The 56504-nt window shown below is 30.0% G+C and carries 65 protein-coding genes (1 of these 65 running past the window's edge); 42 read left to right on the plus strand and 23 right to left on the minus strand.

The features are described 5' to 3' along the window. From L8V77_RS01670 to moaC, 4 genes are all read right to left on the minus strand, one after another. Positions 1-1206, minus strand: a 1206-nt coding sequence (locus L8V77_RS01670) for a cache domain-containing protein (RefSeq protein ID WP_263706395.1), incomplete at its 3' end; no start/stop codon positions are given. A 50-nt stretch (positions 1207-1256) separates the two neighbouring features. Continuing rightward, a complete protein-coding gene (locus tag L8V77_RS01675; protein ID WP_263706397.1) occupies positions 1257-2381 on the minus strand; it encodes a hypothetical protein in 1125 nt (374 codons plus the stop codon). A 12-nt stretch (positions 2382-2393) separates the two neighbouring features. Beyond that, entirely contained in the window at positions 2394-2657 is a 264-nt protein-coding gene (locus L8V77_RS01680) for a DUF493 domain-containing protein (RefSeq protein WP_263664263.1), read from the minus strand. Further along, positions 2635-3108, minus strand: a complete 474-nt coding sequence (moaC, locus tag L8V77_RS01685; protein WP_263683281.1) for a cyclic pyranopterin monophosphate synthase MoaC — start codon at positions 3106-3108, stop codon at positions 2635-2637. Before moaC ends, L8V77_RS01680 begins: the two co-directional genes overlap by 23 nt. A gap of 87 nt (positions 3109-3195) precedes the next feature. On the opposite strand from moaC, the gene L8V77_RS01690 reads away from it, so the two are divergent. Together L8V77_RS01690 and L8V77_RS01695 are read left to right on the plus strand one after the other, a co-directional pair. Beyond that, positions 3196-3357, plus strand: coding sequence for a highly acidic protein (locus tag L8V77_RS01690; protein WP_039667884.1), 162 nt, complete (start codon positions 3196-3198; stop codon positions 3355-3357). A 2-nt stretch (positions 3358-3359) separates the two neighbouring features. After that, positions 3360-4670 (plus strand): MFS transporter, encoded by a 1311-nt coding sequence (locus L8V77_RS01695; protein ID WP_263706399.1) that lies wholly within the window; start codon positions 3360-3362, stop codon positions 4668-4670. On the opposite strand, the gene L8V77_RS01700 is transcribed toward L8V77_RS01695, so the two are convergent. Further along, positions 4639-5115: a cysteine permease gene (locus L8V77_RS01700; protein ID WP_263706401.1), complete on the minus strand. Its 477-nt coding sequence runs from the start codon at positions 5113-5115 to the stop codon at positions 4639-4641. The genes L8V77_RS01695 and L8V77_RS01700 overlap by 32 nt on opposite strands. A 108-nt stretch (positions 5116-5223) precedes the next feature. Between L8V77_RS01700 and L8V77_RS01705 the strand changes: the two genes are divergently transcribed. Continuing rightward, positions 5224-5607 carry a group III truncated hemoglobin gene (locus L8V77_RS01705; protein WP_263706404.1) on the plus strand — a complete coding sequence of 128 codons (384 nt, stop codon included), beginning with the start codon at positions 5224-5226 and terminating at the stop codon, positions 5605-5607. Positions 5608-5621: 14 nt separating this feature from the next. Here L8V77_RS01705 and L8V77_RS01710 read toward each other — a convergent pair whose 3' ends face one another. From L8V77_RS01710 to recA, 4 genes are all read right to left on the minus strand, one after another. Beyond that, complete coding sequence (locus L8V77_RS01710; RefSeq protein WP_039667888.1) at positions 5622-6305, minus strand: AMIN domain-containing protein; 684 nt, start codon at positions 6303-6305, stop codon at positions 5622-5624. Continuing rightward, positions 6295-6456: a hypothetical protein gene (locus tag L8V77_RS01715; RefSeq protein WP_163197158.1), complete on the minus strand. Its 162-nt coding sequence runs from the start codon at positions 6454-6456 to the stop codon at positions 6295-6297. The genes L8V77_RS01710 and L8V77_RS01715 overlap by 11 nt, the downstream gene beginning before the upstream one ends. A gap of 116 nt (positions 6457-6572) precedes the next feature. Then, a complete protein-coding gene (eno, locus tag L8V77_RS01720) occupies positions 6573-7817 on the minus strand; it encodes a phosphopyruvate hydratase (protein WP_133319944.1) in 1245 nt (414 codons plus the stop codon). Further along, on the minus strand, positions 7817-8854 hold the full coding sequence (gene recA, locus L8V77_RS01725; RefSeq protein WP_039617275.1) for a recombinase RecA: 1038 nt from the start codon (positions 8852-8854) through the stop codon (positions 7817-7819). The genes eno and recA overlap by 1 nt, the downstream gene beginning before the upstream one ends. A 110-nt stretch (positions 8855-8964) precedes the next feature. Between recA and L8V77_RS01730 the strand changes: the two genes are divergently transcribed. From L8V77_RS01730 to L8V77_RS01740, 3 genes are read left to right on the plus strand one after another with little or no spacing between them, the layout of a single operon-like run. After that, on the plus strand, positions 8965-9828 hold the full coding sequence (locus tag L8V77_RS01730; protein ID WP_263706406.1) for a menaquinone biosynthesis family protein: 864 nt from the start codon (positions 8965-8967) through the stop codon (positions 9826-9828). Between the two features lie 27 nt (positions 9829-9855). Continuing rightward, complete coding sequence (gene fliQ / locus L8V77_RS01735) at positions 9856-10122, plus strand: flagellar biosynthesis protein FliQ (protein ID WP_012660903.1); 267 nt, start codon at positions 9856-9858, stop codon at positions 10120-10122. Further along, on the plus strand, positions 10119-10895 hold the full coding sequence (locus L8V77_RS01740; protein WP_263706408.1) for a UDP-N-acetylmuramate dehydrogenase: 777 nt from the start codon (positions 10119-10121) through the stop codon (positions 10893-10895). Before fliQ ends, L8V77_RS01740 begins: the two co-directional genes overlap by 4 nt. Here the strand turns inward: L8V77_RS01740 and L8V77_RS01745 are convergent. From L8V77_RS01745 to topA, 5 genes are read right to left on the minus strand one after another with little or no spacing between them, the layout of a single operon-like run. Further along, positions 10888-11538 carry a hypothetical protein gene (locus tag L8V77_RS01745; protein ID WP_263706410.1) on the minus strand — a complete coding sequence of 217 codons (651 nt, stop codon included), beginning with the start codon at positions 11536-11538 and terminating at the stop codon, positions 10888-10890. The two genes, L8V77_RS01740 and L8V77_RS01745, sit on opposite strands and share 8 nt — an antisense overlap. Further along, positions 11538-12296, minus strand: a complete 759-nt coding sequence (locus L8V77_RS01750) for a 3'(2'),5'-bisphosphate nucleotidase CysQ (protein ID WP_263706411.1) — start codon at positions 12294-12296, stop codon at positions 11538-11540. The genes L8V77_RS01745 and L8V77_RS01750 overlap by 1 nt, the downstream gene beginning before the upstream one ends. Before the next feature lie 39 nt (positions 12297-12335). After that, a complete protein-coding gene (locus L8V77_RS01755; RefSeq protein WP_052241302.1) occupies positions 12336-13514 on the minus strand; it encodes a sodium/hydrogen exchanger family protein in 1179 nt (392 codons plus the stop codon). Beyond that, the gene (locus tag L8V77_RS01760; RefSeq protein ID WP_263706412.1) at positions 13495-14331 is read right to left on the minus strand and encodes a biotin synthase; all 837 of its coding nucleotides are present in this window, start codon (positions 14329-14331) and stop codon (positions 13495-13497) included. Before L8V77_RS01760 ends, L8V77_RS01755 begins: the two co-directional genes overlap by 20 nt. Then, positions 14331-16415, minus strand: coding sequence for a type I DNA topoisomerase (gene topA, locus L8V77_RS01765; RefSeq protein ID WP_412175127.1), 2085 nt, complete (start codon positions 16413-16415; stop codon positions 14331-14333). Before topA ends, L8V77_RS01760 begins: the two co-directional genes overlap by 1 nt. Positions 16416-16612: 197 nt before the next feature. Here topA and L8V77_RS01770 point away from each other — a divergent pair, with 197 nt between their 5' ends. Both L8V77_RS01770 and L8V77_RS01775 read left to right on the plus strand, forming a co-directional pair. Continuing rightward, entirely contained in the window at positions 16613-18319 is a 1707-nt protein-coding gene (locus L8V77_RS01770) for a flagellin A (protein WP_263706413.1), read from the plus strand. 134 nt (positions 18320-18453) lie between these two features. After that, positions 18454-20163, plus strand: coding sequence for a flagellin A (locus L8V77_RS01775; protein WP_263706414.1), 1710 nt, complete (start codon positions 18454-18456; stop codon positions 20161-20163). Positions 20164-20188: 25 nt separating this feature from the next. On the opposite strand, the gene L8V77_RS01780 is transcribed toward L8V77_RS01775, so the two are convergent. The 4 genes from L8V77_RS01780 to pseI form a co-directional block, all read right to left on the minus strand. Continuing rightward, entirely contained in the window at positions 20189-22066 is a 1878-nt protein-coding gene (locus L8V77_RS01780; RefSeq protein ID WP_263706416.1) for a motility associated factor glycosyltransferase family protein, read from the minus strand. A 78-nt stretch (positions 22067-22144) separates the two neighbouring features. Further along, positions 22145-23887, minus strand: a complete 1743-nt coding sequence (locus L8V77_RS01785) for a motility associated factor glycosyltransferase family protein (protein ID WP_263706418.1) — start codon at positions 23885-23887, stop codon at positions 22145-22147. Continuing rightward, positions 23880-25823: a motility associated factor glycosyltransferase family protein gene (locus L8V77_RS01790; RefSeq protein WP_263706419.1), complete on the minus strand. Its 1944-nt coding sequence runs from the start codon at positions 25821-25823 to the stop codon at positions 23880-23882. Before L8V77_RS01790 ends, L8V77_RS01785 begins: the two co-directional genes overlap by 8 nt. A 3-nt stretch (positions 25824-25826) precedes the next feature. Beyond that, positions 25827-26861: a pseudaminic acid synthase gene (gene pseI / locus L8V77_RS01795; RefSeq protein ID WP_263706421.1), complete on the minus strand. Its 1035-nt coding sequence runs from the start codon at positions 26859-26861 to the stop codon at positions 25827-25829. A gap of 111 nt (positions 26862-26972) precedes the next feature. On the opposite strand from pseI, the gene L8V77_RS01800 reads away from it, so the two are divergent. From L8V77_RS01800 to L8V77_RS01810, 3 genes are read left to right on the plus strand one after another with little or no spacing between them, the layout of a single operon-like run. Continuing rightward, positions 26973-27395 carry a hypothetical protein gene (locus L8V77_RS01800; protein ID WP_012660918.1) on the plus strand — a complete coding sequence of 141 codons (423 nt, stop codon included), beginning with the start codon at positions 26973-26975 and terminating at the stop codon, positions 27393-27395. Continuing rightward, a complete protein-coding gene (gene fliN, locus L8V77_RS01805) occupies positions 27392-27688 on the plus strand; it encodes a flagellar motor switch protein FliN (RefSeq protein WP_012660919.1) in 297 nt (98 codons plus the stop codon). Before L8V77_RS01800 ends, fliN begins: the two co-directional genes overlap by 4 nt. Next, positions 27685-28443, plus strand: a complete 759-nt coding sequence (locus tag L8V77_RS01810; protein ID WP_263706422.1) for a hypothetical protein — start codon at positions 27685-27687, stop codon at positions 28441-28443. Before fliN ends, L8V77_RS01810 begins: the two co-directional genes overlap by 4 nt. Here the strand turns inward: L8V77_RS01810 and L8V77_RS01815 are convergent. The 5 genes from L8V77_RS01815 to plsY form a co-directional block, all read right to left on the minus strand. After that, complete coding sequence (locus L8V77_RS01815; RefSeq protein ID WP_263706423.1) at positions 28440-29936, minus strand: Ppx/GppA phosphatase family protein; 1497 nt, start codon at positions 29934-29936, stop codon at positions 28440-28442. The two genes, L8V77_RS01810 and L8V77_RS01815, sit on opposite strands and share 4 nt — an antisense overlap. Next, a complete protein-coding gene (locus L8V77_RS01820) occupies positions 29936-30181 on the minus strand; it encodes a YfhL family 4Fe-4S dicluster ferredoxin (RefSeq protein ID WP_012660922.1) in 246 nt (81 codons plus the stop codon). The genes L8V77_RS01815 and L8V77_RS01820 overlap by 1 nt, the downstream gene beginning before the upstream one ends. A gap of 115 nt (positions 30182-30296) precedes the next feature. After that, positions 30297-30971 (minus strand): homeostatic response regulator transcription factor HsrA, encoded by a 675-nt coding sequence (gene hsrA / locus L8V77_RS01825; protein ID WP_039667907.1) that lies wholly within the window; start codon positions 30969-30971, stop codon positions 30297-30299. Between the two features lie 77 nt (positions 30972-31048). Further along, positions 31049-31366 carry a dihydroneopterin aldolase gene (locus tag L8V77_RS01830; RefSeq protein WP_173787072.1) on the minus strand — a complete coding sequence of 106 codons (318 nt, stop codon included), beginning with the start codon at positions 31364-31366 and terminating at the stop codon, positions 31049-31051. Next, positions 31351-31962 (minus strand): glycerol-3-phosphate 1-O-acyltransferase PlsY, encoded by a 612-nt coding sequence (gene plsY / locus L8V77_RS01835; protein ID WP_263706424.1) that lies wholly within the window; start codon positions 31960-31962, stop codon positions 31351-31353. The genes L8V77_RS01830 and plsY overlap by 16 nt, the downstream gene beginning before the upstream one ends. Positions 31963-32162: 200 nt before the next feature. Between plsY and L8V77_RS01840 the strand changes: the two genes are divergently transcribed. The 31 genes from L8V77_RS01840 to L8V77_RS01990 all read left to right on the plus strand — a co-directional run. Beyond that, entirely contained in the window at positions 32163-33197 is a 1035-nt protein-coding gene (locus L8V77_RS01840; protein WP_173787074.1) for a cytochrome-c peroxidase, read from the plus strand. Between the two features lie 182 nt (positions 33198-33379). Beyond that, on the plus strand, positions 33380-34726 hold the full coding sequence (locus tag L8V77_RS01845; protein ID WP_263706425.1) for a COG3014 family protein: 1347 nt from the start codon (positions 33380-33382) through the stop codon (positions 34724-34726). Beyond that, the gene (locus L8V77_RS01850; protein ID WP_263706426.1) at positions 34723-35052 is read left to right on the plus strand and encodes a YcfL family protein; all 330 of its coding nucleotides are present in this window, start codon (positions 34723-34725) and stop codon (positions 35050-35052) included. Before L8V77_RS01845 ends, L8V77_RS01850 begins: the two co-directional genes overlap by 4 nt. A 13-nt stretch (positions 35053-35065) precedes the next feature. Further along, complete coding sequence (gene lpoB, locus L8V77_RS01855; RefSeq protein ID WP_263706428.1) at positions 35066-35695, plus strand: penicillin-binding protein activator LpoB; 630 nt, start codon at positions 35066-35068, stop codon at positions 35693-35695. A gap of 24 nt (positions 35696-35719) precedes the next feature. After that, positions 35720-37069 carry a DUF6844 domain-containing protein gene (locus tag L8V77_RS01860; protein ID WP_263706430.1) on the plus strand — a complete coding sequence of 450 codons (1350 nt, stop codon included), beginning with the start codon at positions 35720-35722 and terminating at the stop codon, positions 37067-37069. Between the two features lie 8 nt (positions 37070-37077). Further along, entirely contained in the window at positions 37078-38241 is a 1164-nt protein-coding gene (locus L8V77_RS01865; RefSeq protein ID WP_263706431.1) for an LPP20 family lipoprotein, read from the plus strand. 123 nt (positions 38242-38364) lie between these two features. After that, positions 38365-38673 carry a 50S ribosomal protein L21 gene (gene rplU / locus L8V77_RS01870; RefSeq protein ID WP_039617324.1) on the plus strand — a complete coding sequence of 103 codons (309 nt, stop codon included), beginning with the start codon at positions 38365-38367 and terminating at the stop codon, positions 38671-38673. A 10-nt stretch (positions 38674-38683) separates the two neighbouring features. Continuing rightward, positions 38684-38938 (plus strand): 50S ribosomal protein L27, encoded by a 255-nt coding sequence (gene rpmA, locus L8V77_RS01875; RefSeq protein ID WP_002862355.1) that lies wholly within the window; start codon positions 38684-38686, stop codon positions 38936-38938. Between the two features lie 95 nt (positions 38939-39033). Beyond that, positions 39034-40077 carry a GTPase ObgE gene (obgE, locus tag L8V77_RS01880; protein WP_263706432.1) on the plus strand — a complete coding sequence of 348 codons (1044 nt, stop codon included), beginning with the start codon at positions 39034-39036 and terminating at the stop codon, positions 40075-40077. After that, positions 40077-40544 (plus strand): DUF6194 family protein, encoded by a 468-nt coding sequence (locus L8V77_RS01885; RefSeq protein WP_257941899.1) that lies wholly within the window; start codon positions 40077-40079, stop codon positions 40542-40544. Before obgE ends, L8V77_RS01885 begins: the two co-directional genes overlap by 1 nt. Then, positions 40541-41452, plus strand: coding sequence for a methionyl-tRNA formyltransferase (gene fmt, locus L8V77_RS01890; RefSeq protein ID WP_263706437.1), 912 nt, complete (start codon positions 40541-40543; stop codon positions 41450-41452). Before L8V77_RS01885 ends, fmt begins: the two co-directional genes overlap by 4 nt. Beyond that, positions 41433-42068 carry a biotin--[acetyl-CoA-carboxylase] ligase gene (locus L8V77_RS01895; protein WP_263706438.1) on the plus strand — a complete coding sequence of 212 codons (636 nt, stop codon included), beginning with the start codon at positions 41433-41435 and terminating at the stop codon, positions 42066-42068. Before fmt ends, L8V77_RS01895 begins: the two co-directional genes overlap by 20 nt. Then, complete coding sequence (locus tag L8V77_RS01900; RefSeq protein WP_012660935.1) at positions 42065-42847, plus strand: ParA family protein; 783 nt, start codon at positions 42065-42067, stop codon at positions 42845-42847. Before L8V77_RS01895 ends, L8V77_RS01900 begins: the two co-directional genes overlap by 4 nt. 3 nt (positions 42848-42850) lie before the next feature. After that, the gene (locus L8V77_RS01905) at positions 42851-43702 is read left to right on the plus strand and encodes a ParB/RepB/Spo0J family partition protein (RefSeq protein WP_263682549.1); all 852 of its coding nucleotides are present in this window, start codon (positions 42851-42853) and stop codon (positions 43700-43702) included. A gap of 63 nt (positions 43703-43765) precedes the next feature. Further along, positions 43766-44191: a FoF1 ATP synthase subunit B' gene (locus L8V77_RS01910; protein ID WP_039627807.1), complete on the plus strand. Its 426-nt coding sequence runs from the start codon at positions 43766-43768 to the stop codon at positions 44189-44191. A 9-nt stretch (positions 44192-44200) separates the two neighbouring features. Continuing rightward, a complete protein-coding gene (locus tag L8V77_RS01915) occupies positions 44201-44713 on the plus strand; it encodes a F0F1 ATP synthase subunit B (RefSeq protein WP_263663540.1) in 513 nt (170 codons plus the stop codon). After that, entirely contained in the window at positions 44713-45234 is a 522-nt protein-coding gene (locus tag L8V77_RS01920; protein ID WP_263663541.1) for a F0F1 ATP synthase subunit delta, read from the plus strand. The genes L8V77_RS01915 and L8V77_RS01920 overlap by 1 nt, the downstream gene beginning before the upstream one ends. A gap of 9 nt (positions 45235-45243) precedes the next feature. Then, positions 45244-46749 carry a F0F1 ATP synthase subunit alpha gene (atpA, locus tag L8V77_RS01925; RefSeq protein ID WP_012660940.1) on the plus strand — a complete coding sequence of 502 codons (1506 nt, stop codon included), beginning with the start codon at positions 45244-45246 and terminating at the stop codon, positions 46747-46749. Between the two features lie 9 nt (positions 46750-46758). Continuing rightward, the gene (gene atpG, locus L8V77_RS01930; RefSeq protein ID WP_263663543.1) at positions 46759-47643 is read left to right on the plus strand and encodes an ATP synthase F1 subunit gamma; all 885 of its coding nucleotides are present in this window, start codon (positions 46759-46761) and stop codon (positions 47641-47643) included. Between the two features lie 14 nt (positions 47644-47657). Beyond that, positions 47658-49112: a F0F1 ATP synthase subunit beta gene (gene atpD, locus L8V77_RS01935; RefSeq protein ID WP_039667925.1), complete on the plus strand. Its 1455-nt coding sequence runs from the start codon at positions 47658-47660 to the stop codon at positions 49110-49112. Positions 49113-49115: 3 nt separating this feature from the next. Beyond that, positions 49116-49508 (plus strand): ATP synthase F1 subunit epsilon, encoded by a 393-nt coding sequence (gene atpC / locus L8V77_RS01940; protein WP_012660943.1) that lies wholly within the window; start codon positions 49116-49118, stop codon positions 49506-49508. Next, positions 49508-50068, plus strand: coding sequence for a MotA/TolQ/ExbB proton channel family protein (locus L8V77_RS01945; protein ID WP_173787088.1), 561 nt, complete (start codon positions 49508-49510; stop codon positions 50066-50068). Before atpC ends, L8V77_RS01945 begins: the two co-directional genes overlap by 1 nt. A 3-nt stretch (positions 50069-50071) precedes the next feature. Beyond that, positions 50072-50458 (plus strand): ExbD/TolR family protein, encoded by a 387-nt coding sequence (locus L8V77_RS01950; protein ID WP_012660945.1) that lies wholly within the window; start codon positions 50072-50074, stop codon positions 50456-50458. Positions 50459-50461: 3 nt separating this feature from the next. Beyond that, positions 50462-51241 (plus strand): Tol-Pal system subunit TolA, encoded by a 780-nt coding sequence (locus tag L8V77_RS01955; RefSeq protein ID WP_039667927.1) that lies wholly within the window; start codon positions 50462-50464, stop codon positions 51239-51241. Further along, positions 51238-52437 (plus strand): Tol-Pal system protein TolB, encoded by a 1200-nt coding sequence (tolB, locus tag L8V77_RS01960; protein WP_173787091.1) that lies wholly within the window; start codon positions 51238-51240, stop codon positions 52435-52437. Before L8V77_RS01955 ends, tolB begins: the two co-directional genes overlap by 4 nt. A gap of 68 nt (positions 52438-52505) precedes the next feature. Beyond that, entirely contained in the window at positions 52506-52991 is a 486-nt protein-coding gene (gene pal / locus L8V77_RS01965; protein ID WP_263678394.1) for a peptidoglycan-associated lipoprotein Pal, read from the plus strand. Between the two features lie 11 nt (positions 52992-53002). Continuing rightward, positions 53003-53992: a tetratricopeptide repeat protein gene (locus L8V77_RS01970; protein WP_263706448.1), complete on the plus strand. Its 990-nt coding sequence runs from the start codon at positions 53003-53005 to the stop codon at positions 53990-53992. Positions 53993-54005: 13 nt separating this feature from the next. After that, the gene (locus L8V77_RS01975; protein WP_263706450.1) at positions 54006-54590 is read left to right on the plus strand and encodes an FKBP-type peptidyl-prolyl cis-trans isomerase; all 585 of its coding nucleotides are present in this window, start codon (positions 54006-54008) and stop codon (positions 54588-54590) included. Then, positions 54590-55510 (plus strand): ACP S-malonyltransferase, encoded by a 921-nt coding sequence (gene fabD / locus L8V77_RS01980; protein ID WP_263706452.1) that lies wholly within the window; start codon positions 54590-54592, stop codon positions 55508-55510. Before L8V77_RS01975 ends, fabD begins: the two co-directional genes overlap by 1 nt. After that, positions 55507-56193 carry a 5'-methylthioadenosine/adenosylhomocysteine nucleosidase gene (locus L8V77_RS01985; RefSeq protein ID WP_263706454.1) on the plus strand — a complete coding sequence of 229 codons (687 nt, stop codon included), beginning with the start codon at positions 55507-55509 and terminating at the stop codon, positions 56191-56193. The genes fabD and L8V77_RS01985 overlap by 4 nt, the downstream gene beginning before the upstream one ends. Continuing rightward, a protein-coding gene (locus L8V77_RS01990; RefSeq protein ID WP_263706456.1) for an ATP-binding protein crosses the window boundary here: on the plus strand, positions 56190-56504 show its 5' portion. 447 nt of this gene lie beyond the right edge of the window; 315 of the gene's 762 nt are visible here — the first part of the coding sequence; its start codon is at positions 56190-56192; its stop codon lies off the right edge, out of view. The genes L8V77_RS01985 and L8V77_RS01990 overlap by 4 nt, the downstream gene beginning before the upstream one ends.

The following is a 56504-nucleotide window of genomic DNA, read 5'->3' on the forward strand; positions in this document are numbered from 1 at the left end:
CTCTAATGCATTTTTAGTTTTAGTGATGTTTTCATTAATTGCTTTTGCCATAGCACCAAGCTCATCATTTGTTTTAACATCTATCATAGCAGAATCTTTAGTTTTATGATTGATGAAGTCAAAGAAAGAGTTGAGGCCGATTTGAAGTTTATGAATTGTTCCAACAACACTTTTTTTAACATAAAAATAAATCACACTAATAATAATAAAAAGTACAATTACAGAAATTACAAATATAATAAATGCTAAAGAATCGGCAGGCTTTTCCACTGATTTTTTTGGTGCTATAGTTACAACACTCCAATGATCATTAGAGCCCTCCCAAAGATCAAAATTTACAAGCTGGGCTAAATTTTCTTCATTTGTAGAAGCAGGTATAAAAGTAAATAAACCATTGGTTTTGGTGCTTTGCATGTCTAGTATTGTTTTTGCACTAGGATGAGGATTAATTTCTGTGATGATTTTTCCAACATATTCTGCTTTTGGACTAGATATGATTAAACCATCACTTGAAATCAATAAACGTTGGTCATTTGCAAATAAACTCTTATTTGGATCATTTAATTCTTCTCTCAATAAATCAATGCGCACAAGCATACCTATTGCACCAATTGTTTCGTTATTCTTTCCAAAAATTGGTAAAACAATGTTTACTAAGTATAATTTTTCTCCATTTATAGAATAATCTCTAGGTCTTCCAACGGCAGGTTGCTTGGTTTGTAAAGCTTTTATGAGAGAATTTTGTTGCAAGATTACTTCTTCAGCTTGGATGAATTTAATTGATCCTTTTTGTTGTGGATTTTCATCTTTTGCTAGTAATAAAAACTTTCCTGATGGAGTAAGATTTAAAGGATTATTGCCGTGGTATTGGTTAAGATGAATATATGCAAAATAAGTCCAAGAATTTGAATCTAGCATACTGCTTATTAAAATTTTAAGATCTTCTATATCTAAGTTATTATCTTTATTTGCAAAATTTTTAATAACGCCTTGTGCTGTTTCTAGTGTTGAATATGCGTTTTGGGTAATTGCTTGAATCCCATTTGAGTATCTATTGGCGCTACTTAATAAAAGTTTATGAGCTTCATCATTAAGCATTTCTTGGCTTTTTGAGATTATCGTTACAGATAAAATTCCTATGCCAATAAATATTACAGAAGATAAAATTAAAATCATTTTTGTAGTTAAATTAAAATTTTTAAACATTAGTTACCTCTTTCATCTGATGTATTTGATAAAATGGTAACTTTTGTTTTTTAATATTTTTTTATTAGTTTGTTAATTTTTTCCCACAATCTTACTCCTAATTCTTTTGCATTATTTTTATCTAAACTTTTATATTTATGACTAGCAAGTTTTTCAAGCTCACTTAGCTCTTTGGCTAGAATGTTAAGTTTATTTTGTGCTAGCTTGCTAAAGTCGTCAATTTTTGGATTTTGTTTAATTTCATTTATTTTAATAAGGATTTGTTCTCTATTTTCTTGTATGAGACGTTTAAATTTAGCAAATAAAGTGTCAAATTTATTTTCTAATAAATCTTTGAGTATGTCTTTTACGGGATTGTCAAGTTCTGATGATATTTTTTTAAGCATTTGAATAAATTCTTGTTCTATATCTATAAGTTCTTTTTCTTTGTTTTTTAAATCATATTCTAAAGCACTATATGCAAAGCTTGATTTAAATTTTTCAATCGCTAAAGAAATTCCTTCTTGCGCTCCATAAATACTTCCAATACATAAATCATAAGCAAAGGCTTGTGATTCATTAGCAAGTTCAAAAGCTGCATTTAAAACTACTTGGGAGATTTTTAAAATTCTTTCTTTTTCAAAACTTCCTTCACAAATTGCATTAAAGACTAAATTTTTAGCAATCTCACAAGAAGTAAGCTCTATATTTTCTCCTTTTTCTAAGGTTGTGATAAAAGCACTTTCGGCAGTTTCTTTTAAAAGACCTAGTATTTCTATATCATAAAGCATTGCATCATTAATGCTTATATTAAATTCATTTAAATTCAAATCCTTTAAGGTTTTTTCTAAGTCAAAAAAATTATCACAAATTTTATGCTTAATGGTGTTTTTTTGTTCTTCGATTTTTACTTTTAATTTGCCATATTCATTAATATAAGCAAAAAATGCTTTTTTATCCTCTTCCACTCTAGCTTTGATGATACCTTGGATTATTTTAGAAATATTTTCTTCATTTATAAGTTCAAGTTTTTCTAATACCTTAGAAAAGATGGTAAAAAGCTCTTCATTGCTAGTATTTTCAAAACTAATTTTTTTATAACTTAGACTAAAAACAAGCTCGCTAATTAAGTTTGGAATTTCGTTTTTTTCACAAGCTAAGAGAGAATTTTCAAAAATAATGGCTAAATTTTTCATAGTTTTTCCTTTTTATAGTACAAATTTGGCTTTACTTTTTAATTGATTAAAAATATTTAAACGGTCACTTTTGCTATCTACATAAACACTTAAAAGATAGCTTTTGTATGTTCCTTGTTTGCTAGTATTTGAGATTTTGTATTTAAATTCTCTTTCATTTAGTATTTGGGTAAAAATTTCTAAAGCATCAACTCCGGCTTCAAAAACGACTTTGTAATCCCAAAAAGTAGGGTAATTTATAATAGGTTCTTTTTTAAGATCGCAGATATTTACCACTTTTTCCTCCTTCTTTACTTTCTAAAACTATATTAGTAATTTGCATACTTTTATCAATAGCCTTAACCATATCATAAATAGTTAAAAGTCCAATGCTAACAGCAGTTAAGCTTTCCATTTCAACTCCGGTTTTTCCTTCGCATTTTACGGTCACAAAAAGTTTAAAAGAATATTCTTCTTTGTTTTCTTCTATATGGGTTTGTACTTTTGAAATCATTAAAGGATGACACATTGGAATGAGATTTGAAGTTTGCTTAGCTCCCATGATGGCTGCTGTGATGGCAGTTTGCAAAACAGGTCCTTTTTTAGCTTTATTTTCAATGATAGCTTCAAATGCTTCTTTGCTCATGTATATTTTACCGCTTGCACAAGCTTCTCTTTGGGTGATATCTTTTTGACTTACATCTACCATTTTGGGATGGTTTTTTTCATCTAAATGCGTTAAATTCATATTTTTCCTTAAGTAAAGTTTGAAAAATTATACCAAAATGTATATTTTTATATTAAAATACTACTAAAAAATTTTAAAGGATTTATAATGGCTTATGATGATGAAGAATTTGAAAATTACGATGATGAAATGTATGATGAAACAGATGATGATACTTATGTAAATAATCAAAGATCGTATAATTATGACGATGATGATTATGAATACGATGATGATTATAGTGATGATGATACTTATGAGATGGATTAAGAGTGAGTAAAAATCTTAGCAAAAAAGATATAAAAGTTTTAGGTCTTTCTTCTTTGGGAGGGACTTTAGAATTTTATGATTTTATCATTTTTGTATTTTTTGCAAGTTATATTTCTAAAAATTTCTTTCCTGAAAATTTAAGTCCATTTTGGCAAATGTTTAATACTTATGGAATTTTTGCTGCAGGATATTTAGCTAGACCGCTTGGCGGTATAGTTATGGCTCATTTTGGCGATAAATTTGGCCGTAAGAAAATGTTTATGCTTAGTATTTTGCTGATGGTTGTGCCAACTTTTATGCTTGCTTTTATACCTGCTTATGAAAGTATAGGGTATTTATGTATAGTATTTTTAGTATTTGTAAGGATTTGTCAAGGTATAGCTATAGGTGGGGAATTACCTGGTGCTTGGGTTTTTATATTTGAGCATGCTCCAAAGGGTCAAAAACGCACTTATCTTGGAATTTTAACAGCTTCTGTGGTAGGTGGAATTTTACTTGGTAGTTTTGTGTTTTTGATGATGAATAAACTTTTCACGCAAGAAGAGCTTTATGAGTGGGCATGGAGAATTCCATTTTTCTTGGGAGGAATTTTTGGGATCATTTCTGCTTATTTGCGTAAATTTTTAAGAGAAACTCCTGTTTTTGAGCAAATGAAAAAAGATAAAGCCTTAGAAAAATTCCCTTTAAAAGAAGTGTTTAAAAAGGCTAAGCTAGGTGTTGTGCTTTCTATGTTGATAACTTGGGTTTTAACTGCTTGCATTGTTGTGATGATTTTAATCATACCTTCTTTTATGGCAAAAATGTTAAGTATTGATGCAAGCGTTCAAACTTATATGCAAATGCTTGGTATAGTTGTGCTTGTAACTGGCTGTATATTAAGTGGAATTTTGGCTGATAAAATAGGTATAGTAAAAGCTTGTGTGGTTTTTTCATTAGGATTTTTCTTAACTTGTTTGTTTTATTTTAATGCTCTTTATACTAAAACACCTGATTTTAATACAGTGAGTGTGTATTATTTGAGTGCTTGTTTTTTTGCTGGAGTGATGAATTTTTGCCCTTTAATGATGAGTGAAGTATTTGATGCTAAGATTAAATTTTCAGGACTTAGTTTTTCATATAATATAGCTTATGCATTAGCCGGTGGGTTTACCCCGCAACTTGCTTTATTTTTACATACTATTGCTTTAGGAAATTTAGAAAATATCGCTCGTTTTTCTTTAGGATTTTATATGCTAGCTATGGCTATAATCTCACTTATTTGTGCTTTGATGTTTAAATATCTTAGTAATACCCAACGCACATACTCTCAGTGATTTTAATACGCTTTTCCAAAGGAGTGGGACTAAAAAAATGGCATTTTTCGATGTAAATATTATAATTATAATCTAGCTTTAAAAGATCGTAAAATGCCTTTAAATTTACAAATTTAACCCCACATACTTCTTTTATATCTAAGATTTTATAAATTTGAGAATTATTTTTTTCTACTAAATGAGATGGAGCTAAAGTGGTAAATGAGCAAAAAGCACTTGCTAACACATAGCCACTTAAATTTTCACATTTTTGTATAAGATGTTGGTGTTTTTTTAAAATACTTTTTTTGTGTAAAAATACCACTCTTGTGCCTTGATAACGTGCTGCTTGAACGTTTTTCCAAAATTTATAAGCATTTTTAGAGATATTTGCTAATTGATGTAATTGTACATTTAAGACATAATCATCTAAGAATTGATTGGATGGTAAAATAGTATAAGTCATAGTTTTTCTTTAGTTTTGTTTTTAAAATTATACTAAAAATTGACTTTTGTTTATATTTTTAATTTCTAAATTTAATACAATAAGTAAAAATTATTTTTAAGGAAAAGCATGAAATTTGAAACTATTAATCATGAGGGTATAAAAAAACTTATGGATGTTTTTTATACAAAGGTTAGAGTGGATAAAGATTTAGGACCTATTTTTAATGAAAAAATCGGCACAGATGATGAGAGTTGGAAAAAACATAAAGAAAAAATAGCAAGTTTTTGGGCAGGGATGTTTTTAGCTGATCCAAGTTATAGTGGTTCACCTTTGAGAGCTCATCATGAATTACCTCCATTTCCAAGAGAATTTTTTGATATTTGGCTTAATTTATTTGATGAGAGTTTGCAAGAAGTTTTTGAAGATGAACCAAGAAATATCATTATAGAAAGAGCTAGAATGATAGCCCAAAGATTTCAAATGATTATTTATGATCATAGATTTGCTTAAGAGTTTAAAAACTCTTAGCGATAGTTAAATGTATGTAAGTTTTCACTATGTGAATATTTATAACTGTATTTTCCATCAAGATATATTACCAAACGATAATACCCTTTATGTGAACCAAATACAACTTTTCTAACTTGTGCTGTATTAACTTGCAGTGTTTTGGTGTTAAAATTTTGTTTTTTAGCAAAATCTATAATAATTTTAGTAGGATCTCCTATAGAAAGATGTCTTAGTATTTTATCCTGGGTTTTGATATTGATTTTGTTATTATAAAAACCAAGAGAAATAAAATTATAAATATTTCCGCTAAAAAGTGGTGTTTCTATGTTTAAAGTAGTGTTGTTTTCTTCTGTTTTTGAGTTTTTATTTCCTTGTTTTTGTGGCACGGTTACAGATACATCAAGTATAGGCGTGGCATTTGGACTTTTAGTTTTTATAAATGAGTAGGTATCATGCCAGTTAATACTTTTGTATATATCCAGAGTGGTTTGTTCTTCAGAACCATCAAGATTAATGTAAGTAATGGTAATATTTTTTAAAATTCTCGCATCAGAATTAAAGTTAAAATCTTGCCTTTGGAAAGGACTAAGTTTTGCAAATTCGGTATTTTTTTGTTCTATGTTATTATCAAAAGGATTGTCTTTTGCATTTAAAAATACACAAGAAAGTAAAAACAATATAAAAAATTTAATTCTCATGCGAATTTTCTCCCTTAAGTCTTAAAAGTTGCAAATATTCTTTTTGAGCTTGAGCATTTTTAGCTTTTAAAGTCATTATATTTTTTTCTAAAATTTTTTGCTCTTCTTTAAGTGTTAGTAGTACATCTAGAGAAGATTTACCAAAAAACATATTACCAAAATACATAGCAACAATAATAGCTACAAATGATAATGCAATGGTTTTGATGAGTTGACGATGAGCTTCCTTTTTTTTAGAATGCTCATCATACTCTTTTAATAAATCGCTCAGAGTTTATCTCCTAAGTACTCATCATTATCAAGTTCAATTTCTAATAAGCGATTGTATTTAGCAGTTCTTTCACCTCTTGCTAGAGCTCCTGTTTTGATTTGTCCTGTATTAAGCGCTACTGCAAAATCAGCTATAAAAGCATCTTCGCTTTCGCCACTTCTGTGACTCATAATACATCTGTAATTATTTCTATGAGCTAATCTTACTGTTCTCATAGTTTGAGTGATTGTTCCAATTTGATTAGGCTTAATCAATACAGCATTTGCCATATTTTTCATGATACCTTCTCTTAAAATATCTTCATTAGTTACAAACAAATCATCACCCACAAGTTGAATTTTATTACCAAGCTTTTGAGTAAGTTTAATCCAACCTTCATAATCATCTTCAGCTAAACCATCTTCAATACTAAAAATTGGATATTTTGCACATAATTCTTCATAACGCGCGATTAAGTCTTCACTTGAGAAAACTTTACCCTCTAAATGGTATTTACCATCTTTATAAAGTTCACTACTTGCTACATCTAACGCTAGTTTGATTTTATTTTCATAACCTGCTTTTTTAATACAAGTCATTAAAAGATCAAGCGGTTCTGTATTATTTGCTAAATTTGGTGCAAAACCACCCTCATCGCCTAAGGCAGTAGAGTGACCTAAGTTGGCTAATTCTTTTTTCAATACTGCATAAATTTCACAAACTGATCTTAATCCTTCTTTAAAGCTTGAAAAACCAAAAGGCATAATCATAAATTCTTGAAAATCTACGCTATTGTTTGCATGTGCACCACCGTTGATGATATTACACATTGGTACGGGTAATACGCTTGCATTTGCCCCACCTAAATAGCGATATAAAGGTACACCTAGTGCATTAGCAGCAGCGCGTGCTGTTGCCATAGAAATTCCTAAGGTTGCATTTGCTCCTAGGTTAGAGTAGTTTTTTGTCCCATCAAGCTCTAAAAGAGTATTATCTAGTTGGGTTTGATTAAATGCATCAAGCCCTATAATGTTTTCAGCTATGGTGCCATTGATGTTTTCAATCGCTTTTAAAACACCTTTACCACCAAATCTTTCATCATTATCTCTTAGTTCTAAAGCTTCTTTTTTTCCCGTGCTTGCACCACTTGGAACGATAGCGCTTCCTACGCTACCATCGCTTAGCATGATTTCGGCTTTAATGGTAGGGTTGCCTCTACTATCTAAAACTTCAAAAGCTCTTAAATCTTCAATAATCAACATTATTCCTCTCCTTCTTCATCGTCTTCTTTTGCACCCAAAATCATACTATCTATACCGATTGAGTTTTGTATGGCTTGAGTGATTTCATCTGCAATAGCTGGGTTTTCTTTTAAAAATGCTTTGGCATTTTCTCTACCTTGGCCAAGTTTAGAAGCCTTGTAAGAAAACCACGCACCACTTTTATCAATAATATCAAGTTTTACACCATAGTCTATTAGCTCACCCTCACGGCTTACACCCTCGCCAAACATCACATCAAATTCAGCCTGTTTAAATGGAGGAGCTACTTTATTTTTAGCCACTTTTACCTTAACACGGTTTCCAATAGGCTCATCATTTTGTTTTAAAGTAGCTGTTTTTCTTACATCTAAACGAACCGAAGCATAAAATTTTAAAGCATTTCCTCCGGTAGTTGTTTCAGGAGTGCCATAGCCCATCATGCCTATTTTCATACGAATTTGGTTGATGAAAATTACAGTAGTATTCATTTTATGAACGATACCGGTTAATTTTCTTAAAGCTTGACTCATTAATCTTGCTTGAAGACCTACATGCTGATCTCCCATATCACCTTCGATTTCTGCTTTTGGAGTAAGTGCAGCAACGCTATCTACTACTATTAGATCAATGGCTCCACTTCTTGCTATGGTTTCAACGATTTCTAAGGCTTGTTCTCCAAAATCTGGTTGAGAGATGTAAAGATTTTCTGTATCAACACCTAAATTTTTTGCATATCTTACATCAAGAGCATGTTCAGCATCAATAAACGCACAAACTCCGCCTTTTTTTTGACACTCTGCTATGATGTGCAAGGTAAGTGTAGTTTTACCTGAACTTTCAGGCCCATAAATTTCTATAATTCTTCCTTTTGGAACCCCGCCAATTCCTAAAGCCAAATCAAGTCCAACCGAACCTGTAGGAATAGAATCAATTTTTTCAACTTCTTTATCGCCAAGTCTTAAAATAGTACCTTTTCCAAAGGTTTTATCAAGACTTTTTAAAGCCGCATCAAGTGATTTTCTTTTATTATCATCCATGCTTGTTAATCCTTTTATAATATGTTTAAAATTGTATCAAAAAGAAATTTAATATAAGTTTTTATTTTGAATTTTGCTAAAATACTTTTTTAAATTTTTCAAGGAGAAAAATGAATAAAAAAATTAGTGTAGCACACTCTCCTGATGCTGATGATATTTTTATGTATATGGCGATTAAATTTGGTTGGGTTGGGAATGCTTATGAGTATGAAAATACAGCTTTAGATATACAAACTTTAAATGAACTTGCATTAGAAAATATATACGATGTTAGTGCGATATCTTTTGCGCTTTATCCTTTAATAGCTAGTGAATATGCTTTATTGAAAACCGCGGTGAGTTTTGGTGAGGGTTATGGGCCAAAGCTTATTAAGAAAAAAGATAAAAAATTAAAGCCAAATTTTAAAGTTGCTTTAAGTGGAGTGCACACTACCAATGCTTTAATCTTTCGCATAAAATACCCACAAGCTAGAATAGTTTATAAGAATTTTTTAGAGATTGAAAAGGCTGTTTTAGAAGATGAGGTTGATGTGGGAGTGCTTATACATGAGAGTATTTTAGAATTTGATTCTAGCTTATGTGTTGAGGCTGAACTTTGGGATATTTGGCAAGAATTAGCCAAAGATGATTTGCCTTTACCTTTGGGTGGTATGGCTCTTAGAAGATCTTTACCACTTAATGATGCAATAGCGGTTGAAAAAGATTTGATTAAAGCAGTAGAAGTAGCTGATCATAATAGAAAAATCTTAGCTTCTATGCTTTTAGAGCGTAATTTAATACGCGTTGATGCCCAAAAACTTGATGTGTATTTAAATTTATACGCAAATAAAAACTCTATAAATATGAATGATAAACAATACAATGCTATAGATAAGCTTTTTGAGCTTGGGTTTAATCATGGATTTTATGAGAAGTTAATAAAAAGCAAAGACTATCTTATCCCTAGTGAGTATGAAGAATTTAGAAATTCTTGATAGAATTTAAATTTTTAAGGAGTAAATATGGAAAGTACTTTAGTAGCCTTGGGTGTACAAACTTTTAAAATCACACTTATGCTTTCTTTACCTATGCTTTTAGCAGGGCTTATTGCAGGGCTTATTATAAGTATTTTTCAAGCTGTAACGCAAATTAATGAAGCTACGCTTTCTTTTGTGCCAAAAATTTTACTTGTTGTTGTGGTAATAGTATTTTTAATGCCTTGGATGATAAGTTCTATGATTGATTTTACAACGAATATTTTAAATCAAATTCCAAGCTTTATTAGATGATTATTGATTTTTCTAAGTATTCTTCTGTGCGTATAGGCGAGAGCTTTGAAGTACAAATACTTGAAGAGCTTTGCGAATTTGATGGTTTTTTAATAGGTGGGGCAAATAATCTTTTAATTTCTCCAAAGCCTAAAAAACTTGGAATTTTAGGGAAAAGTTTTGATTATATTAAAATTTTAGAGCAAAATGAAAAAGGTATGTTTTTAGAGATAGGCTCTAGCGTGAAATCTTTTAAAATGTATCATTTTGCTAAAGAAAATAACCTAAAAGGCTTTGAGTTTTTAAGAAATATCCCAGGGACTTTAGGTGGTATTTTAAAAATGAACGCAGGGTTAAAAGATGAGGATATTAGTAAAAACTTAATTAGTATTTGCACTTTTAATCAAGAAATTTTAAAACAAAACATCGCTTTTGCTTATAGGTTTAATCCTATTAAAGAAGTGATGTTTAGCGCGAAGTTTTTTTTAGAATATGGATTTGACCCAGTTAAAGATGAGCTTTTAAAAAATGCAAGAAAAAATCAACCCAAAGGTGCTAGCTTTGGCTCTATTTTTAAAAATCCCAAAAACGATCATGCAGGAAGGTTGATAGAAGCAGTTAATCTTAAAGGTTTTAGTAAAAATGATGCGATGTTTAGTAATGAACATGCAAATTTTTTAATCAATAAAAAACATGCTAGTTTTGATGATGCTATGTTTTTGATAGAGCTTGCTAAAAAAAGAGTTTTTGAAGAATTTGGGATTGTTTTAGAAGAAGAAGTGGTAATTATATAGTATTTTTAATATCTTCATAAACAATTTTAGCTATTTCTTGGACTAATTCTTGATAAGATTTATTTTTATCATTTGTGCTAAATTGAGTATTGATAGTAAGGATTTTATGATCTTTTAGTTTTTTTGTTTTAGCATTAAAAAGTTTGTATTCTATGTCGGCTTTGACTTCAAAATTGGAAAAAAGCAAGAAATTTTGTTGGCTTGCTTGAATACTTTTTAAATCTAGCAAAATAATAAAATCAGCCTTTTTGAAACGATTAAATTCTAAAAACTCACTTGCATTGATGAAATTTTTATTTGTTTGCAAGATATTTTGGCTATTGATGTAAGTTTGATTTTCTTTTTGACTAAGTAAGGCAAAATTATTTTGCTCATTTAAAATAGCACTTAATGCTTTTAGTGTGTCTTTTGCCATGCTTTTAGCATCGATTTTTAAATTTGAAAAATAAAAATTATATTCTTTTTCATAGCTTGGCACTAAAGCTAAGGTGTTAATGTGTGAGAGTTTATCATAATTTATATTTTGTTCAAGATTGATGATACTAAAATCATCGTTATTTTGTAATTTGATGATTTTTTTATTTGCAAAAGAGTTAGCATAAATAGCACTTAAAAAACACAAAAACATTAAAAAAAATCTCACTAAAAACCTTTTAATTTAAATTCATTCTTAGCAAAAGCTATAAAACTTGGAAGTTTAAAATCAGGACTATTATAATTTAGAGCTTTTTTATCAAAATCGTATAAAATTCCACCATTTTGTTTGACTAAAAAATCTCCCGCAGCTATATCCCAAGCTTTTGGACCACCAAAACGTGGGTAAATTCCAGCTTTTGCTTCAAGTAAATATACAAATTTCAAAGCAGATGAAACCTTAATGCCTTCAAGATGATTTTGAATGAAAAAATCTTCATTGTTATCATGGTTTTTAGAGTAAAGGGCTATATTTTTAACCTTTTCGTATTGCTCTAAGCTAAGATTTAAAATTTCATTATTTTTATAAACCTTAGTATGAGTATGTGCATAATAAAATGCATTATTTTCCACATCGCCTATGAGTGAAAGTATAGGGGTGTTTTTATGGATTAATGCGATTAAAACACAATATTCTTTATCTTTTTTAGCATAAGATTTAGTACCATCAAGTGGATCTATGAGCCAAAAATACGCTAAATTTTTTCTTTCTTCATAAGAGAGTATATTTTCTTCAGAGCATATAGCTATATCGCTTGAAGCCAAAATCTCACTAATAGCTTCATTAGACTTTATATCAGCTAAACCTACTGGGGAATCATCATCTTTAAGCCACAAGGTATTTTTGTCTTTATATTCAAGCAATACTTTTGAGGCTTCCTTGCCTGCTTTTAAGGCTAATTCTAAAAGTGTGTCTAAATTTTTCATAAAAAAAGTATAGCAATTTTATATAAATACTTAGTAGAATTATTTTCTACTAAGATTATTAATAAATTTAATTAAGCTAATGGCTAAAATTGCTTCAAGTAAAGCAGTAAGCACTAGCCCCGAGTATATATCTTGAGTGATGATATTGGTTTGATAAGAAAGCGTAGCTACTGCGATGAGTAAGGTTAGTGGCATAGAATGGCTTAGGCCAAATAAAAAGGTGTTTTTTAAACCAAGTATTTTTACAAAAGTCATAGCACAAAGTATTCTTAGTCCTATCATAAAGGCAGTTAGCGAAAAAGCTATGAGCAAAACTTGAGGGTTTAAAAGCATTTGGAGTTTAAAACTTGAGCCTATATAGATGAAAAATATAGGGATTAAAAAGCCATAACCAAAACTAGAAAGTTTATGCTCTAAGTCTTTTTTATGATCAAAAAAAGTAGCTATAAATGAACCTGCTATAAAAGCTCCAAGTGCAACTTCAAGTTTAAAATAAATCATAATCGCAACTATGGCTATGAAAATTGCCATGCAAAATCTTATATCTTTTTCGTTTTGATCTTGCCAAGGCATGAGTATGGTTTTAAGCTGTGGATACCACCAAAAAAGCACTTCTAAAAATTTAAATCCAAAAATACAAAGTGCTAAAAATCCTACTAAGTATAATAAATTTTGAGTGAGTGAGAAAAGATCGGCTCCTTTTCCCAAAAATGCTGCAGCTATGGTAAGCAAAACTATGCTTACAACTTCAGCTAAAGTGGCTACTACCATAGATACATTAAGCCACTCACAGTTTTTGCCAAAGTCTCTATAAAGTGTTGAGAGTAAACCTACGCTCATAACAGGTATAATAATGACAAAAATATAAGAAATATCTATACTTTCAACCGCTAAAATACTAAAAGCATATAAAAGTATAATGTAAATAAAAGCTTTATTAAGTAAGCTTCTTTCAGTGTTTAAAAAGGTTTTAAGGTTAATCTCCATACCCGCAATAAACATAAGATAATAAAATCCCGCATTAGCTAAAAGTTTAAAATTCTCACTTTCTCCTATGAAACCCAAAAATCCTATAAAAGAACCAAGCATGATTTCAGTGGCTGAAAGTGGGAGTTTTAAAAATTTAGCAATATAAGGTGAAGTAAGCAAACATCCTGCTACGACTAATAAAATTTTTAAATCCGTAGCAGCTTGAGCATCAATGGCATGAGCTAGCAAAGCTAAATCCCATTTGTTTTAGTTTTTGTATGTCTTTGCTAGGTTCTTCGCCTTTAGTTGTAAGATAATCGCCCACTACTATAGCACTAGCTCCTGCGTCAAAAATTTCATATTGCCTTTCTTTTAGCACTACTTCTCTACCACCTGCTACCATGATATGTGCATTTGGTAAGTCTTTTTTAGTATCTTTGATGATATTTAACGCCTCATCAGGATCAAGTAAAGCTTGTTTGAGTTTTAAATTTTCATTTGGTATGAAAAAATTAATAGGCGAAGAAAAAGGATCAAGCTCTTTTAAACTTGCTCTAAAACTTTTTCTATCAGCTTCGCTTTCTCCAAGACCATAAATTCCACCACAGCAAAGCATTAAACCTGCTTCTTTAGCATAAAGATTAGTTTGAAATCTTTGCTCCCAAGTATGCGTAGAGCAAATGTTTGGGAAAAATTCTTTAGATGTTTCTAGATTATGATTATAAGAAAAAATTCCTGCTTTTTTTAATTCTTTGAGTTGTTCTAAATTTGCTATGCCATTGCAAGCTATGAGTAAAAGTCCTTTTACTTCTTTTTGCACCGCATGAGCTACCTTGCATACATATTCAAGTTTTTCATCATCAAGCCCAGCTCCTGCTGTAACTAAACAAAAACCCAAAGCCTCATTTTTCTTAGCCATTTTAGCTTCTAAAACAATTTGATCTATATCTTTTCTTTTGTATTTATTGATATTGGTTTTCACATGAGCACTTTGAGTGCAGTATTTGCAGTCCTCCCCGCACCCTCCACTTGCTATATTAGATATAGCACAAAGCATGATTTGCATTATATTTCCTTTTTGATTTTGCATTTTAAGCACTCTAAAAATGTGCCTTTTTTAAGCTCTTTGATGATCAAAGTTTCACCGCACTCGCTACATTTTTCTTCACTTGGTTTGTATTTGCTTATATAGTTACATTTTGGATAAGCACTACAGCCATAAAATTTACCACGCTTAGAAAAACGCTCCACAATCTCGCCTTCTTGACAGCTTGGGCATTTTACACCTATGGTGTTGAGTTTTTTCTCACTTTTTTCTTCATTTTGTGTTTCTTGTTTTAAATTTCTTGAGTATTTGCATTTTGGAAAATTTAAACAAGCTATAAATTCTCCATATCTTCCTTTTCTTATAGCAAGCTCACCACCACAATCAGGGCATGTTTCATCTAATTTTGTAAAAGTTTTTTGACTTTTTATATTTTTTTTACCCTCATCGATTTTTCTCATAAAAGGAAAATAAAACTCTCTTAAAACTTCTTGCCAGTCCATTTTGCCTTCTGCTATGATGTCAAGTTTATCTTCCATTTTAGAAGTAAAATCACTATCTACTATATCGCTAAAGTTTTGCTCTAAAACTTCTGTTACAACAAAGGCTATTTCATTAGGTATGATTTGTTTTTTATCTATATGCACATATTCTCTTGCGCTAAGTAAAGAGATGGTTGGAGCATAAGTTGAAGGGCGTCCTATACCAAGATTTTCTAGCTTTTTAACAAGCCCAGCTTCAGAGTATCTTGAAGGTGGCTCGGTAAAATGTGGGTTTAATTCTATATTTTGGATATTTAATGTATCTTCTAGTTTTAAATTAGGTAAAATTTTATCTTTGTCCATATCCCCATATACTTTATAATGCCCATCAAATAAAATTTTTCTACCACTTATTTTAAAACTTGCTTCATTTGATTTTGCATAGACATTTTGAGTTTGAGATATAGCAGGATTCATCTGTGAAGCTAGGAAGCGATTGTATATTAAAGTATATAATCTTGCTTCATCTTTTTCTAAAAACTCACTTGCAAGTTTTGGAGTAAAGCTAAGATTAGTCGGTCTTATAGCCTCATGTGCTTCTTGAGCACCTTTGCTTTTAGTGGTGTAAATATGTGCTTTGCTTGGCAAGTACTCTTTACCAAAATCACTTTTAATGAGCTTTCTTACTTCTTCTAAGGCTTCTTTTGCGATATTTAAGCTATCAGTTCTCATATAAGTAATCACACCCATAATGCCTTGATGAGTTTTTACGCCCTCATAAAGTTTTTGAGCTATCATCATGGTTTTTTTAGGGTTAAAACCTAGGCGATTGCTCGCACTTTGTTGCAAAGTTGAGGTCATAAAAGGTGCTTGTGGGGCTATTTTTCTATCTTTACTTTCTATATCTTTTATTTTAAAGTTAGCATTTTTACAAGCCTTAAAGATAAGTTTGGCTCTATCTTCATTAGTTAGACTTAGTTTTTCTATCTTTTGGTTTTGAAACTCAACTAGTTCAGCTTGTAAGTCTTTTTCAAAAATCATATCTATACTAAAATATTTCAAAGGAACAAAAGCTTTAATTTCTCTTTCTCTATCGACGATGATTTTTAAAGCTGCGCTTTGTACACGCCCTGCGCTTAAGCCTTTTTGAATTTTTTGATTTAGTAAAGGGCTTAGTTTATAACCTACTATGCGATCAAGTAAGCGTCTAGTTTGTTGAGCATTGACGCTATTTATATTTAAAGATCTTGGGTTTTTTAAAGCATTTTCTATGGCACTTTTAGTGATCTCATGAAAAACTATGCGTGGCAGGGAATTTTCATCTTTATTGATAGCCTTAGCTATATGATAAGCTATGGCTTCACCCTCGCGATCCTCATCGGTTGCAAGGTAGATGGTTTTTGCTTTTTTAGCCTTTTCTTTGAGTTCTTTTACTAAGCTTGAATGATCATTTGAAATTCTATATTCAGGTTTAAAATTTTCATCTTCTATTTTTATACCAAAGCTAGTTTTAGGTAGATCTCTAATGTGACCTTTAGAGGCTATTACTTCATAGTCTTTACCCAAAAAATTACCTATGGTTTTAGCTTTAGCAGGTGATTCTACTATGATTAAATTTTTCATTATTTTCCTTGTGAGGATTAAAATTAGTAAAAGTGTATAAAAAAAAGTTAAATTTTTTGCTTAGATGGGTTTTTAAATGAATAATCTAAAATAAGTTACAAATAAAATATTTTAAAAGTATAAAATTTTTTTCTTTATTTTCGATATAGTCTAAACAACGGCATGGAAGCGGTTGAATTTATTTAAAAGGATTTAAAATGGGATTTCGTATAAATACTAACGTGGCATCTTTAAATGCTCAAAACAATGCAAATTTAAACTCAAGAGCATTAGACAACTCTCTTGCTAGACTTAGTTCAGGTCTTAGAATCAACTCTGCAGCAGATGATGCTTCTGGGATGGCTATTGCAGATAGCTTAAGATCTCAAGCTAATACTTTGGGTCAAGCTATTAACAATGGTAATGATGCTTTAGGTATTTTACAAACAGCTGATAAGGCTATGGATGAGCAACTTAAAATCTTAGATACTATCAAAGTAAAAGCAACTCAAGCTGCTCAAGATGGACAAAGCACTAAAACAAGAAATATGCTTCAAGCTGATATTAACCGTTTGATGGAAGAGCTTGATAATATCGCAAATACTACAGCATTCAATGGTAAACAACTTTTAAGTGGTGGTTTTACTAATCAAGAATTTCAAATTGGTGCTCAGTCAAATCAAACAATCCAAGCTAGCATAGGTGCTACTCAGTCAAGTAAAATTGGTGTTACTAGATTTGAAACAGGATCTATGTCTCATACTAGTGGTGTAGCTCAACTTACCATTAAAAACTATAATGGTATTGATGATTTTAAATTCCAACCTGTAGTGATTTCATCTTCAGTAGGTACTGGTATGGGTGCTTTAGCTGAAGAGATTAACAGAGTAGCTGATATAACTGGTGTTAGAGCAAATTTCTTAGTTCAAACCACTGGGGCTACTACCATAAAAGCAGATACTACGAGTGAAGATTTTTCTATCAATGGGGTTAAGATAGGTAAAGTTGAGTATAAAGATGGAGATGAAAATGGAGCTTTGATTTCAGCTATTAACTCAGTAAAAGATACCACAGGTGTTGAAGCGTCTAAAGATGCCAATGGTAGATTGGTACTTAACTCAAGAGATGGTAGAGGTATAGAAATCACTGGTAGCATGGGTCCTGGTGCAGGTATTTTAAAAGATGATTATAAAAACTATGGTCGTTTATCATTAGTTAAAAATGATGGTAAAGATATCGCAATTTCAGGAAGTGGACTAAGCTTTATAGGTATGGGAGCAACTGATATGATTTCTCAAGCTTCTGTATCATTAAGAGAATCAAAAGGTAATATCGATACTCATATTGCTGATGCTATGGGCTTTAATGCTTATAAGGGTGGTGGAAAAATGGTAGTTACCTTTTCATCTGTTTCTACATTTATGAATGCAGCAGGTAGTGGTATGAGTGCTGGCTCAGGATATTCTGTAGGTAGCGGAAAAAATATGTCTTTAGTTTATAATAATGATGTTTTAGCGTTTGTAACAGCATTTTCTAATGCTTTTGGTTTTAGCGCAAAAGGCGATGGTTCAAGCCAGTTTGCTGCATTCGCAACTAGCGCTAATATAGCAGCTAAAGATCAACAAGCAGGTGTTACTACACTTAAAGGTGCTATGGCTGTAATGGATATAGCTGAAACTGCTATTACTAATCTTGATCAAATCAGAGCTGACATCGGTGCAGTGCAAAATCAAATCACAGCTACACTTAATAACATCAGTGTAACTCAAGTAAATATCAAATCAGCTGAATCAAATATCAGAGATGTAGACTTTGCAGCAGAAAGTGCAAACTTTGCTAAATATAACATCCTAGCTCAAAGTGGATCTTATGCTATGAGTCAGGCTAATGCTGTACAGCAAAATGTAATGAGATTATTACAATAGTAAAGAAATCCAAAACACCTTGAATATTCAAGGTGTTTTTCTCTCACTTTTTATTTTATTTCCCATTTACTTTCTTATATTTGGAACACTTATTGCTTTTATAGAAAACAAGCAATATTTTGAAAGGATTTAAAATGGGTTTTAGAATAAACACCAACATAGGTGCAATGAATGCACATGCAAATTCAACTATAACAGCAAGAGAATTAGACAAGTCTTTGTCTAGACTTAGTTCAGGTCTTAGAATCAACTCTGCAGCAGATGATGCTTCTGGGATGGCTATTGCAGATAGCTTAAGATCTCAAGCTGCAACTTTGGGTCAAGCTATTAACAATGGTAATGATGCTATAGGTATTTTGCAAACAGCTGATAAGGCTATGGATGAGCAACTTAAAATCTTAGATACTATCAAAGTAAAAGCAACTCAAGCTGCTCAAGATGGGCAAAGCACTAAAACAAGAAATATGCTTCAAGCTGATATTAACCGTTTGATGGAAGAGCTTGATAATATCGCAAATACTACAGCATTCAATGGTAAACAGCTTTTAAGTGGAAATTTTACTAATCAAGAATTTCAAATCGGTGCTCAGTCAAATCAAACTGTAAAAGCTAGCATAGGACCAACTCAATCAAGTAAAATTGGTGTTACTAGATTTGAAACAGGATCTATGTCTCATACTAGTGGTGTAGCTCAACTTACTATTAAAAACTACAATGGTGTAGATGATTTTAAATTCCAACCTGTAGTGATTTCATCTTCAGTAGGTACTGGTATGGGTGCTTTAGCTGAAGAGATTAACAGAGTAGCTGATATAACTGGTATTAGAGCAAATTATTTAGTAGAAACTACTGGAGTGGGGCCTATTAAGGAAGGTGTTACTAGTGATGATTTTGCTATTAATGGAGTTAAGATAGGTAGGATAGAATACCAAGATAGTGATCAAAATGGAGCTTTGATTTCAGCTATTAACTCAGTAAAAGATAGTACTGGTGTTGAAGCTTCAAGAGATGCTAATGGTAGATTGGTGCTTAACTCAAGAGATGGTAGAGGTATAGAAATCACTGGTAGCATGGGTCCTGGAGCAGGTATTTTAAAAGATGATTATAAAAACTATGGTCGTTTATCATTAGTTAAAAATGATGGTAAAGATATCTTAATTTCAGGAAGTGGACTAAGCTTTATAGGTATGGGAGCAACTGATATGATTTCTCAAGCTTCTGTATCATTAAGAGAATCAAAAGGAAGAATAGACTCGCATATTGCTGATGCTATGGGCTTTAATGCTTATAAGGGTGGTGGAAAAATGGTAGTTACCTTTTCATCTGTTTCTACATTTATGAATGCAGCAGGTAGTGGTATGAGTGCTGGCTCAGGATATTCTGTAGGTAGCGGAAAAAATATGTCTTTAGTGTATAACTCTACAGATGCTTTAGCATTTATAACAGCATTTTCTAATGCTTTTGGTTTTAGTGCAAACGGTGATGGTTCAAGCCAGTTTGCTGCATTCGCAACTAGCGCTAATATAGCAGCAAATGATCAAGCGCCTGGTGTTACTACACTTAAAGGTGCTATGGCTATGATGGATATAGTTGAAACTGCTACAGCAAATCTTGATGCTATCAGAGCTGACATCGGTGCAGTGCAAAATCAAATCACAGCTACACTTAATAACATCAGTGTAACTCAAGTAAATATCAAATCAGCTGAATCAAATATCAGAGATGTAGACTTTGCTGCAGAAAGTGCAAACTTTTCTAAGTATAACATCCTAGCTCAAAGTGGATCTTATGCTATGAGTCAGGCTAATGCTGTACAGCAAAATGTTCTAAAACTTTTACAATAAATCCAAAGTGGGTTTTTTACCCACTTTATATTAAATTTCTTTTTTCTAATATATCTTGCAAAGGCATGATAGCAATTTTTAAAGCTTTTTCTTGTACCAAGGTTAATTCTGCTATATCTTCAAGCCAAGTTTTGTGCGCTAATATCCAAGCTGTAAGTTTGTTTTGTTTATCACTTTCGTTGTGTATAGGAGAAACATAAATTTTAGAAATAGTGCTTTCTAGATGAAATAAAGAAGGAGAGATAACTTCTCTTAAAAAAATATATTTTTGACTCTCTAGTGTTGTTTTAAGAGTATCTATTTGAGCATTTAATTCTTGAGGGGTATAACGGACTTTACTTTGATTATTAAGTGCCTTATGTAATCTTTTACATTCTTTAAAAAATTTATCACTTGCTTTGATGTGTTGTTTGATTTTCTTATAAGCTTGTAGCATAAGCTCGTTGCTATCTTTAAGTTTTGGTTTTTGCAATTTTGGAAAAGGCTTTTTGATTTCATTAGTAAGTAAATTTTCGCAAAGCTCTTTAAAAGGTTTTTCTATAGCTCCTTCTATCCTAGCTCCACCTTCTGTAGCATTATAAATTTTTGATTTTGTCTGTTTATGGAATAAATTTTCAAAAATTTGTTTAAAAATTAACCATACTTCAGAACTTTGTACACGACCTTTTCCGCCATATGCCAAGGTTTCGTATTTGCCATAGTCGCGCTTAAAATCATCTTTTAACTGTTCTTCGTATATAAAGCCATCACTATGTGTTTTCCCATCATTAGAATAAGCTAAATCTTGACCTATTAAAATAATGTTTTTATGTCCTAATAAAAGAGCTAGTTCATAATTTAAGTGCGCAACACTCATACCTCCACTAACATAGCCAAAATCATGTAATCCCAAAGAATAAGCAAAAGCATAAGCTCTAGAAACTAAAATATATTTTCTTTTATTTTTTTCTAAAAATTTTATACTATCTTGATGTACTAAAGATACAAAAATAAAAGTTATATCTTTATCAAAATCACCAAAATCATTATCTATGCATTTGGCTACCACATCATCTCTTTCAAGCATACAAACATAATCAGGTTTGATACCTGCTTTTGCTAAGATAGAATAAGCGCTATCTACACAGAAAATAGTTGCTTTGTTAGCATATTTTTTGAGCAATGGGAGTTGTTTTTTTAAAGAAGGTCCGGTAGCTACTAAAATAGCATTTTGACTTTTATTGCTTCTTTTTTGTTTTAACTCTTTAAAACTTGGATGTGTTAGCATTTTGGGTAAATTTAAAACAAATTGTTCTACTCCTTGCATAGCATCTATAGGATCATTTCCTTTTCGTAAGGCTATATTTTTAATTATTTTAGAATTTAAGGTGTTGATGTATTGAATTTCTTTTTTTTGATCTTCGTAAAAATGCGAATGAATGTGCAAATCATAAGTCCTTAAAAACAAACCCAATAAACTACAGATTAAATCTGTTTTAGCATAGTTTATTTCCTTGGTGTGAACGATAATTAACCTTCCTTCTAGAAGCTCTTTGGAAAAATCAATCATATTAAAGACTAAAAATATAAGTTCTATATCTTTTTCATAAACAATAATTCTTTCATGAGCTTTATTGGCTAATAAACTTTTGTAAAAAATTCCATTGCCTAGTCCATAAAAAAATAACACAGGATATCTCAGGTATTCTTTATTAAAAATTTCTATTTTTTCTTGCAATTCTTTCAAAGGATCTTTATATATATTTTTTAAATTTTTATAACATATATTGCAGTTTAAGGGATCTTTATCAAAAACATAAGTGTAATCTTTTGCTTCTTTAATTTTACTTAGTTTTCTTTTTAAGGTTTGAAATTCTCCCCCTTTTAAAGCTTTGATATTGTTTTTAAAAATCTCTGTTTTCATGAATTTTTATCCTTAGATATTTTATGATTATAAATCGTCTTTTTAAAGCAATACTTCATATTTCAATGCTATATAATTTTAAACAATAGGTCTTAAATTTTCTTGTATAACTTTGTTATATTCTTCTAAATACAAAACGATTTCTTCAAAAAAGTCAATTTGCTGAGCTAAGAAAAATTCTATATTTTTAACTTTCGTAACTTTGTGTTTTAAAACTTCACATTCATTTTGAAAACACCTAGCTTGTACAATATCTGAAAAAAAATCACTTTTTGGTAGTTTTAATCTCAGTTTTTCTAGTTTTTCTAAGTTTTTTTCTTTAATAGCTTTTTTGCACTCATTAATAAATATTTCGCATTGTTTTGTTTGTTTGATAAGTTTTTCTTTACATTGTTTGATTTTTTTTTGAGGATTTTTTGGTTTTGTTAAAGCGATATTTTTGTCAATTTTTTCTTTTAGCATTTCTTCGCAAAGCTCTTTAAAAGGTTTTTCTATGGTTCCTTCTATCCTAGCTCCGCCTTCTGTAGCATTGTATGTTTTTATATTTAGGATATTTTTTGCAAGAGCAATATCTTTTTCAAAACTTTTTAAAAACAAATACCAAGTAAGTTGTGTTTTTACTTTTCCATTGCCACCATAAGCAGTGATTTCCTTATAGACTACTTCCTTATCTCCTTGATCTCCATATAGGTGTTCTTTTGGGTGTGATTTGCCATCATCACTATAAGCTAGATCTTGTCCTATTAAAATGATATTTTCAAATCTTAAAGCTCCAGCAAGTTCATAAGCCATATTGGCAACACTCATAGCATTTCCTAAAAAGCCATACTCATTTAAACCAAGTTTGCTTTCAAAAAACAAAGGTCTTAAAACAAGCATATAGTTTCTATTATTTTTTTCTAAATACTCTATGGTTTTAGGATGAGTTAAAGAAGCAATGATAAATAATATATCTTTATCAAAATCTCCAAAATCATTATTAAAAAATTCACTTGTAAGATTTATTCTTTCTAGTGAAAAAACATAATCAGGCTTGATTCCTTCTTTTGCTAAAATCGCATAAGAGCTATCAGCACTAAAAATCACCGCATTTTCTTGGTACTTTTTTAAAAGAGGTAGTTGTTTGATTAAAGATGGACCCGTTGAAACTATTATAGCATTTTTTGCTTTTGCTTTTCTGTCTTTTATTAGGCTTTTAAAAGGGGTGTGGGCGATGATTTTTTCTAGGTTTATAACATTATGTTTTATTCCTATTAAAGCATCTTTTGGATCATTTCCTCGAGTGAGCATGAGTGTTTTGATTGTATTTAGCATAGTTTGCATTATATTTTGGGCGTTAGATGAGTAAAAATTGGTGTAAAATTCATTATAAAAGTGAAAATTAAAAATTTTTAATGTATGTTTGATATTTGGATAATTAAACAAAACTTTGATTTGGGCGGTGTTGATATTTGGTGTAAAAAATAAAATCAATTTTTCTTTTCTTAAAAATGCAGAAAAATCAAGCATATGAAAGGCTAAATATAAAATTTCTAATTCATCTTCAAAGATTATGATATGCTTTAAGTGTTGATTTTTTAAAAGTTCTAAGAAAAATTTCCCATCACCAAAGCCGTAAAAAAACAATACTGGATATAACTCAAATTTTTCAAAGTCAAAAGAATGGTTTTCGTCTAAAAATATTTGATTGCATGTGTCAAAAATTTTGTTTTCTATAAGTTGAAATCTTTGAATATCAGTTAATTTTCTTAATTCATAAGCTAATATTTGATCAACTTCAAAAAGAGCTTGAGTGTTTTTTAAAAATAATTCTTTATTCATATTTATCCTGTGAAATTTTAGTTTTATGGGATTTTGAAATTTGAATTTTTTGTATATATTTTTGCATATTCTTTTCTATTAAAATACTTTCAAATCTTGAAAAATTATTTTCTATAGTTTCTTTTAAAATTTTTATATGATTTTCAATAAGGATTAACCACTCTAAATGCTCTTTTATCCATAATAATTTTTTATTATAAACATCTTCTTGGGTTTTTGGATGTAAGACATAAATTTTTGCCAAATTTAATTCAAATTGCATAAATAGAGGCCAAATAATTTCTTGTATGACTAAAATTTTACTTATATGATCTTTGAAAGTATCAAATTGTTCTATGATTTTAGAAAAGTTATTCTCGTTGTCAATAAGTAAATGCACCTTATTGGCTAAAGATGAGCATTTGATGATTAACTCTTCACAAATTTTTCTAGCTTGATGTAGCTTGTAAAAAGATTTTAATAGTAATTCTATTTTTTTATTTTCTTTGTTAATTCCGTTTATTTTTGCAAAATTTTTAACTGATTCTTTTTTCAACAATTCTTCGCAAAGTTCTTTAAAAGGTTTTTCTATGGTTCCTTCTATCCTAGCCCCACCTTCTGTGGCATTGTATGTTGTAATTTGAAAGGTGTTTTTTGCAAAATTTATTTTTTTTTCTAATTCAACTCTAAACATATTCCATACTTCATGGGTTTTAATTTGTTCTTTTCCTCCATATGCTAGAGTATTTATATGAACTCTGCGATATGTATCGCAAGTGCTAGAATAATGGTAGTCTTTAGGATGAGAACTTCCATCTTTAGCATAGGCAAGATCTTGCCCTATAAAAATTATATTTTCGTATTCAAGAAGCACTGCTACAAAGTATGCCATATTTGCCACACTTGGACTATTTGAGAGTTTTCCAAAGTCTTTTAAGTTAAAATAATTATTAAAAGATAAATCCCTTTGCATAAGCATAAAATTTCTATGATTTTGTTTTAGATATTTTATGGTATTTGGATGAACAACACTAGATAGTATAAATAAAATATTTTTATCAAATTCTTTAAAATTATTATTGAAAAATTCGCTTGTTTTTTCTATTCTTTCTAATGAAAAAACATAATCAGGTTTAATGCCTTCTTTAGCTAGTATAGGGTATGAACCATCAGCGCAAAATATACCAGCGTAATTTGCGTATTGTTTTAAAAGTGGAAGTTGTTTGGTTAAAGAAGGGCCAGTTGAGACTATAATAGCATTTTTACATGCTTTTTTTCTTTTTAAAATTAACTCATTAAAGCTTAAATTTGAAATTAGATTGGGTAAATTGTGAAGATAATTTTTTATACCAATAAAAGCATCTGTTGAATCATTACCATAGTTTAATATGTTTTGCTTTATATGTTTTTGTATATTTTTATTGGTCTGTAAAATTTCATCATGATATTTTTCATAGTAGTCACAATGAATTTCTAAAAAATAAACTCTTAAAAACTGGAAAAAAGGACTCTTGCTACATAAAATTTGAAAATCAAACATATTTAATTCATTGATGTCTAGTATAATCAAAGTATCTTTATCCAGCTCTTTGCTAAAATCAACAAAATGAAAACTTAAATAGATAAATTCAAGCTCACATTCAAAAACTACAATTTTCTGATGATTTTGATTTTGCAAAAGAGCCTTGTATAAAATTCCATTGCCAAATCCAAAAAAATAAAGCACAGGATATAGAAAATACTTATCATTGTATAAATTTAATTTTTCATTTAAATGCACTAAAGAATTTTCATAAAGTTTGCTTTTTGTGATTTTGTCATTACTTATAAAATTGATATCTAAAGGGTCGGTTCCTATGCTTACTTTAAATTTATTTGGTTTTAAATTTTTTAGTTTATTTTTTAAAATTTCATTCTTCAGGGAGTTAAGGTTTTTTTTGAATAATTTTTTATCCATAATCTACTCCAAAAAATCTTCTTTTTTTAATGCTTGTCCAAATTCTATATCGCAACTTGCTTTTTTACCAAGTATGATAGGTAAAAATTCAGGATGTAAGCCTAGGTTTGGTCTTATGCTTTTTACATTATCTTGTGTAAAAATTTCACCTTTTTTTATATCTTTACTCGCATATAAGCTTCTTGCAAAATGACGATTTTTTAAGGTTTTATCATCTATTGTTAAGCTAGATTTACCTAGTGCTTGCTCGCTCAAGCGTACCATGGAGCACATTTGCTTAAATTCGTCAAAATCAAGACTAAATTTAGCATCAGCACTATTTAAGCTTTTATCTAATATAAAATGTTTTTCTATGACTTTTGCTCCAAGAGCTACTGCTAAAGTAGGTGCTAAAAAACCCTCACTATGATCGCTTAAGCCTACTATGGTTTTAAATTTTTCTTGTAAAGTTTTGATGGCGTTTAGATTTAAATCACAAATTTGTGAAGGATAAGCCGAAGTGCATTTAAGCAAAATTAGATTTGGGTTGTTTTCTTCTTGGAAAATTTTAATAACCATTTCAAGCTCTTCTTCATAAGCTATACCTGTAGAAACCAAAGTAGGTTTGTTTTCTTTTGCCACATAACGCACAAAATCATAATCATTTACTTCAAAAGAAGCGATTTTATAAGCTGGGGGATTAAATTGTTTTAAAAAATTCACATCTTCTTTAGAGAAAGGACTAGAAAAGCAGATTAGCCCTTCATTTTTAGCACATTCAAAAAGTTTTTCATGCCATTCATAAGGCGTTTTAGCTTCTTCGTATAATTCGTATAGTTTACGTCCATGCCACAAACCACCTTCGATAATAAAATCTTTTTTGTCAGAATTTAGCGTTAAGCTATCTGGGGTATAGGTTTGAATTTTTATAGCATCAGCCCCTGCTTTTTTAGCTGCTTGTATGGTTTTTAAGGCTACTTCAAGGCTGTTTGCATGGTTAGCTGAAAGCTCGGCAATGATAAAAACTTTTTCATCTAAATTAAAATTTTCTATAAACATTAAAAGCCTTTTAGCAAATCAAAATTATAGTATTTTATATTTTAATTATTAATTATGATTAAAGGTTTATTTAGTAAAATAAATTTATTATAAGTTTATTAAGGAAAAGCTATGACTAAAACACTTGAGTATTCGATTTATCATTTTTTTGAGCATATTTTAAAATTAAAAATTTCACAAAAAAGCGTGATTAGAGGCGAACTTTATGGGGCTTCTATACCTTTGTATTTTAAAGATGAGGAATATAGTTTTTATTTGTTTTTTCAAAAACAAGCTTTAAATGAAATTGCACAATTTTTATTACATGAAGAATTAAAAGAAGATGGATTGGCAGATTTAGTTAAAGAAGTGGCTAATCAAATCATAGGCTATGCTAAAAAGCTACTTAATGATACTAATGGAAAAGATGAGTATCGTTTAGGTGTTCCTGAGTATTTAGGGCGTATTGATGGATTTTCAAAAATTAAACTCAAAGAAAAATTTACTTATGAAGTAAAAAATGCTTCCTTTAGAATAGGTTATAAAAAAATATGATAGAAGATCATTTAGGATTATTACAATCTTATGAAGATATTTTAGACATTAGTGTTGATTTTGTTAGTGAGCTTGGCACGACTAATATGAGTGTGAGAGAACTCTTAAAGCTAGAAGTTGGTTCTGTGATAGATCTTGAAAAGCCAGCAGGTGAAAGTGTGGAGCTTTACTTGAATAAAAGAATTTTTGGAAAAGGTGAGGTAATGGTGTATGAAAAAAACCTTGCCATAAGAATTAATGAGATTTTAGATTCTAAATCAGTATTGCAGTATTTTAAAAAAGAATTGCAATGAAATTTATTTGGATTTTACTACTTGCTTTGCCTCTTTTTGGGGCAAAAATTCTTGATTATAATATCTATCCTAGAGAAGATAGGGTGGATATTACTTTTTCATTTGATATTCCTTATAAAGAAGGCATTAGTCAAAAGAGAAAAGGCGATATTATTATTTTTACACTAAATGCTCAAAGTGTTAAAGAAGAAGATAAGACATTAAATTCTAGCATTATTAAAAAAATAAAAATTTTTTCAGAAGGTAAAAAAACTTTTATAGCCTTAAGTGTTGGCGATAAGATACAAATTAATGCAGATACGATTGGTGAATATGGATTAAGACTACGCGCTCAAAAAGAAGGTATGAATTTAGCAACTAAAAATAGCTTAGAAGAAAAAAATGAGGAGATAAAAATGCAAGAGTATGATTTTACAAATTATATTTTAGTTGTAAGTGTTTTGATACTTTTGCTTGTTGGACTTTGGTTTTTAAAAATGTATTTAAGACAAAAACATCCTTTAGATAGAAATTTTACTTTGATTTTTCAAAGACCGCTTGATAGACATAACCAACTTGTAGTCTTTGAGTATGGCTTAAAACGCTATACTATGATCATAGGAAATTCTAATGTGGTATTAGAAACAAGTGAAGCTATGATGAAAAATGAGGAACAAAACAAAACATCCCAAAAACCAAAAGAAAAAGACTTTGATTCTTATTTTGAAGAAAATAAACAAAGATTGCAAAATTTACTTTTAAAACAAAATGCTTAATTAGATTGATTAAAAGCTAAAACAATAAGTTTTGGCTTTGAAATTTTTTTGATTTCTTCTCTTGAAAAATAAATTTGTTTTTTTGTTGAATAAATATATAAGGTATGATTTTTTAATGTAAAATCAAGATTTTCATCACTATCTTTAGCAAGTTTTTTTGCTAGTGCTAGAATAAAATTAAGCCAAGCTAATATATGGTTATTTGGTAATAATTCTTTAACATGTTCTATGGCAAGGGGGTTTATTTTTTTACCATTGGCTTTTAAAAGAGTTGCAATAAGCAAAATTTCTTTGTGTGAAAAGCCAAAGTTTAAGCCACTCATTGCCATATAGGCGCTATGTTCATTAGCAAAATAAAAATTAATTTTTTCACCTATATGGGCTAATTTAGCAGCGCTTAAAAGATCTTTTTTAAAATCTGAACTTATTTTGTGAATAGGTAAAAGCACATCAAATAATTTACTTGCAAAATAAGCACTTTTATCTTTATAATCAACACCAAAGCGATCTTGTAAGGATTTTAAACTTGGGTTGAAATTTGGCGGAAATTTGGCATTAAATTGCGAAAAGTCATTAGTGTCGTTTTTTATTTTGGCGTATTTTTGAAAAAGATTAGATAAAAACACGCCTTCTCTGACACCTACTGCTGAAGTGATGATATTTTTAGCTTTGAGTTTTTTAGCTAAGGCTAAAAATATGACACAACCTTCTTTTATAGTATCAAAACGATCTTTTTTGATATCAAAATCTGTTAAATTTTTTGCATTTTGAATTTTTTCTATATAATTTTTTTCTTTTTCAAAGCTATAGCTGAAATTATGGATTATTTTTAAAGGATAGGAATTTTTTTTCATTATAGAATTTGACAATGCTCTTAAGCTTCCACCTATAGCAATAATATTTTCACTTTGAAAATGTTTTGGAACTTGCATTAGAGCTTCTTGTATGAATTGATCTAGAGCATTTAATCTTTTAGTATCATAAAAAATTTCTTTTAATCTTACAGTTCCTAGATCAAGCGAAATACAATCTATAATTTTACCTTCTTTAATCAAACAAAGCTCGGTTGATCCTCCACCTATGTCTATGGTGGTGGCATTTTGAATATTTGATAGTAAATTTAACGCAGCAAGACCACCTAAAAATGATTCTGTTTTACCATTAATGCATTTTATATTTAAACCCACATTCTTTGATATTCTAGTAATAAATTCTTTTGCATTAGGCGCATCTCTTAGCGCAGAAGTTCCAACAGCAATAATTTTCCTGCATTTTTCTTTTACAGCTTTTTCTTTAAAATAAGCTAGTGCCTTCTCGGCCTTAAACATGGCTTCTTCTTGAAGGATTTTGTTGTTATTATAAGCATTTTCTCCAAGTCTTACTTTCTTTTTGTGTTCACTGCAAATAAAAAAACCATATCTTGAGGTTCTTTCAAAAACTACCATACGAACGGAGTTAGAGCCAAGATCAATTACTGCTGTTTTTTTAGCCATTAAATATCTTTATTTTTATGTTTTAAGCGAAGCTCATCAATACTTTCTACATTATCAGGATCAGGTATGATACAATCTACTGGACAGGCCACTATACAGGCTGGTTCTGAAAATTCATTCACACATTCAGTACATAAATCAGGATCTATGACATAGATTGGATCATTATCATAAATTGCTTCATCTGGGCATTCTTCTCTGCATGCATCACAGGATATACATTCTCTAGTGATTAAAAGTGACATACTTTTCCTTTTATTGATAATAAAGCAAACTTATACTATATAAAAACTTATAGCTAATTTAAAAAGAGATAAAAATATTTAATTTTTAGAATGATCAAATCATTCTAAAAATTTTTTAGTTAGTTTTTTTAGGAAAACAAAAGCGATATCCTCTGCGGCGCACAGTTTCTATAGTGGAAATATTAAGAGGTTTATCCATTTTTTGTCTTATTTGATTGATTGCAACTTCTATAACATTTGGAGTTACAAGTTCAGGTTCTTCCCAAATAGCATCTAAAAGTTGTTCTTTTGATACGATTTGATCAGAGTGTCTAGCAAGGTGAGTTAAAACTTCAAAAGGCTTTCCTTTTAACTCTATGTCTTTTCCTTGATAAGTGATTTTTTCTTCATCAGGATCAATCACTAAATCATCAATCTTAATCACATTTGTCCCGCCAAATCTAAGTCTAGCTTCGATTCTTGCCATTAAAATTTCAAAATCCAAAGGTTTTTTTATATAATCATCTGCTCCAGCTTTTAAAGCTTTAATTTCATTTTCTTTATCTGCTTTTGTACACATTGTTACTATAGCAGTTCTTGGAGATTTTTGTTTGATAGCATTGATCAAATCGCTTGCATCATTATTGCCTATAGTCCAATTTGATAATACTAAATCATAATGTCTAATACCTATAAAATACTCAGCGTCTTTAAAATTTTCTGAAGTGTCGCTTTGATAGCCAAACTCATTTAAAGTGTTTGATAAAGTTTTATTAAGCGATGCTTCATCTTCTACAACTAAAATACGCATTTTATTCCTTTGAAGATAGTTTTAGTGCAAAAGTATAACACAAATTAAGCAAATGTTCAAAATTCTTTAAAAAATTTTTAATATTTTTTGCTTAAACTAGCTCCAACGCACGCATTTTTGATGATATCGGGCTTATAACAAGTAATATTTATAAATTGAAGTTTTTTATGATGTTTTTTAATATCTTTGCATATATATTTTAAAGATTTTTCTATAGTCTTAAATTTTTTCTTTTTATAGATTTTTTCTATTCTAGTGCATAATTTTGCATAATCTAAAAATTTCTTACTTTTAGCTTCTAATTCTATTAGGACTTTTTGCTCTTGAATTCTTTCAAAATCCAAAAGCCCTATAATGCATTTAAATTCTAAGCTAACTTTTATATGACTTTGCATTCTTGTTTTCCAATAAGCCTTAAAATATTTGGTACGTGTTTATAAACTACTATAAAGGCGATGATAAATACTGGCGCATGGGTATTAATCACAGGCATATCATAATGAAATATAAAAGAAGTTACAATTAAAACAATTAAAGCTCCAAGTGAGGCTAAGCTTGAAATTTTAAATACCTTACCTATAATAAACCAAGCCAAAAGTGCACATATAATCTCAAAAGGTAAAAATACTGCTAAAACCCCAGCTCCAGTAGCTACTCCTTTGCCACCTTCAAATTTTAAATAAGGAGAAAAACAATGGCCAAATACTGCTAAAACCGCCATAGTCCATAAGATATTTTCATCATAGCCTAAAATTTTTGCTACTAATATAGGTACAATTCCTTTAAGTGCATCTAAGACAATTGTTGCAACAGCAAGTGTTTTGGCAAGCTTAGGATCACTTTCTTTTACTACTCTTAAAACATTGGTAGCACCTATGCTTTTACTGCCTGCATTTTTGATATTTGTTTTGGCAAAAATTTGAGCTAGTAAAAGACCAAAAGGTATAGCACCTATAAGATAAGCTAAAAGATAAATTATTAAATTTTCCATTTACTTTCTATCCTAATTCTATAAAGATTTATAATAATGATAGCAAAAAACTCTGAAATAAATATTTAAGAGATATTTTATCCTATAATAATTTTTATTTTTAAATAGAAATTTTTTATTTTATTTAAAGAAAATTATAGATATATTTTCAATAAGTTTATTTTAAATAGGCTTTATTTTATCTTATTTAGGAGTGAATAATGAAAAAAATTTCATTATTAGTTGCATCATCATTATTAGTTGCATCAACTGCTTTTGCTAACGATAAAGCTTTGCTTGATGAAGCAAAAGCAGCAGGTTTAGCACCTTTGCCAAAGGATCAAGCAGGCGTTGAAAAACTATTAAAAGAAATGGGCGTTAAAGCTAGCAAGTTTTCTAAAGAAAAAGCTAATCTTGGTAAAAAGCTGTATTTTGAACCAAGACTTTCTAAAAGTGGTTTGATTTCTTGTAATACCTGTCACAACTTAGGTATGGGTGGTGCTGATGGTATAGCAGCAGCTGTAGGACACAAATGGACTGCTAATCCTCATCATTTAAATTCGCCAACAGTTTATAACTCTGTTTTAAATTCAACTCAATTTTGGGATGGTAGAGCAGGTACTTTAGCAGATCAAGCAAAAGGACCAATTGAGGCAGAGCCTGAAATGGCAACTCCTGCTAAATTAGCAGTAGAAAAAATTTCTTCTATGCCAGAATATGTTAAAGAATTTAAAAAAATATATGGTAATGATGGGGTAACTTTTGATAATATAGCAGATGCTATTGCTACATTTGAAAGAACACTTCTAACTCCATCTAAATTTGATAAATTCTTAGAAGGTGATACAAAAGCTTTAAGCAAAAAAGAAAAAGAAGGTTTAAAAACTTTCATCGATAAAGGCTGTACAGCTTGTCATACAGGAGTAAATTTAGGTGGTAGCATGCAAGCTTTCCAAGTGGCAGCTAAATATAAATTTGCAAATGTAGGTGATTTTAAAGGTGATGCAAATGGTTTAGTTAAAACTCCAACTTTAAGAAATATTGCCGAAACAGCTCCATACTTCCATAATGGCGCTATTTGGTCTTTACAAGATGCGATTAAAGAAATGGGTAGTGTGCAACTTGGCATAGAAATTTCTGACAAAGAAGCAGCTTCTATAGAAACTTTCTTACATGCTCTAACAGGTAAAAAACCAAGCATTACTTATCCTCAACTTCCAAAAGCTACTGAAAAAACTCCAAAACCAGAGCTTTAATTAAAATTTTCCCTAAAGATATTTCTTTGGGGAAATAATATTTTACAGTTTAAATGTATTTAACTTTTTCTTTATTATTTTGTAAATTATTATTTGATTGTATTTGCAATGTAATTATTGATTTATAATGTTTTTTTGTGTATAATTTTAAATAATTATTAATTTAACTTAAGGATTTGTTTATGAAAAATAAATTTCTGTTTAGCATTATTCCAGCAACAGTAGTTTTGTTTAGCGCGTGTACTAATCATCCAAAGGTGAATAATGAGTTGGAGCAAAAATTGGTACAGAAAAATTGTTCTAATGAGTTTTTTACTCAAGAAATGAGTAAGGTAGATAAAAAAGATGATCCAGTATATGTAGGATTAAATGCAGGTTTGATCGCAAAAAATTGTGGTAATTTTAATCTTAGTAATGAATTTTTTGATAAGGTTGAGGAATCTTATCAAGTTGATGTAGATTTAAGAAGTGGTACTCAAAAAGTTGCTAAAACAGCCGCAACTACATTAATAAATGATTCTATACTGGATTATGATGGTTCTTTATACGAAAGAATTATGGTTAATGTATATAAGGGCTTAAATTTCATGAGTGAAGGTGATTATAATAATGCAAGAGTGGAGTTTAAAAGAGCTTTATTACGTCAAGATAGAGCAAAAGATTATTTTAAAGCTCAAATTGCTAAAAATAAAGCAGAATTAGAAAAAGCAAAAAAAGAAGATCCAAATTTTAATAAAAATTTTAGTGAATCAGCAAAACAAATAAACGCTCAGTATGATGCTTTGTTTGAAGAATTTTCAACAAGTGAAAATTTTACCAATCCTTATGCAACTTATCTAGCTTCGATTTTTTATTATATGAGTAAAGATTATACTTTAGCTAAAGACTTATTTAAAGAGATAAAAATTTTAAATCCAAAAAATAGTGAAATTAATAAAGAATGGAAGGTAATTAGCAGTGCCAATCAAAAAGACAATAATATTTTTGTTGTGTATGAAAATGGTTTTGGTGTGGTAAAGGATGAGTTTAAATTAACTCTGCCTTTGATCTTAAATGACACTCTTACGACAACTTCTATTGCTCTACCTAAGCTAAAAAAAAGAAGTCAGTCTTTTGAGTATTTAAGTGCAAATGATACTAATACTACAAAATTGGTTGATTTGGATAATGTTGTAGCAAGCGAGTTTAAGTTCGAGCAACCATCAATAGTTACAAAAGCAATAGTTTCAACTATTTTAAAAACCACTATTAATGCAGCAGTAGCTAATAATGACTCAACAGGAGGTTTTTTAAGCCTTGCTAGTGGTGTTATGAGTGCAACAACAACTCAAGCAGATGTTAGATCTTGGAGAGGATTACCACAAAATATTGGTGTTGTTATGGTAAAAAATACAGGTAAAATTACGATTAAAACTCCAAACAATGATGTGTTGTTTGAAAAGCAAGTTAATCCAAACAAAAATGTATTGGTTGTAGTGCGTTCTTTTGCACCTAATATTGCTCCAAGTATAAATATTATAGAAAAATGAAAAAGATAATTTTTTCATTGTTATTAAATTGTATGTTATTGGTTTCACAAGATACTCTTGATGTAAACTTTAAACATACAAATGTAAAAAGTGTAAAAGAAAGAATAAATAATGCAGGATTATTAGAAGTGCAGATTATTTTTTATAGTTCTGTTGATAAAAAACTTTCTTATAAAATAGAATGGTTTGATAAAGATGGATTTGTTGTAAAAAATACTATTGATAGAAACTATAAAAATATAAGATTATTAGCTAAACAAGAGTATATTATACAAAATATAGCTAGTAATAAGGAAGCAAAAAAATATAAAATATATATTAAATAAAAAAGGATAAATAATGAAAAAAATTAAAATTTTAACAAGCGTGGCAGTTATAGGTGTTTTGTTTAGTGCGTGTATGCAACAACCTACTTATGTAGATGGAACCGCAGCAAAGGTAAAACAAGGTGATTCTTTAAGCATGGCTTTAACTGGAGAGGATTTTGACAATACTGCTAAAGAAATGCTAAATAGTTTATTTAATTCAGGATATGTTGTAAATAAAATAGGAAATTCAGGTAAAGCTATTGTGGCGGTTTATGATGTGGTAAATAATACAGCTTTAAGAATAGATACTAGAAATTTGACTGATTTAATGGTGGAAGAACTTATAAATTCAGGTAAATTTGCAGCTTCAGCTACTCAGGGTAATGATAGTGCTACTCAAAACAATATAGATGATGTTATGAGCGATAGGGATGATGATAGATATGACAAGTCTACAGTATCTAAAGATTATACGCAAATTAGTGCTTCGCTTACCTTGCAAGGGCGAATTGATCAAAAAAATGTAAAACTAAGTAATGGAAAAACTCAAGTTGAGTATTTTTTTGTGATGAAATTAGCAGAAAAAGTTAGTGGCTTAGTGGTATGGCAAAAAACTAATAGGATTAATAAATTAGGATCTAGCAAAACTGTAAGCTGGTGATATAAAACAACAAGGAAAGATATTATGAAAAAAAGATTTATTATTGGATCATTGTTAGTAGTAAGTTTTTTGTATGCTCAGTCTACTCCACAAGTTGAAATTACTCAAGAGGATGTTAAAGTTCAAAATGAAATGAATATTCCAGTAGAAAACAAAGAAAATAAAAATAAGACAGTTCAAGATTATTTTGATGAATACGAAAGCAACCAAGGTATAACTTATGGTCAAACTGAAAATGGTAGAACATTCTATACAGGCGATTCTATAGTTATCGATGATCCAAATTTTGCTAAGGCAGTAAATTTAGCTTACAGAAGAGCTATGCAATCTATTCAAGCAAATTTTATTAGAGATGCGTTTGGAAGAATAGCAAATCAAAAAATATCTAATTACTACGAAGATAGCTCATCTAATGCTAGAGAATTTGAAGAGCTTCCAAAAGGAGGCGCTTTATCCCAAATTATGGATAAAGTTATTCAATTGACAGGTGCAAAATTAGATAAGGCTTTACAAGATTTAGGTGTGAATGTTCAAGGGTTAACAGAAGAGAGAAAAAAAGAAATTTTTAGAGATGAGTTTATAAGCAAGACTATAACAAGTGCTTTTGGATCTATGAGTGGACTTGTTCCTGTGCAGACTTTTGTAACAAAAACAGATGATGGTGGAGCTTATCAAGTCGGTGTTATTGCAGTAGTTTCTGATAAAACTCGAATGTTTGCAGATGATATACAAAAAAATCGTACTCCTAGTATAAAAGGAAAAGGATATCCTGTTAAAGAATTCTTGCCAAAAAATATTCAAGGTTATATCAATGAATATGGAATTCGTATGGTCTATAATGAAAATGGAGAGCCTTTGATTATTAGTTATGGAAATTGGGGTTATAATAAAACATCTAATGATAGTAATATTGTAAATCGTATTAAAAGAAATGCTCAAGAAAGTGCTATAGCTGAAGCAGATGTAGCTATTAGAGAATTTGTTAATACTCAGGTTAGCTTAAGAGATGAAAGACAAACGGGAGATTCTATAAAGCAGATTTTAAAACAAACTATTAAAACTAGTGATGGCTCTGAGCAAATTACAGAAGATGTTATAAAAGATATAGTGGATAAAACTGTAAAAATGGCAACTACTTCCACTAATGGTAATTTAAGGGGTATAAGAACTATAAAAAGATGGTCATATACTGATGAAAGTGGCAATAATTACGTTGGAGCTGTACGTGTATATTCTTATGCAAATTATGTAAACACAACTAATGCTGTATCTCCTATAAAATCAAAACAAGATGTCAATACAGAAGTTATTAAAAAACCTTCTAATATTGAAGATAGAAAATCTAGAATTGTAAATACTTTGGATGATTTTTAAGGAAAAAAATGAATATTCTAAAATCAGTCATTCTTATATTATTTTTGTTTTTAAATCTTGAAGCTAAAGTGGTAACTTCTGTGAATACAAAATCAAGCACGGGAGAAGGTAGTGGTCTTACAAGGGAAGAGGCTATTAATAATGCATTAATAGAGGCGATTGGTAAAATAAATGGTGTTAATATAAACTCCTTAAAGCAAACTTTTGTTGCTTCTTACTCTGATAACCAGAATACAAATATTGTTGATATGTATAAAGAAAAAATTATTAAAGCAACTAAAGGAGAGGTTGATAGTTATGATGTAAATAATGTTATAAAAGATGAGAATGGAAATTATATTGCGGAAGTAACTGTATATAAAACTTCAGTTAAAAAATACTATGATATTCCAGGTTATAAGCCAGATAGTAGAAGAAGCATAACTGTATTTAATTCCTCTTCACAAAATAAACAACTTGGTGATGTTTTGCAACAAAAAATTATCACAAATCTTCTTCAAAGTAGAAAATTTAATGTTTTGGATAGAGATTCTAAAGGTTATTATGAAATGGAGAAAGCATTAATAACTTCTGATCCCGATGTTCAAAAAGATGAAATTTACAAGCTTAAGAATGTTTTAGCTACTGATTATATTTTGTTATTTCATGTAGGTGGAGTAGATCTTAAAACCAAAGGAAATAAAAATAAAATAGATGTTGTGGTGGATTATCGCGTGCTTTTATTTGCCACCAGACAAATTAAATTTTCAAATACTTTAACCATGTCAGCCTTTGTTAAAGGTGATTCTTTAGTAGCTAGTGAAAAGCTAAGTGAAAAAATTGCAAAGAAAATTTCAGATGATATTTTAAATGCTATTTATCCTTTAAAAGTTGCACAAGTTAGTAATAATGAAGTAGTCTTCTCGCAAACTTTGAGTAATGATGAAATCTATGAGTGTTATTCTTTGGGTGAAGTGATAAAGGATGCTTATACTAAAGAAAATACAGCAAGAATAGAAACAAAAAGTGGAAAGGTTCAAATTATCCGCTCAACACCAAAACTATCATATGCTAAAATTCTTGAAGGAAGTGTTAAAAAAGATGATATTTGTAGACCTTTAGATGATAGCGGTGTTGGAATGGAAAAACAACATAGTGTAAATCCAAATGGTACAGTAAATTTAGGTTGGTAATTAACCTAAATTTAAAATTATTTTGAGTATAATCTCAAGTTTAACCACTAAAGCTTTTTAAATTTATGTTTTATACATAATGCTTTATGGTGCTACCAAAATATTTTAAGAAAGGATAGCTGTATGTATGCTATTATAAAACACAGTGGAAAACAATACAGAGTAAGCCAAGGTGATGAGCTTAAACTAGATCGTTTTGAAGCTGAAGCAAAATCAAGCGTAGAAGTAAGTGAAGTTCTTGCTGTATGCGATAAAGAATTAAAGGTAGGTGCGCCGTTTGTTGCGGGTGCAAAAGTTGTTTTAGAAGTGATTGCTCATGGAAAAGACAAAAAAGTTGTGATTTATAAAAAAAGACGTAGAAAAGACTCAAAATTAAAACGCGGTTTTAGAAGACAATTTACTCGCGTTAGAGTAGTAGATATTAAAGCTTAAGGAGTAAAGAATGGCACACAAGAAAGGTCAAGGTTCAACTCAGAATAATCGTGATTCTATAGGTCGTCGTCTAGGTGTTAAAAAATTTGGTGGAGAATTTGTTCGCGCTGGCAACATCATCATTCGCCAAAGAGGAACAGCAACTCATGCAGGTAATAATGTAGGCATGGGAAAAGACCATACAATTTTTGCTTTAATTGATGGTTTTGTAAAATTTGAAAGAAAAGATAAAAATAGAAAAAAAGTTTCTGTTTATCCTGCATAATTTAAAGGCTACTTTGTAGCCTTTTTCTTCTTTTTAATCTTAATATATTAAAAAAAATATAATATCATTTTAAAAATTTATACTTTGGTGATTGTATGTTTATAGATAATGTGAAATTAGTTTTAAGTTCAGGCAATGGTGGTAAAGGTGCTGTGAGTTTTCGCCGTGAAAAACATGTTCCACTTGGTGGACCTGATGGTGGTGATGGCGGAAATGGTGGTGATGTATATTTTATATGTGATAACAATACCCATACCCTAGCGCACTTTAAAGGCAAAAAAGAACTTAAAGCGCAAAATGGCCAGCCGGGTTTGGGCCGTAACAAAAATGGTAAAAGAGGGGAGAGCTTAGAATTAATCGTTCCTCAAGGCACTCAGGTAATTGATGCACAAAGTGGGGAAGTTTTGCTTGATATGCTAGTAGAAGGCCAAAAAGAACTCTTTTTAAAAGGTGGTAAAGGTGGTCTTGGTAATACTCACTTTAAAAACTCTACTAATCAACGCCCAGATTATGCCCAACTAGGCGTGGCAGGAAAAACCTTAAGCGTGCGTCTAGAGTTAAAACTCATAGCAGATGTTGGACTTGTAGGCTTTCCAAATGTAGGAAAATCTACTCTTATAAGCGTAGTATCTAATGCAAGACCTGAAATAGCTAATTATGAATTTACTACTTTAACTCCAAAACTTGGTATGGTTGAAGTAGATGATTATAATTCTTTTGTAATGGCAGACATTCCAGGTATTATAGAAGGTGCAAGCGATGGTAGGGGTTTGGGACTTGAGTTTTTAAGACACATAGAAAGAACTTCTTTTTTACTTTTTGTGCTTGATCCATTAAGAGATATGAGTTTAAAAGAACAATTTTGCATTTTAAGAAAAGAATTAGAAAAATTTTCAAGCAAACTTTATGCAAGAAATTTTGGCTTAATGCTTTCAAAAAGTGATAGTGTAAATTTAGGTGAGGAATTTGCACAAAAAATGGAAGATGATTATAATGAGTTAAAAGCTTATTTGCAAAGTCAAAATAATCCACAAAGCTTTTTTGTTAAAGTATCAAGCCTTGAAAAAACAGGTTTAAAAGAGCTTAAATTTATGCTTTTAGAAGAAGTTAAAAAAATTAGAAATCAAAATAATCTTTGATGAGTGAAAATTTAACTATAGATTTTATCCAAGAATATATCAAGTCCAATTTTAAAGGTTTGGTATATAAATTTACCTATAAAGAACATAGCTTTTTTTATAATCCCGATAAGGTTTTAAAAAACGGAGTTTATTTTTGTACTATTAAAGAAAATGATGGCATAAATGATAAAGCTTCGAATTTAAATAGAGAAGGTGTGTTTCGTCTAAGTTGCTCTCTTTGTGATCAAGATTACCAAAATCTTTTTGGTCAAAAACCTAAAAAAGCTTTAAAGGGTGAAATTGTTAGTTTAAATTATGATTTTTCTATGCTTGATCTTATCATGCCTCATCCAATTTATGCTTATATGGGATATATTTGTATTAACAATCCTTCAAGAAAAAATTTTGAAATTTTTAAAGATTATCTTGAGCTTTCATATCAAAAAGCTATAAAAACTTATCAAAAAAGGATAGTGGCGCTATGAAAAATATCATTTTTATGGGAACTCCCTCTTATGCAACATGTATTTTAAAAGAGCTTGTTGATAAAGGGTTTAATGTCCAAGCTTTATTTACCCAGCCTGATAAACCTGTGGGAAGAAAGCAAATTTTAACTCCAAGTGATACTAAAAAGTTTGTTTTGGAAAATAATTTAAATATAGAAATTTTCACTCCAAAAAGCTTAAAAGATGAAAATATAATTAATGGAATAAAAAGCTTAAAACCTGACTTTATAGTTGTTGCTGCTTATGGGAAGATTTTACCAAAAGAAATTTTAGATATTGCTCCTTGTATCAATTTACATGCTTCCTTGCTTCCTAAATATCGTGGCGCTTCGCCTATACAAAGTGCTATTTTAAATGGGGATAAAATAAGCGGGGTTTGCACTATGCTTATGGAAGAAGGGCTTGATAGTGGTGCTATTTTAGAAAACATAGAATGTGATATAGAAGGTAAAAATTCAGCTGAAGTTTTTATTATGCTTTCAAATTTAGCAGCTAAGCTTACTATTTCTACACTTTTGAATTTTGAAAAAATTGTCCCAAAAAAGCAAGATGAAAGTTTAGTTACACATTGTAAAAAAATTAAAAAAGAAGATGGCTTGATTGCTTTAAATAATGCAAGTGAAATTTATCAAAAATTTCTAGCTTTTGCACCTTGGCCTGGAATTTTTTTAGAAAATGGTTTGAAATTTTTAGATATAGAATTAGTTGATGGTGAAAAAACTCAAAAATCAGGTGTGATTTTACAAATAGAAAAGGAAAGCTTTTTGCTTTCATGTAAAAAAGGTATTTTAAGGATTAAAACTTTACAAGAAAGTGGAAAAAAAGCTTTAGATGCTAAGACTTATTTAAATGGAAAAAGGTTAAAACTTGGAGATAGTTTATTTTGACGAACTTGAATCAACTCAAGTTTATTTAAGTGAAAAAATTCGTAGCGGAGAGATTACTAACAATACAGCCATTTGCGCTTTTATCCAAAGTGCTGGTATAGGTAGTAGGGATAATACTTGGCAAAGCAAGCAAGGAAATTTACATGTATCTTTTTGCATAAAAACTCAAGAATTAGCACAAGATCTTCCTTTGGCTTCTGCTAGTATATACTTTGCGTTTTTAATGAAAGAAGTATTGCAAAGACAAAATTCAAAAGTATGGATTAAATGGCCTAATGATTTTTATATAGAAGATAAAAAAATAGGCGGATTGATGAGTTCTAAAATCAATGATTTTTTGGTTGTAGGAATGGGGATTAATCTTAAATACGCCCCATTTAATGCTGAAATTTTAGACATAGAAGTGGATATAGCAAAACTTTTAAATGAGTATTTTTCTTATGTAGATGAGAAAATTTTATGGAAGAATATTTTTAGCAAGTATATGCTAGAATTTGAAAAATCAAGAAATTTTTTTATACATAATGAAGGTAAGATTTTATCTTTAAAAGATGCTTTGTTGTATAAAGATGGTTCTATATTGTTAGATAATAAAAGGATATATAGTTTAAGATGAGTGAGATAATAACTATTGCAAATCAAAAAGGTGGGGTAGGTAAAACTACTACCGCTATTAATCTAGCGGCTTCTTTAGCAGTAGCTGAAAAAAAGGTTCTTTTAATAGATATTGATCCACAAGCTAATGCTACAACAGGACTTGGTTTTAATAGAAGTAATTATGAATATAATATTTACCATGTTTTTATAGGTAGGAAAAAACTTTCTGAAATCATTTTAAAAACTGAGCTTCCGCAATTATATTTAGCTCCATCAAATATTTCTTTGGTTGGAATTGAGCAAGAAGTAGTAAAAGAAAGCGGAGAATATAGAACGATTTTAAGGGAAAAAATCAAAGAAATTGCTAAAGATTATGATTTTATTATCATTGACTCACCTCCTGCACTTGGAAGCATTACGGTAAATGCTTTTGCAGCAAGTGATAGTGTTATTATCCCTATACAATGTGAGTTTTATGCGCTTGAGGGTGTTGCGATGGTTTTAAACACTATTAAATTTGTGAAAAAAACTATCAATCCAAAACTAAAAATAAAAGGCTTTTTGCCAACTATGTATAGCTCACAAAATAATCTTTCAAAAGATACTGTGGAAGATTTAAAGCAAAATTTCAAACAAAAGCTATTTAGAACAGGTGATAATGAAGATGATTTCATCATCATACCAAGAAATGTAAAACTTGCTGAAAGTCCAAGCTATGGAAAGCCTATTATACTTTATGATATAAAATCTCCAGGTTCAGTGGCATATCAAAATTTAGCACATTCTATATTAGGATAAAAAATGGCAAAAAAAAGTGCATTAGGAAGAGGTTTAAGTAGTATTTTGGCTGATATTGATGAGGTTTATGAAAAAGAATTAGGCTCTAATGAAGGCAGAATAGAAGAAATTGATATAGATTTAATTAGTCCAAACCCTTATCAGCCAAGAAAAAATTTTGATACCCAAGCTCTAGAAGAACTTGCAGGTTCTATCAAAGAATATGGTTTGATTCAGCCTGTTGTGGTTTTTAAAAAAGATGAATTTGATTATATTTTAATAGCAGGTGAGAGAAGATTTAGAGCATGTAAGCTTTTAGAAAAAGAACAAATTAAAGCTGTAGTTTTAAATGTAGATGATATAAAATTACGTGAGCTTGCTTTAATAGAAAATATTCAAAGAGAAAATTTAAACCCTATAGAATTAGCACATTCTTATAAAGAGTTATTAGAAATTCATGATATCACTCAAGAAAAATTAGCCGATCTTATTCATAAATCAAGACCTCAAATTGCTAATACTTTAAGACTTTTAAATTTGAATGAGCAAACGCAAAATTTCATTATAGAAGGTAAAATTTCACAAGGTCATGCAAAAGTTTTAGTGGGACTTGAAAAAGAAGAAGAAAAAATGATAGTTGATACTATCATAGGGCAAAAACTTAATGTAAGAGATACCGAAAAGTTAATTAAAAATTTTAAAAACACAAACCAATTAGAAAAAAACGCAACTTCAAACAAACAATATCAATCTATAATAAATTTAAAAGAAAAAATTGAATCTTTAGGCTTAAAAGTAAATGCAAAAGATTTAAAAATTACTATAAATTTTGAAAATGAAGATGAGGTTAGGGAATTTCTAAAGATATTAAATTAAATATGTTTTTAGGTATGTTTTGCTATAATTTCGCGTTTTATTTAGATTTATTTAGGAGTATTAATGTTTAATGATGTACATTTTTCCATCATGATAGCCACCGGTGTCATTTTTTTGCTTATGATAGCGATTTTAAATTCTATGCTCTATAAACCTTTGATTAAATTTATGGATTCTAGGGATTTAACTATAAAAAATGATGAAGAAAAAATGAAAAAAAATTCTGATGATGTTTCAAATGTAGAAAGTGAATTAGAAAAAATTCATATCCAAACAAGAGATGAAATCAATCAAATCAAAGCAAAAGCAATAGAAGAAGCTAAAATAAAACAAGAAAAAGAATTATCAACAAGAAAAAGAGAATTAGAAGATCAAATGCTTGTTTTTCTTAAAAGTCTAAGAGAAAAAGAAAAAGAATTAAAAGAAGAAATGCGTTTAAAAATGCCAGAATTTAAACAAAGCTTTAAAAATAGCTTGAGTAAAATTTAAGGAAGATAAATGTTGAAAAAAATTACATTATTATCAATACTTCCTTTTTATGCTTTTGCAGCAGGTAATGGAAGTGGTGAGTATGATATTATTCCAAGAGCGGTTAATTTTGTTTTATTTGCTGCTATTTTGTATTATTTCATAGCAACACCTTTGAAAAATTTCTACAATGGTAGAATTGCAAAGATTGCATCTAGAATGAATGAAATTCAAGAAAAACTTATTGCAAGTAAAAATCATAAATTAGAAATGATGAAAAAATTAGATTTGGCCAAGCAAGAAGCTGTTAATGCAGTTGCTCTTGCAAAAAAAGAGGCAGAAATTATTACTGAAAAAATCGAGAATGAAACAAAAATGGAAATTAAAGCTCTAGAAAAAACTTACGAAGAGCACAAAGAATATGAAATAAGAAAAATGGAAAAAGAAGTTGTGCAAGCAGTTTTAGAAGAAATTTTTGAAGATCAAAATTTACAGCTACAACAAAAAGAAATTTTAAATATCATGATGAAAAAGGTGTCTTGATGGAAAAAGTAATTGCTAAAACATATGCAAAGGCAATATTAGAAAGAAATGATTTTGAAAATTTTTATTCTAATTTGTTAGAGTTAAGCTCAGCTTTTGCATCTAATAAATTTATAGATATTTTAAATTCATACGAAATAAAGCAAGACAAAAAATTAGAGTTAATACTTTCATTATTGAATAATCCAAGTGATGCTTTTAAAAATTTTATAAATTTGATTGTGGATAATAAAAGAGAAATGCTAATTCCAGAAATCACTAAAGAATTAAGTGAACAAAAAGCATCAAAAGAAAATACATTTTTAGGACAGGTTTACTCAAAAGAAAAATTAAGCGAAGAAGAAATTAAAAATTTAGAGGAAAAACTTAGTCTTAAATTTAATGCAAAAATTAGATTAGATAGTAAAATAAGTGATAATGACAGTGTGAAAATTAGCTTAGATGGACTTGGATATGAAATTTCATTTTCAATGCAAAGCTTAAAAGCTAAGATGAATGATTATATATTAAAAGCAATTTAAGGAGATTTGATGAAATTTAAAGCAGATGAAATTAGTTCTATTATAAAAGAAAGAATTGAAAAATTTGACTTTAATCTTGAAATAGAAGAAACCGGTAAAATTATTTCAGTTGCCGATGGTGTTGCTAAGGTATATGGCCTTAAAAATGCTATGGCTGGAGAGATGGTTGAATTTGAAAATGGCGAAAAAGGAATGGTTCTTAACCTTGAAGAATCAAGTGTTGGTATTGTTATCTTAGGTAAAGGACTTGGACTTAAAGAAGGAAGTTCTGTAAAAAGATTAAAAAAACTTTTAAAAGTTCCAGTTGGAGATGCGTTAATAGGACGTGTTGTAAATGCTTTAGGAGAGCCAATTGATGCTAAAGGCGTAATTGAAGCGAGCGAATATCGTTTTGTAGAAGAAAAAGCAAAAGGTATTATGGCTAGAAAAAGCGTTCATGAGCCATTACATACGGGTATTAAAGCTATTGATGCTTTAGTTCCAATTGGTAGAGGACAAAGAGAATTAATCATCGGTGATAGACAAACAGGTAAAACAACTGTAGCAATTGATACAATTATTAGTCAAAAAGGTAAAGATGTTATTTGTATTTATGTTGCAATTGGTCAAAAACAAAGTACTGTAGCTCAAGTAGTTAAAAAGCTTGAAGAATATGGTGCAATGGATTATACTATAGTGGTAAATGCGGGTGCATCAGATCCTGCTGCGTTACAGTATCTTGCGCCATATGCTGGGGTAACTATGGGTGAATATTTTAGAGATAATTCAAGACATGCATTGATCGTTTATGATGATTTAAGTAAACATGCTGTTGCATACCGTGAAATGTCTTTGATTTTACGTCGTCCTCCAGGTCGTGAGGCTTATCCTGGTGATGTGTTCTATCTACATTCAAGATTGCTTGAAAGAGCAAGTAAGTTAAGTGATGAGCTTGGCGCGGGAAGCTTGACTGCACTTCCTATTATTGAAACTCAAGCAGGGGATGTTTCAGCTTATATTCCAACCAATGTTATTTCAATTACAGATGGTCAAATTTTCTTAGAAACAGATTTATTTAACTCAGGTATTCGTCCTGCGATTAATGTTGGTTTATCTGTATCTCGTGTTGGTGGTGCCGCGCAAATTAAAGCAACAAAACAAGTTTCAGGTACATTAAGACTTGATTTAGCTCAGTATAGAGAATTGCAAGCTTTTGCACAATTTGCAAGTGATTTGGATGAAGCTAGTAGAAAACAACTTGAGCGTGGACAAAGAATGGTTGAAGTTTTAAAGCAACCTCCATATTCTCCACTTTCACCAGAAAATCAAGTTGTGATTATTTTTGCAGGCACTAAAGGTTATTTAGATGATGTTGCGGTTTCGAAAATTGGAGAATTTGAAGCAGCTTTATATCCATTTATTGAGGCTAAGTATCCAGAAATTTTTGAGCAAATTAGAACTAAAAAAGCTTTAGATAAAGATTTAGAAGAAAAACTAGCTAAAGCATTGAGTGAGTTTAAAGCAAACCATATATAAGGTTTTTAAATGTCTAATTTAAAAGAAATTAAAAGAAAAATAAAAAGTGTTCACAATACACAAAAGACAACCAATGCGATGAAGCTTGTCTCTACTGCTAAACTAAGAAAAGCAGAAGAGGCAGCTAAAAAATCAAAGGTTTTTGCTCAAAAAATCGATGAAGTTTTATCAGAAATTGCGTTCAAGATCAATCAATACGATGGGCTTGATGACAAACTTCCATTTTTTAGAAAAAAAGATAATATAGAAAAAATGGATATTATTTTTGTCACAGCCGATAAGGGTTTGTGTGGTGGATTTAATATTAAAACCATTAAAGCCGTAAATGAAATGCTTGAAGATTGCAAAACAAAAAAAATCAAGGTAAGATTAAGAGCTATTGGTAAAACAGGTATAGAATATTTTAATTTTCAAAATATAGAAATTTTGGAAAAATATTTAGATACAAGTTCAAGTCCAGATTATGATAAGGCTTGTGCTATTATCCAAAAAGCTGTTGATGATTTTGTAAATGGCGTGACAGATAAAATTGTAATCATTCACAATGGTTATAAAAATATGATTTCTCAAGAAATTCGTATTAATGAGTTGTTGCCAGTAGAAGCTATTGTTGGTAAAGAAGAACAAAAGTCTGAATCTTTAATGGACTTAGAACCAGAAGATGAAGAAATTTTAAACGATTTGTTAAAAACTTATTTTGAATATAACATGTATTTTTCTTTAGTTGATTCTTTGGCAGCTGAACATAGTGCTAGAATGCAAGCCATGGATAATGCAACCAATAATGCAAAAGCTAGAGTTAAGCAGCTTAATTTAGCTTATAATAAAGCAAGACAAGAATCTATTACCACCGAGTTGATAGAAATCATCAGCGGTGTTGAGTCAATGAAATAAATTTAGGAGTGATGATGCAAGGTTTTATTTCTCAAGTTTTAGGACCAGTGGTTGATGTTGAATTTAAAGACTATCTTCCACAAATTAATGAAGCTATTATTGTTAATTATGAATTAGAAGGAAAAGAATGCAAGCTAGTTCTTGAAGTAGCTGCGCATTTAGGCGATAATAAAGTAAGAACCATCGCTATGGATATGACGGATGGTCTTGTTAGAGGTTTAACAGCTGTTGCAACTGGAAATCCAATTAGCGTTCCAGTAGGCGAAAAAGTTCTTGGAAGAATTTTTAATGTAACGGGTGATTTGATTGATGAGGGTGAAGAAATCAATTTTGATAAACACTGGTCAATTCATAGAGATCCGCCTCCATTTGAAGAGCAAAGTACAAAAAGTGAAATCTTTGAAACAGGTATAAAGGTTGTTGATTTGCTAGCTCCTTATGCTAAGGGTGGTAAAGTTGGTCTTTTTGGTGGTGCAGGTGTTGGTAAAACCGTTATTATTATGGAATTAATTCACAACGTTGCATTTAAACACAGCGGATATTCGGTTTTTGCAGGTGTTGGCGAAAGAACTCGTGAGGGTAATGACCTTTATAATGAAATGAAAGAAAGTAACGTATTGGATAAAGTTGCATTGTGCTATGGTCAAATGAATGAACCACCAGGAGCAAGAAATCGTATTGCGTTAACAGGTCTTACTATGGCTGAGTATTTTAGAGATGAAATGGGACTTGATGTTTTAATGTTTATTGATAATATTTTTAGATTTTCTCAATCAGGTTCAGAAATGTCAGCGCTTTTAGGAAGAATTCCTTCAGCTGTTGGTTATCAACCAACCCTAGCTAGCGAAATGGGTAAGTTCCAAGAAAGAATTACTTCAACCAAAAAAGGATCTATTACTTCAGTTCAAGCAGTTTATGTACCAGCAGATGACTTAACAGACCCTGCGCCAGCAACAGTTTTTGCACACTTGGATGCAACAACAGTTTTAAATAGATCAATTGCTGAAAAAGGTATTTATCCAGCTGTTGATCCACTTGATTCTACTTCAAGAATGCTTGATCCACAAATTATTGGTGAAGAGCACTATAAAGTAGCACGTGGAGTACAATCAGTATTACAAAAATATAAAGATTTGCAAGATATTATTGCTATTTTGGGTATGGATGAGTTAAGCGAAGAAGATAAATTGATTGTTGAAAGAGCAAGAAAAATTGAAAAATTCCTATCTCAACCATTCTTCGTTGCTGAAGTTTTCACAGGTAGCCCTGGAAAATATATCAGCTTAGAAGATACAATTGCAGGATTTAAAGGTATTTTAGAAGGTAAATATGATGATTTACCAGAAAATGCTTTTTATATGGTTGGTAATATAGATGAAGCTATAGCAAAAGCTGAAACACTTAAAGAAGTTAGCAGAAAAGACGTTTGTTTAGATAATTGTAAAGTGGATAAGGCTAAAAAAGGTTAATTTATGCAAGATTTAATATCTTTAGAAATCATTACACCCCTTGGTATGATTTATCAAGGGGATGCAAGATTGGTAGTTCTTCCTGGAAGTGAGGGTGAATTTGGTGTTTTAAAAGGACATGCATCTTTAATCTCTTCTTTAAAAGCAGGAATTATAGATATAGAAAAATCAGATTCAACTCATGAATTAGTTGCTATTGATTCAGGTCATGCAAAAGTTTCTGAAACTAAAGTGAGTGTTTTAGCAAAAGGCGCTGTATGGGTTGGAGGAAATAGTGATAGTGAAATAGCAAAAAGATTAGAAGAAGCAAAAGATTTAATTAAATCTATGAGCAGTGATAGTATTGCACTTGCTTCTACTTTTGCTAAAATGGATAATAATGTAAGGCAAAAATAGTGGATTTTCAAGCAATTTTTCATTTTTTTGAAAATACAAGCTTAATCACTTATATAGTATTAGCTTGGCTTTCGGTGTATTTTATACTTAGTTTTAGTATATTATTTTCAAGGTTGATGCTTATTAATAAATGGACTCAAAATGAAAGCCAGGCTTTAGAAGCTTTAATGAGAGGCGAAAAAGATTTAAGTCAAAGTGCATCAATTTTAAAAAAATGTGTTGAAGTTGATGAAACAAAGATGAATATTTATAAAAATTCTGTAGAAAAAAAAGCTACGGTAGGGTTAACTTGGCTTAGCATTATCGCTTCAACCTCTCCTTTTATAGGTCTTTTTGGTACGGTTATTTCTATACTTGAAACTTTTGGTGGCTTAGAGATGCAAAATTCTTTAAGCATTATAGCTCCTAAAATCAGTGAAGCTTTAGTGGCTACAGGTTGTGGAATTTTAGTAGCGATTCCTGCATACAGTTTTCATTTGATTATTAAACGTAAAGCCTATGAATTGATTAATATCTTAGATAGCGAGATCAAAGTATTGGTAAGCTCTACAAAGGTATAGTTAATGTTTTTAGAAGAAAAACCTGAACTCAATATTACACCTTTGGTAGATATTATGCTTGTGTTGCTTGCTATTTTAATGGTAACAGCACCAAGTATCACATATGAAGAAAAAGTTCAACTTCCTCAAGGTTCGCAAAAAACTTCAAGTGCGCCAAATATTAAAAGTTTGATTATAACAATTAATGCAAAAAAAGAAATTTTTATAGGAAAAGATAAATTTGATTTTATAAGTTTTGCGGATAATATGAATGCTTTAAAAGTTCAGTATAATACTCAAGAGACAGTTTTTATCAGAGCGGATAAGAATCTAAAATATGATGATGTAATGAGTGTTTTAAGAACAATGAAACATTTAGGTTTCCAAAAAGTTGCTTTGCAAACTGAGTAAAAAATGGAAGAAAATTCTACACATAATCTTAAAGCTTTTATTTATGCAACTTTAGTTTATTTTTTTGTTGTTTTTTTGGTATTTTTTAAGTTGGTTGAGTATAAACCAAAAGCCATTGAATATACTGATGATCCTAATAGTTTTATCAATATAGAACTTGGAGATAGCATAAATCAAAATCAAGTAAATATGATACAAGAATTACAAAAAGAAAATCTACAAAGTTTATTTGAAGAAAATCTTCTACAAAAATACACTACCAATAAAAGCGTTAACACCCAAAATATAGAACAACAAGCAAGTGTTTTTAATGAGTTGTTTGGTAAAATAGAAGACTATCAAGAAGAAAAAACGACTAAAGTGCAATCTTCTATGCCTTCAAAAAAACCTACTTTTGCCCAAAGAGAAAAAATCAATGATTTTTCTAAGCAACTCAATGAAAATTTAAAAATAAATCAAGAATTAGGTCAATCTGTCATGGAGCAAAAAGTAGGGGTTTATGATCAATTCTTAGGTGCTGTTAGAAAATATCTTGAAGATAGATGGAGAATTTACAATCCTAGTGGTAACTTAAGTATAGAAGTAGAATTTGTAATTGATAATAATGGTTATTTTTACCTGTTAAACACTACTAGTGCACATAGTGATAATTTTGACAAAAAAGCAAAAGAATTTTTACAAAATTTAGAAGGAAAATACATAACTTTACCTCCAAATGGTAAAATAAGAAAAATTAAAATGCAACTTAGTGATATAATTGAGTTTAAAACGGAGAAACAATGAAAAAAATACTAGTATTTTTATTTTTTTGTTCAGTATTATTTGGACAAGATGCAACAATATCTGTTGTTAATAAAGGTATGCAATTGCCAAAAATTTATATTAAAGATCAGTCTAAATTGAATGATTTAGATCTTAAAAAAAGTTTTTATAACATGCTTGTTAATGATATAAAAGTAAGTTCAAATTTTGAGATAACTCAAGATGAAAAACAAGGTGATTATATTTTTTCTTATATATTAAATAAAAACGGTAAACTTTTAGATATTGATGTTGAAATTTTAGCTGCAAATGAAACTAAAACAAGATTTTACGAACAAATTCTTTCCATCGAAGAGTATCCATTTTTAGCACATAGAAGTGTTGCCCAAATGAATAAAAAGTTAGGTTTTGCTCCGGTTGATTGGATGGATCATAAAATTTTAATAGCTAGAACACAAGGTAGTAAGCAAAGTGATATTTTATTAGCAGATTATACTTTAACTTACCAAAAAGTATTGATTTCAAAAGGTTTAAATTTGTTTCCTAAATGGGCAAATAAAGAACAAAATGCATTTTATTTTACTGCCTATGAAGATGAGATTCCAACTCTTTATAAATATAATATGAAAAATAAAAATATAACAAAAATTATTGCTAGCAAAGGTATGATGGTTGCTTCTGATGTGAGTGATGATGGTAAAAAAATTTTACTTACCATGGCTCCAAAAGATCAACCTGATGTATACTTGTATGATGTAGATTCAAAAAATCTGACACAAATTACAAACTATATGGGTATTGATGTAAATGGCAATTTTGTTGATGGTGATAAAAAAATTGTATTTGTGTCTGATCGCTTAGGCTATCCAAATATTTTTATGCAAAATTTAGATTCAAATTTAACAGAACAAGTTGTTTTTCATGGTAAAAATAATTCTTCGGTTTCTACTTATAAACACTACATGGTTTATTCTAGTAGAGAAGTAAATCAAAGCGGAGTTTTTAATCTTTATTTAATGTCAACCCAAAGCGATTACATAAGACAACTCACTGCAAATGGTAAAAATCTTTTTCCAAGATTTTCAAGTGATGGAGAAAGTGTTGTGTTTATTAAGTACTTAGGCTCTCAAAGTGCTTTAGGTGTTATTCGAATTAATGCAAATAAAGCTTTTCATTATGGCTTAAAAGTGGGTAAAATTCAATCAATTGATTGGTAAAATACTAAAATCATATTTTTTTTGTTATAATTAAATTATGATTTTTAAATAAACAAAAGGGGAAATCAATGAAAAAAATCATTTTTGCTTCAATTACTGCATTTGCTGTTATTGTAAGTGGTTGTGCTACTAAAAACACTAGCGTTAGTAGTTCAAGTAGTGTAGATGGCTCAAAAGGTAGCGGTGGATCTGATAGATTTGAAAATCTTGAATCTTTAAATTCTGTAGCAAATGTATATTTTGATTTTGATAAATTTAATGTTAGATCAGATATGCAAAAGGTTATTGCAAATAATGCTGAAATCTTTAATAAAGAAGCTGCTAATGCTGCAATAGTAGTTGAAGGAAACTGTGATGAGTGGGGGACTGATGAGTATAATCAAGCTTTAGGTTTAAAAAGAGCTAAAGCAGTAAAAGAATCTTTAGTAGCTCAAGGTGTTAGCGCAGATAGAATTAGCGTTAAAAGCTACGGAGAAACTAATCCTGTATGTACTGAAAGAACAAAAACTTGCGATGCTCAAAATCGCCGTGCAGAATTTAAATTATCAAAATAAGTTTTAAATAAATGAAATTAAAATTATTATCAGTAGCTCTTTTAGGAGCTACTTTTTTACACGCTGAAATTTCAGCTTTTGATGCAGGAAAAGTAGATACAAAAACACCTTATGGTTTAACTCAAAATGAAAAATTACAATATGAAAATCAAGAACGCCTAAGAGCACTGAATGAATATTATACAAATTTAACAAGTAAAATAAATACAGCAGTAGAGAATATAGAAGGATTGCAAAGTGTAACAGAGGGTTTGAATGCTCAATATTCAAAAGCTAACACAAAATTGCTTTCATTAGAAGAAACTTATCAAAATTTTGACGCAAACATAACTCAAGAAATTCAAAATTTAAGAGCTTATGTGGAGGAAAATAGGCAAATTCAAGAAAAAAATCATCAAGAAATTCAAAAAGTTTTAAGTGAAATTACAACTTTGATTAATAAAATCAACGATGATTATATTTCAAAAGAAGATATGAATAAAACCATAACCTTCTTTCAGTCTGAAATAGCTAGAGTGCAAAATCAAACAAAAATTACTTCGGTTGTTCCTGTTGTAAGTGATGATAATAAAACCGAAGAAATTATTCAAGATGTAAATGAAACTCAAGATGAAGTGATTGAAGTAAAAGATGATAGTTGGAAAAAATTGCAATCTAGTGAAATTTTGAAAAAAGCGATAGAAGAAACTAATAAAAATCAATTTGAAGATGCAAAAGAAAAATTTGAACATCTAATAAGTATTCACTATAAACCTGCTAGATCTACTTTTTGGCTTGGAGAGATAAGATATAAACAGCAAGATTACGCAGGTGCTTTGGGATTTTATAAGAAAAGTTCTGCTATAAGCACTAAAGGCGATTATGTACCAAAATTGCTTTATCATACAGCTATTAGCTTAGATAAGGTTGGGGATCCAAAAAGTGCAAATAAATTTTATAAAGCTTTAAAGACGGCTTATCCTGATAGTCCTGAAGCAAAAGTTTCGCCAGATAGAAAATAACAAAGGAGATAAAATGGCTATAGAAAAAAATAATGTAGTTTCAATGTTTTATGAATTAAAAGATGCAAATACTAATGAAGTTTTAGAATCAAATATTTATGCTGAACCTATTTCTTTTATTTTAGGTAAGGGTCAAATTTTAGAAGGATTAGAAGAAGAAATTCAAAAGCTTAATGCTCCTTGTAATGCTGATATTGTGATAAAAAAAGAAAATGCTTTGGGCGAATATGATGCCAATGCATTACAAACTTTGCCAAAAGAGCAGTTTGCAGGGATTGATTTGCAAGTTGGTATGGAGCTTTTTGGCGAAGGTGAAGATGGTAATACGGTAAGAGTAATTGTTAGAGAAATTACCGAAAATGAAGTTACTATTGATTACAATCATGCTTATGCAGGAAAAGACTTGTTGTTTTCAATCAATATCGTAGATGTTAGAGCTGCAAGTGAAGATGAAATTTTAACAGGAATTATTGCAGGTAGTAGAAGTTGTGGATGTGGTGGTGGAGGACATCACCATGATCATCATCACGGACATGGTGGTGGCGGATGTTGTGGAGGCCACGGACATGGTGGTGGCGGTTGCTGCGGTGGTCATTAATGAATAGCGCATTTATTTTCCCAGGTCAAGGCTCTCAAAGTGTTGGCATGGGTTTGAGTTTTTATGATAATTCTAAAAAAGCAAAAGAATTATTAGATAATGCTAGTGATTTTTGTAAAATTGATTTTAAAAATTTGCTTTTTAAGGAAAATGAAAATTTAAATAAAAGCGAATTTACGCAAATGGCCATAGTATTAAACTCACTAATGGCTTATGAAGCTTTAAAAGAGCAAGTTGATATAGAAGCTAAGTACAGCCTAGGTCATTCGCTAGGAGAATTCAGTGCTTTAGCAACCCAAGATGCATTTAGCTTTTTAGATGTTATAGCACTTGTTAATAAACGCGGTAAGTTTATGCAAGAAGATTGCTCTAAAATAGAAGCTGGTATGATGGTGATTTTAGGGCTTGAAGATAAAGTGGTAGAAGAACTTTGTCAAAAAGCATTGAGTGAGAAAAAAAACATTTTTGCGGCTAATTATAATTGTGATGGACAAATTGTAGTAGCAGGTTTAAAGCCTGATTTAGCTTCTTATGAGAGTGAGTTTAAAAATGCAGGAGCTAAAAGAGCTATGCTTTTGAACATGAGCGTTGCAAGTCATTGTCCATTATTAAAAAATGCGTCTTTGAAACTTACAAAAGAATTAGAACCTATTTTAAAAGAGAGCTTTAAAAGCGTAGTGTCAAATGTTAACGCAAAAGTGTATAATGATAAAAATCAAGCTCTAATGCTTTTAAGCGAGCAACTCATCAAACCTGTTCTTTATAAACAAAGTATTAAAGTAATAGATGAAGAAGTAGATTTTTATATAGAATTTGGTGCAAGTGTGTTAAAGGGATTAAATAAAAAAATCACTCAAAAAGAAACTTATACTTTAAGTAAAATAGAAGATATTGATGAAATTTTAAAGGTAATTAAATGAAAATAGCTATTTTAGGAGCTATGCCTGAAGAGGTTACTCCTTTACTAGAAACATTAAAAGAGTATCAAACAATAGAATATGCAAATAATACTTATTATCTTGCAAAATATAAAAATCATGAATTAATTATTGCTTATTCTAAGATAGGGAAAGTCAATTCTACCCTTAGTGCGACTATTATGATAGAAAAATTTAAAGCCGAGCTTTTACTCTTTACAGGTGTGGCTGGTGCTTTTAATCCTAGTTTAGAAATAGGGGATTTAATCTATGCTGCAAAATTAGCTCAATATGATTTAGATATCACAGCTTTTGGGCATCCGCTTGGCTATGTTCCTGGTAATGAAATTTTTATAAAAACAGATGATAAGCTAAATAATCTCGCCATAGAAGTTGCTAAAGAACTAGGTGTTAAATTACAATCAGGTGTTATCGCTACGGGTGATGAGTTTATTTGTGATGAGAATAAAAAAGCAAAAATTAGAGAAATTTTTAATGCAGATGCTTGTGAAATGGAAGGAGCTAGTGTAGCTTTGGTGTGTGATGCTTTAAAAATTCCATGTTTGATTTTAAGATCTATGAGTGATAAAGCAGGTGAGAAAGCTGAATTTGACTTTGATGAGTTTGTAGAAAAATCAGCTAAAATTTCAGCTAATTTTGTTTTAAAAATTTGTGAGAAATTATGATAAATCTTAGTAAAAAACTAATCAGAGAAGTAGCTAAAGCTAATGCTAAATTTTCTTTAATAGGAGACAATGATAAAGTTTTATTAGGACTTAGTGGTGGGAAAGACTCTCTAGCTTTAGCACATCTTTTAAAGCGTATGCAAGCACATGCGCCTTTTAAATTTGAACTTAAAGCAGTAACTTTAAGTTATGGCATGGGTGAAGATTATACTAAACTTCATAATCACTGCAAAGAACATGGTATTGACCATGAAGTGATTGATTCTAATATTTATGAAATTTCAGGCGATACGATTAGAAAAAATTCAAGT

The organism is Campylobacter sp. IFREMER_LSEM_CL2127, assembly GCF_025771745.1.
Taxonomy (GTDB): Bacteria; Campylobacterota; Campylobacteria; order Campylobacterales; family Campylobacteraceae; genus Campylobacter_D.

Excerpts from the sequence above, each read along its gene's own strand:
- L8V77_RS01675 (WP_263706397.1), bottom strand. The coding sequence starts at position 2,381 with ATGAAAAATTTAGCCATTATTTTTGAAAATTCTCTCTTAGCTTGTGAA.
- moaC (WP_263683281.1), bottom strand. The coding sequence starts at position 3,108 with ATGAATTTAACGCATTTAGATGAAAAAAACCATCCCAAAATGGTAGAT.
- L8V77_RS01690 (WP_039667884.1), top strand. The coding sequence starts at position 3,196 with ATGGCTTATGATGATGAAGAATTTGAAAATTACGATGATGAAATGTAT.
- L8V77_RS01700 (WP_263706401.1), bottom strand. The coding sequence starts at position 5,115 with ATGACTTATACTATTTTACCATCCAATCAATTCTTAGATGATTATGTC.
- L8V77_RS01705 (WP_263706404.1), top strand. The coding sequence starts at position 5,224 with ATGAAATTTGAAACTATTAATCATGAGGGTATAAAAAAACTTATGGAT.
- L8V77_RS01710 (WP_039667888.1), bottom strand. The coding sequence starts at position 6,305 with ATGAGAATTAAATTTTTTATATTGTTTTTACTTTCTTGTGTATTTTTA.
- L8V77_RS01715 (WP_163197158.1), bottom strand. The coding sequence starts at position 6,456 with ATGTTTTTTGGTAAATCTTCTCTAGATGTACTACTAACACTTAAAGAA.
- eno (WP_133319944.1), bottom strand. The coding sequence starts at position 7,817 with ATGTTGATTATTGAAGATTTAAGAGCTTTTGAAGTTTTAGATAGTAGA.
- recA (WP_039617275.1), bottom strand. The coding sequence starts at position 8,854 with ATGGATGATAATAAAAGAAAATCACTTGATGCGGCTTTAAAAAGTCTT.
- L8V77_RS01730 (WP_263706406.1), top strand. The coding sequence starts at position 8,965 with ATGAATAAAAAAATTAGTGTAGCACACTCTCCTGATGCTGATGATATT.
- fliQ (WP_012660903.1), top strand. The coding sequence starts at position 9,856 with ATGGAAAGTACTTTAGTAGCCTTGGGTGTACAAACTTTTAAAATCACA.
- L8V77_RS01740 (WP_263706408.1), top strand. The coding sequence starts at position 10,119 with ATGATTATTGATTTTTCTAAGTATTCTTCTGTGCGTATAGGCGAGAGC.
- L8V77_RS01750 (WP_263706411.1), bottom strand. The coding sequence starts at position 12,296 with ATGAAAAATTTAGACACACTTTTAGAATTAGCCTTAAAAGCAGGCAAG.
- L8V77_RS01760 (WP_263706412.1), bottom strand. The coding sequence starts at position 14,331 with ATGCAAATCATGCTTTGTGCTATATCTAATATAGCAAGTGGAGGGTGC.
- topA (WP_412175127.1), bottom strand. The coding sequence starts at position 16,415 with ATGAAAAATTTAATCATAGTAGAATCACCTGCTAAAGCTAAAACCATA.
- L8V77_RS01770 (WP_263706413.1), top strand. The coding sequence starts at position 16,613 with ATGGGATTTCGTATAAATACTAACGTGGCATCTTTAAATGCTCAAAAC.
- L8V77_RS01775 (WP_263706414.1), top strand. The coding sequence starts at position 18,454 with ATGGGTTTTAGAATAAACACCAACATAGGTGCAATGAATGCACATGCA.
- L8V77_RS01780 (WP_263706416.1), bottom strand. The coding sequence starts at position 22,066 with ATGAAAACAGAGATTTTTAAAAACAATATCAAAGCTTTAAAAGGGGGA.
- L8V77_RS01785 (WP_263706418.1), bottom strand. The coding sequence starts at position 23,887 with ATGAATAAAGAATTATTTTTAAAAAACACTCAAGCTCTTTTTGAAGTT.
- L8V77_RS01790 (WP_263706419.1), bottom strand. The coding sequence starts at position 25,823 with ATGGATAAAAAATTATTCAAAAAAAACCTTAACTCCCTGAAGAATGAA.
- pseI (WP_263706421.1), bottom strand. The coding sequence starts at position 26,861 with ATGTTTATAGAAAATTTTAATTTAGATGAAAAAGTTTTTATCATTGCC.
- L8V77_RS01800 (WP_012660918.1), top strand. The coding sequence starts at position 26,973 with ATGACTAAAACACTTGAGTATTCGATTTATCATTTTTTTGAGCATATT.
- fliN (WP_012660919.1), top strand. The coding sequence starts at position 27,392 with ATGATAGAAGATCATTTAGGATTATTACAATCTTATGAAGATATTTTA.
- L8V77_RS01810 (WP_263706422.1), top strand. The coding sequence starts at position 27,685 with ATGAAATTTATTTGGATTTTACTACTTGCTTTGCCTCTTTTTGGGGCA.
- L8V77_RS01815 (WP_263706423.1), bottom strand. The coding sequence starts at position 29,936 with ATGGCTAAAAAAACAGCAGTAATTGATCTTGGCTCTAACTCCGTTCGT.
- L8V77_RS01820 (WP_012660922.1), bottom strand. The coding sequence starts at position 30,181 with ATGTCACTTTTAATCACTAGAGAATGTATATCCTGTGATGCATGCAGA.
- hsrA (WP_039667907.1), bottom strand. The coding sequence starts at position 30,971 with ATGCGTATTTTAGTTGTAGAAGATGAAGCATCGCTTAATAAAACTTTA.
- L8V77_RS01830 (WP_173787072.1), bottom strand. The coding sequence starts at position 31,366 with ATGCAAAGTCATATAAAAGTTAGCTTAGAATTTAAATGCATTATAGGG.
- plsY (WP_263706424.1), bottom strand. The coding sequence starts at position 31,962 with ATGGAAAATTTAATAATTTATCTTTTAGCTTATCTTATAGGTGCTATA.
- L8V77_RS01840 (WP_173787074.1), top strand. The coding sequence starts at position 32,163 with ATGAAAAAAATTTCATTATTAGTTGCATCATCATTATTAGTTGCATCA.
- L8V77_RS01845 (WP_263706425.1), top strand. The coding sequence starts at position 33,380 with ATGAAAAATAAATTTCTGTTTAGCATTATTCCAGCAACAGTAGTTTTG.
- L8V77_RS01850 (WP_263706426.1), top strand. The coding sequence starts at position 34,723 with ATGAAAAAGATAATTTTTTCATTGTTATTAAATTGTATGTTATTGGTT.
- lpoB (WP_263706428.1), top strand. The coding sequence starts at position 35,066 with ATGAAAAAAATTAAAATTTTAACAAGCGTGGCAGTTATAGGTGTTTTG.
- L8V77_RS01860 (WP_263706430.1), top strand. The coding sequence starts at position 35,720 with ATGAAAAAAAGATTTATTATTGGATCATTGTTAGTAGTAAGTTTTTTG.
- L8V77_RS01865 (WP_263706431.1), top strand. The coding sequence starts at position 37,078 with ATGAATATTCTAAAATCAGTCATTCTTATATTATTTTTGTTTTTAAAT.
- rplU (WP_039617324.1), top strand. The coding sequence starts at position 38,365 with ATGTATGCTATTATAAAACACAGTGGAAAACAATACAGAGTAAGCCAA.
- rpmA (WP_002862355.1), top strand. The coding sequence starts at position 38,684 with ATGGCACACAAGAAAGGTCAAGGTTCAACTCAGAATAATCGTGATTCT.
- obgE (WP_263706432.1), top strand. The coding sequence starts at position 39,034 with ATGTTTATAGATAATGTGAAATTAGTTTTAAGTTCAGGCAATGGTGGT.
- L8V77_RS01885 (WP_257941899.1), top strand. The coding sequence starts at position 40,077 with ATGAGTGAAAATTTAACTATAGATTTTATCCAAGAATATATCAAGTCC.
- fmt (WP_263706437.1), top strand. The coding sequence starts at position 40,541 with ATGAAAAATATCATTTTTATGGGAACTCCCTCTTATGCAACATGTATT.
- L8V77_RS01900 (WP_012660935.1), top strand. The coding sequence starts at position 42,065 with ATGAGTGAGATAATAACTATTGCAAATCAAAAAGGTGGGGTAGGTAAA.
- L8V77_RS01905 (WP_263682549.1), top strand. The coding sequence starts at position 42,851 with ATGGCAAAAAAAAGTGCATTAGGAAGAGGTTTAAGTAGTATTTTGGCT.
- L8V77_RS01910 (WP_039627807.1), top strand. The coding sequence starts at position 43,766 with ATGTTTAATGATGTACATTTTTCCATCATGATAGCCACCGGTGTCATT.
- L8V77_RS01915 (WP_263663540.1), top strand. The coding sequence starts at position 44,201 with ATGTTGAAAAAAATTACATTATTATCAATACTTCCTTTTTATGCTTTT.
- L8V77_RS01920 (WP_263663541.1), top strand. The coding sequence starts at position 44,713 with ATGGAAAAAGTAATTGCTAAAACATATGCAAAGGCAATATTAGAAAGA.
- atpA (WP_012660940.1), top strand. The coding sequence starts at position 45,244 with ATGAAATTTAAAGCAGATGAAATTAGTTCTATTATAAAAGAAAGAATT.
- atpG (WP_263663543.1), top strand. The coding sequence starts at position 46,759 with ATGTCTAATTTAAAAGAAATTAAAAGAAAAATAAAAAGTGTTCACAAT.
- atpD (WP_039667925.1), top strand. The coding sequence starts at position 47,658 with ATGCAAGGTTTTATTTCTCAAGTTTTAGGACCAGTGGTTGATGTTGAA.
- atpC (WP_012660943.1), top strand. The coding sequence starts at position 49,116 with ATGCAAGATTTAATATCTTTAGAAATCATTACACCCCTTGGTATGATT.
- L8V77_RS01950 (WP_012660945.1), top strand. The coding sequence starts at position 50,072 with ATGTTTTTAGAAGAAAAACCTGAACTCAATATTACACCTTTGGTAGAT.
- L8V77_RS01955 (WP_039667927.1), top strand. The coding sequence starts at position 50,462 with ATGGAAGAAAATTCTACACATAATCTTAAAGCTTTTATTTATGCAACT.
- tolB (WP_173787091.1), top strand. The coding sequence starts at position 51,238 with ATGAAAAAAATACTAGTATTTTTATTTTTTTGTTCAGTATTATTTGGA.
- pal (WP_263678394.1), top strand. The coding sequence starts at position 52,506 with ATGAAAAAAATCATTTTTGCTTCAATTACTGCATTTGCTGTTATTGTA.
- L8V77_RS01970 (WP_263706448.1), top strand. The coding sequence starts at position 53,003 with ATGAAATTAAAATTATTATCAGTAGCTCTTTTAGGAGCTACTTTTTTA.
- L8V77_RS01975 (WP_263706450.1), top strand. The coding sequence starts at position 54,006 with ATGGCTATAGAAAAAAATAATGTAGTTTCAATGTTTTATGAATTAAAA.
- fabD (WP_263706452.1), top strand. The coding sequence starts at position 54,590 with ATGAATAGCGCATTTATTTTCCCAGGTCAAGGCTCTCAAAGTGTTGGC.
- L8V77_RS01985 (WP_263706454.1), top strand. The coding sequence starts at position 55,507 with ATGAAAATAGCTATTTTAGGAGCTATGCCTGAAGAGGTTACTCCTTTA.